Origin of the sequence: Leucothrix mucor DSM 2157, from assembly GCF_000419525.1 — a bacterium.
Lineage (GTDB): Bacteria > Pseudomonadota > Gammaproteobacteria > Thiotrichales > Thiotrichaceae > Leucothrix > Leucothrix mucor.
Map to the genome: position 1 here is coordinate 342,971 of NZ_ATTE01000001.1, position 57,671 is coordinate 400,641.

Consider the following 57,671-nt stretch of genomic DNA (forward strand, 5'->3'; position numbering starts at 1 on the left):
GTGATTTTGCCCCTGAGTTGAATGCACATTACAAACACTGGGTTGCTAATGTTTGCCCGAAGGTCGTGAGTTACGACATTAAGCACTGGAAAACCACTGAGCTAAGCTTTCGTTTGGCCCAATTAGGGACTCGCTCCAGTGGCGCATCCCTGATTTATCTTGAAGACACCAGCGCGCAGCGTGAAAAGCAGCAGGGCGTTAAGATGGCTTCATTAGGTCAGTTGACGGCTAATATCGCGCATGAAATTCGTAATCCACTGGGTGCGATTAGCCACGCCGCACAGTTATTATCCGAGTCTCCTGAACTCACCAAGCCCGATCAACGCATGGTGCAGATCATTCAGGAAAACTCTAAGCGCATGAACACCACGATTGAAAGTGTACTGAACCTTTCACGCAAGCGGGAAGCCAGCCGTGAAAATATTGCGCTGGGCCAATGGCTGCAAAAATTCCGTGAAGATTTTGTGCGTCGCTCCTCGCTGACGATGCGACAGGTGAATTTGCATGTAGAGCCGTTGGATGCTGAAATCCAATTTGACCCAAACCACTTTGATCAGATCATGTGGAATCTCTGCCGAAATGCGGAAAAGTATGCCCACGAAGACTCTGAAGAGCTGCAATTAGATATTCAATGCAGCCAGCCAGCCCACACTCGTGACCTGATTTTGAGTGTGATTGATAATGGTGTCGGGATTACCGAAGTGGCGCGAGAGCGTTTATTTGAGCCGTTTTATACCACCAGCACTAAAGGAACCGGTCTGGGATTATTCATGGCGCGTGAATTATGTTTGAGTAATGGCGCAAATCTTGAGTACGTTCAGCTTAATGGTCGGGGTAGTTGTTTTAGAATCGTCTTTGCGCACAGTAAACATAATTAAAATAGAGAACAGCGATGGCACAACAAAAAGTATTAGTAGTTGATGATGAGCCGGATATTCGCGAGCTGCTGGAAATCACCCTGTTACGCATGGGGCTGGATACCGCAACCGCTGGCTCGGTTAAAGAAGCTTTATTGACCATTCAGACATTCAAGCCTGACTTGTGCCTGACGGATATGAAGCTACCCGACGGCACTGGTTTAGACATTGTGCGTTACATTCAACGTGAATGCGCTCATGTGCCAGTCGCAGTAATTACCGCGTTTGGAAGCATGGAGTCAGCCGTTGAGGCCTTAAAAGCCGGTGCTTATGATTTTGTATCCAAGCCGGTTGATCTGAGTAAATTGCGCGACTTAGTGCAAACCGCTTTGACGTTATCTGGTCATGTAGATGGCAAAAGTAGCGGTGGAAGTGCCGCAGGACAAGGCTCCGGAACGACCGAACGTAGTTCTATTATTGGTGAGTCAGAGGCTATGTGTCGCTTGAATGCCACGATTGGCAAGCTGGCGCGCAGCCAAGCCCCCGTGTTTATTCATGGTGAATCCGGTAGTGGTAAAGAATTAGTGGCGCGAGAAATTCATAATCTTAGCCCACGAGCGAGTGGCAGTTTTGTGCCGGTCAACTGTGGTGCCATTCCAGAAAATTTGATGGAAAGTGAGTTCTTCGGTCATAAAAAAGGCAGCTTTACTGGCGCGATGGAAGATAAAAAAGGCCTGTTTCAGGCAGCACATCGCGGGACTTTATTCTTGGATGAAGTGGCTGATTTACCTTTGGGTATGCAGGTTAAATTGCTGCGTGCGATTCAGGAGAAAGCCGTCAAGCCAGTGGGTGGAACGGAAGAACTATCAGTCGATACCCGCATCTTAAGTGCGACTCATAAAGATTTGGAAAAAGAGGTCGAGCAAGGTAACTTCCGTCAGGATTTATACTACCGACTGAATGTTATAAAGCTGGATGTACCGCCACTGCATGCACGCGGTGATGATGTTGAATTACTGTCAGATTTCTTCCTGGAATTAATCGCAGAGCGCTGGCAATTGCCGACTATTAGCTTGTCTGATGCGGCACGCCAATCCCTGAACAATTATGCCTTTCCGGGCAATGTTCGTGAACTGGAAAACATTCTGGAACGTGCCTCAACCTTGTGCGAAAACAACCTGATTCAGCCGCATGATTTGCAGCTCCCTGAAATTAGTCCGGTCATGAAAACCGCTGAGACAATGCAGGCAAAAATCGCCGCACATCCTGCCTGGAGTCGGCCTGAAGAGGATGATGAGCGTACTCAGATTCTGGAAGCACTAGATCAAACACGCTGGAATCGCACCGCAGCCGCAAAGCAGCTGGGAATGACATTCCGCCAATTGCGCTACCGTATTAAAAAGTATGACTTGGATGATGCCGGCTAATCTTAGCCGCTAAATCCTGTAACACCCCTCGCATCAACCCGCTTGCCTGTTCCCCACATTAGTTTGTGTCTGTGGGGAATCATCGGCATAATGCTATCAAGTTACTCCTGCCAGCCAACTCAAATGACTCATCAAAAACCATCGCCGGCGTGCGTGGTTTTGGGCAATCAGCCAATGGTTTGTGCTGAACTGTCATGGCTGACAGATGATTCTATTTGCTCAAATTTCAAATCGCGTGATACATTGAGAACCTGAAAACGATCGCGTGCTTCAGGCGTGATCAGATTGAAATAACAGAAGGTGTGCATGACTGCAATTTTAGATGTTCAGAATATTCACAAACATTTTGGTTCTCTCGAAGTGCTTCGCGGGATGTCCCTCAAAGCCAATGCCGGCGATGTTATTTCTCTGATCGGCTCCTCCGGTTCAGGTAAATCCACTTTTTTGCGTTGTATTAATCTGCTTGAAATGCCAGATCAGGGCTCAGTGAGTGTCTGTGGTGAGTCAGTGCAGCTCAATACCAACAAGAAAGGCGTTCGTGTTGCGGCGGACCCTAAGCAGGTTCAAGCGCTACGCACCCGTGTTGGGATGGTATTTCAGCAATTTAATCTATGGTCGCACCTAAGCATTCTGGAGAATGTGATGGAAGCGCCGATTCGGGTTCAGGGTTTATCCAAAGCGGAAGCGCGTGATATCGGGATGACTTACTTAGAGAAAGTAGGGATTGCCAGTAAAGCGGATGAGTATCCGGGGTTTTTATCCGGCGGTCAGCAGCAGCGTGTGGCGATTGCCCGCTCACTGGCAATGCGTCCGGAAGCGATTTTATTTGATGAGCCAACCTCGGCATTAGATCCTGAGTTAGTGGGTGAAGTACTCACCGTCATGCGTAATTTGGCTGAAGATGGCATGACCATGGTGGTGGTTACTCACGAAATGGCTTTTGCACGCGATGTTTCAAGTCGGGCCATGTTCTTACATCAGGGACTGGTTGAAGAAGAAGGCCCGCCGGCTGAACTGTTCGGTTCACCACAATCAGAACGACTGCGTCAGTTCTTATCGAACACGGTTTATTAAGCCAAGAATAATTGATCCACGTTTGACCCTTTAAAACAAGAAAGTACTATGGAGAAAGAAGTATGACTAAGAAATGGTTATTGTCAGTTGCATTAGGCGCCGCATTAGTGAGTGGTTCTGCGTTTGCAGATACATTGCGTATCGGTACTGAGGGAGCATATCCTCCGTACAACTTCATCAACGATGATGGCAAGCTGGCAGGTTTTGAAGTCGATCTGGGTAATGAGATTTGTAAGCGTGTTGATATGACATGCGAGTTCGTACAAAACGAATGGGATTCTATTATTCCAAACCTGATTGCTGGTAACTACGATGCGATTATGGCCGGTATGTCGATTACTGAAGAGCGTCAAAAGTCGATTGCATTTAGTGATGAGTACAAGCCAGTTGATGCTTCTTTATATGCAGCTGCCAAAGGCGACACTTTTGATTTCGATAAGCTGGAAGGTAAGAGTGTTGGCGTACAGGGCGCAACCATTCAGGCCGCTTTTGCTGAAGAGAAACTAGGCGAAAACAATACTATCAAGTCTTACGAAAAGCCTGACCAGTCGATTGCTGACTTGGCTGCAGGGAACGTAGACATGGTATTGGCTGATGGCGAATTCATTCGCACGGCAACTGGCGGCTCTAACGGCATGCTGGAAGTCGTTGGTCCTGAAGAAATGATTGGTGGTGGTATCGGTATCGGCTTGCGTCAAGATGACGAGAAGCTGGCTGAAAAGTTGAATGCAGCACTGGCTGACATGAAAGCGGATGGTACTTTGGATGAAGTGATGAGCAAATACTTCAAAGATGTTAAGCCTTACAAAGCTGACTAATCTAATCCATTGCTGAAGTAACGCAAACTCCCGGCCCGCCCCTGATTTAAGCACTCAACGGGGGAGGGCCGGTGAGTCTTATTATTTCCTTATCAAGGCACGCCCATGATAGAACTACTCCCTGACTGGCTGTCCAGCTGGTTAGGCCCCGACGGCATCGACACACTTAAGTACCTCACCAATGGTAAGCACATGGCTTGGTACGCCAGTGTTCAATACACGCTGATTGCGGCCTTTTTGGGTGCGGCACTGGCATTGCTTTTTGGCCTGCTTGGCGCAGCCATGAAGTTCTCCAAAGTGGCACCGTTGCGGTGGATTGGTAATATCTACACGACCATGGTTCGTGGCGTTCCGGATGTTCTATTTCTATTATTTTTCCCGCTGGCACTAGAGCAACTTGCTGAACTAGTGATGGCGTATATGTATTGCAGTTCAGAGGACTTGGCCACGGCCACCGGATGGCCTTTGTGCAAAGATGCGCAATGGTTCTTGTCGACGACTGAATACCTGTTTATGGCGTGCTTATCCTTCGGGATTGTTTACGGCGCATTTGCAGCTAATGTGATTTATGGCGCGATGCAGGCAGTGCCGAAAGGGCAGCTTGAAGCGGCACAAGCATTTGGTTTTACTGAAAAACAAGTTTTCTGGCGCTTTCGGGTTCGTCAGATGTGGGTTTATGCTTTGCCGGGCTTGTCCAATGTTTGGTTGCTATTGTTAAAGGCGACATCACTGCTGTCCCTATTACAGATCACCGACATTGTGGCTTGGGCCGATCGCTTAGGCGCACCAAATTACTTGGCAATGGCAGGTTTAGTACACCCTGACTGGCGCTGGAAATACTATCTCGTATTGTTTATATTCTATATTTTAATGACGATGTTATCGGAGCGCTTTTTCGGCGCACTGCAAGCGCGGGCCAGCCGCGGTATGGTGAGGAATAACTGATGGAGTGGTTCACAAGTATTCCTTTCGTACAGGACATTGTCATATTGTTTAAACCGGCTTTGTACAATATGTACTTTGCCTTGGTTTCAATTCCAATTGGCTTCCCGTTTGCGATTATTTTGGCACTGGGAAAAAACAGCCGTAACTGGTTTTTGTCCTCGATTTCCAACGCCTATATTTATGCGTTTCGTGGCTCGCCGTTGTTTATTCAGTTCTTTATGTTTTACTCCCTATCGCTGGCGATGAATCAGACGGTATGGAAGCCACTGGGGCTGGATGGCTTAATGCTGAATCCTTTATTCATTGGTCCTTTAGTGCTGATCTTAAATACCAGTGCCTACTCAGCTGAGATCTTCTATGGCGCACTTAAGAGCGTGCCAAAAGGCGAAATCGAAGCGGCCCGCTCTGTGGGTATGAGTAAATGGCAAGAGTTTCGTACGGCCGTTTGGCCTAATATGATGCGCTTGGCCTGGCCTGGCTACACCAATGAAGTGGTGTTTTTGTTCCATGCTACCGCACTGGTCTATTTCACCTTGCCAGTAATCAATGATCAAAAAGATCTGATGAATAAAGCCGGCGAGTTATTTGAGAAGGACTACAATTTATTCCTGCATTTCTCAGTAGCGGCTTTCTACTTCCTGATTATTTCGATGGTGATATTCTTTGTGTTCAATAAGATATATCAGTACCTGACGCGGCATTTAAATACGGGCCGCCGTATCAAAATCAACCCAAATTACATTCGTTAATCCTTTAGGATATTGAGACCTATCATGACCTTTGAGCGCATCGTTCGCACGATTCGTGGCGACTCTCCGGGTAAAACCACGGAGTTAGTTTACTTCCGACTTGGCCCTAAAGACGCTGGCCGCAAAGTGTATTTGCAAGCGGCGCTACATGCGGATGAGCAGCCGGGTATTATGATTTTGCACCATCTGCTGGCACTGCTGAAAGAGGCTAATAACAACGGCCAATTAAAGGCTGAGTTTGTTGTGTTCCCGATGGTTAATCCGTTAGGTATGGGCAATATTGCTTTCCGCCAACACCAAGGGCGTTATGACAATTCCTCTGGGGTGAACTTCAACCGTAACTGGCCCAATTTATTTAAAGCGATAGATGAGCGAGTTGCAGATAAGCTGGGTGATGATGCCGAGGCGAATGTGCGCCTGGTGCGCAGTGCTGTGGCGGAGTGGTTAGCTGAAAGCAAGCCAGTGAATGCTTTGCAGCAGCAGCGCCATTGGGTAATGCAAGAAGCGTTTAATGCGGATTATGTGTTGGATTTGCATTGCGATAATGACGCGCTACCGCACATTTTTACCGTGCCACAAGCGACGGTAAAAATGCAGGACCTGTCAGATTGGATGGGTTCCGCTGCAACACTGACCACTGAAGACAGTGGCGGAAACTCTTTCGATGAGGTCTGGCCCGGTCTTTGGATTAAGCTGGCAGCGGCTTATCCGGATAAAGCGATTCCCATGGCTTGCCAAGCAGCAACCTTGGAATACCGTGGTCAATACGACGTATTCGATGGCATGAATAAGGATGACGCAGAGCGCCTGTATGGCTTCCTGCAAAGTCAGGGCCTGATTGATGGTGAATTGATCCGTGAACGGCCTCCTGTGTCTCCTGCAGCAACTGATTTAGCGGCGACGGAGATGACCCGTGTAGATACTGCTGGCCTGTTAGCCTACAAAGTTGAACTCGGTGATGTCGTTAGCAAAGGGGATGTACTAGCTGAGTTAATTGCTCTGGACGGAGAAGGGGCTTTTGAAAGCCGTACGCCAGTGCTAGCCGGTACCGATGGCGTGGTGATTTCGCGCAATGTACACAAATACGTGTGGCCGGGCTGTTCTATCGCCAAAGTAGTCGGCAGTGAGATTTTGGAGTCTCGCGGCGATTATCTGCTGGAAGATTAATTGCTTTAAAAAAGCTAGGCGCTTAGATCTGTAAAGGATTAAGCGCCTAGGCGGATATAAGGTTAAGCGTTCAACTCCATTAAGCAGATCAAAGCTGATTCAGGGCGCTAACGACCATGCTAAAAAATGATGCCCAAGCGCAATGCCGCATCATTTAATATCCGGTTTATCAGCCTCAAGCCAGCGCTTTAATGTCTCATGTAAATCAGTCATACGAATGGGTTTCGATAGGAAGTCATTCATTCCCGAACTAAAGCAACGCGCCCGATCTTCACTGAGCACATTTGCTGTGAGTGCAATAACCGGTGTTTGCTTGCGCTGCTGTTCTGCCTCGCATTGACGAATGCACACGGTGGCTTCATGGCCATCCATCTCTGGCATCTGGATATCCATCAACACAACATCAAAAACGTTTTCGCGGTACAACTCACAAGCGACTTTGCCATTACTGGCATGCGTGGCTTCCAGTCCAAATGATTTGAGCATTTTCATGGCGACCATCTTATTCACCGGATTATCTTCTGCCAGTAGCAGTTTACCGCTGAGTTGAGGAAGGTCTTGTGGCTTGGTAGCTGTTGGCGTTTTTGTTTTTTCTTGGTCAACAATTGACAGCGGCAATGTGAAACTAAACACGCTACCACGGCCCAGTTCGCTTTCAACCTCAATCACACCACCCATTGCTTGTACCAACTTCTGGCTGATCGATAAGCCCAGACCGGTTCCGCCATGTCGTCTCGTACTGCTGGTATCGGCCTGCACGAACGATGAGAACAAGTCTTTTTGTACATCACTGGCAATACCAATTCCCATATCACGGACCAATACTTTGATCGTGGCAACTTTGTCTTTAATGCCCAGTAACTCCGTTTCCAGTGTAATGGTGCCTTGATCGGAGAATTTAATAGCATTTAGAATCAGATTGCTCAACACCTGCCGAACTCGCATTGGATCACCTTTTAAAGTGTCCGGCAGCTCAGGTGCGTTGTTGGTTGTTAAAGTCAGGCCTTTGTTTTTGGCACTGCCCGATAGCATGCTTCCGACTTCATCGACCAACTGGCCTAGATTAAAATCTAATTGCTTTAACTCCAGCTTGCCGGCTTCGATATTAGAAAAGTCCAGAATATTGCTGATGATGGCCAAGAGCGAGTCGGTGGAGGAGTGCGCCACCTGAATCTGTTCCAGTTGCTCTGCGCTCAAATTCTTATCTTTAAGTAGCAGCTCCAACGACCCTAAAACGCCATTAATGGGAGTGCGCAGCTCATGGCTGACAACCCCTAAAAACTCATTCTTAGTGACATTCGCGGCTTCGGCTTTTTTGATCGATTGAGCAAGTGACCTGCGAGTCACCGCTTCCTCATCCTGAAGTGCTTGTAAGCGATTGACGATATAAGCCAAAAAGCTGAATTCTTTAGAAATGAGCGGATGCTGGGTAATATCTTTCGTGCGCTTGCCTGCTGCCATGGCATCCAGTTTGTCATTAATTTTTCTGACGGGTGTCAGGATAAATATGCGCAAACTCAGCAGATAAAATAAAGCCAGTAAGATCAATGGCGCAATCAGTATCCAGCGTATTTTATTGACGTGACGTTCAACTTGCTGGACGACCTCATTAGTATTCCACCCCATATGTAAGGTAGCAATATGCTCGCCGTCATGCTCAATGTTTTGTGTCAGATGTTGGAACATGGCATCTGGCATCTTACTAATTTCCAACCGATAGTCAGGCGCGTGCGGGTCATACTGCTCCTCACCGGCGATACCGATTATTCGCGACTCATGATCTTCGACTCGGCCATACAATAGCGTGGAGTCCATTGATAATGCCGCACTGAGGTGGGCATCCAGCTTATCAAAGTCGCTTTGCAAGATAGGCAGTATGGAGGTGCTGGCAATTAACTGTGCTGTCTGCTGGTTCTTCTCACTGAGCTTTGTCAGTAAATAGTCAGACTCTAAACGGCGTACAAAATGATCCCCTGTCAAGGCGACAAGGATACAGGTAATCACCAGCACTGCCGATATTTGAGCGCTTAAATGCCATCGAGTGTCTTTACTAAATTTCACGTAGAACTGGTTACCTGATTAGTGGCCTCGGTTGGCGCACTTTGTTTACTGCTGATGAAGTACCAAATCATTGTGATGACCTGAATGCTTAATAATAATGCAAAAGCGATTTGATAGCCATGCGGGTCATATTGATCCGCGCGCTCACTAGGGAATAAATCAATCACATAACCAACGCCCCATTGCATAAGGAATGCAAAGATAAACACTAGTAAGTTTAAGGCAGTATTAACACGGCCTGAGAGTTCAGCCGGATAGCTTTGCGAGAGCACCGCATAAGTTAGAACACCGGAGCTTGAGAAGAAGGTATAAGCCATCCACAGCGCGCCGGGGTATTCGGTAAATTCAAACACCATGGCCAGCTGCACCAATAAAAACAAGCACATGCCAGAGGCGGCAACCGTCATTGGAGCCACGCCACGATGGCGCAGCCAATCGGCGATCATACCAATCGTCAGGTAGCCAATAATCAATGAAATGGCGATCAGGAATAACACATTGGCAACACCATCACGCTCTAGATTGGCGACATCACGCAGCCAAGGACCAGACCATAAGCCAATGATAGAGCCTAAGGTTGCCTGACAAGCGACTGACCACGGCGCAATACTCCAGAATATTTTGCTTTTAAAGATGCGTCGAATGCCATCGATATGCTGCTTGAGTGTGGTGCCTGTTTGGGGAATGGGCTTATCCGGCACAATAAAAAACACCGCCAGAGCAACTAAGAAAGTCAGCCCCGCCAGCACCATAAACACACCGCGCCAGTCTGTAATTTGCAGTGCAAATTCAACCGGTGTTGAGGCGGTCAATACACCAAAGCCACCTGCAGTTAACAGGAAGCCATTAATCATAGGAAGGCGTTCCATCGGGAACCATTGCACAAAGGCCTTAAACGACGCCATTAAACAGGCTGAGACCCCAAAACCAATGAGCGCACGCCCAATCAACAGGCCGGTCAGTGTTTCAGCCATCGCAAAGATCGCGGCACCAAGGGCTGCGAACATCAATAAAATGGCTTCTGTTTTGCGTGGGCCGTAGCGGTCTAGCAAAATTCCCAATGGCAACTGAGTAGCGGCAAAGGCAATTAAGTAAATACTGGTCAGCAGGCCAAGCTGGTTAGCGGTTAAATCCAAATCGCTGGATAAGTCACCAGCGATAATGGTATTCACCACTCGAAATAAATAAGAGAGAAAGTAGCCCGCCGCAAATGGGACGAAAATACGTAACAGCAAGCCGAGTGAGTAGCGCTGAGAAGTGTTAGTCATAGTGGTCAAGGGAATACGCTCGCTGAGGTTAATTGACTAATTATCGCCAGCGATACGCCCGCCCGATAAGTGATGCGGCCTATACTAAAAGGCTGGACGAGTCTGGGCAAGTGTATAGTGTTGCTTATTGTTCGCGTTTAAAATGGATGATCTCTCCACTGGCGCTAATCGCATCAGCTTCTACATTTTTCTTGCGGTCGAGTCGCAAAATTCCCAAATTGCTTTGATTGACCAAGCGCCGACGGCCTAAGCCTTCAGGTTTGCGTGAGCGCACCCGCATTCTACGGCGTTTGGTCAGCCAGTTTAGCGGAGAACGTCGGCCGTAGAGAAAGCGGTCAAGTAGGTCAAAGTAGTGCAGCAACTTATCCGGAAAGCGATTTTTAATTCCGCTGGCCGTGACTTGGGTGACCTCAGGGCCGCCTTCGCGATGCCTGAGTGAGATATCATAGACAAAGGAGTAATGCACATCGCCTGATAAAATCACAAAATGTTGCGGTGTTTTGGGGTGTAAAAAGATATTCAGAATGACATTACCCGCCCCATTGTGTGCCATCCAGTTTTCAGCATCGACCATCAGCGCCTGACCAAAATAACTGAAAATGCGTTGAATCACTTCGATCAGCTTTACCCCGAAAATAGGGGCGGGGGAGACTAAAATCACTGCATCGTGATGCACCAGTTCTTGCTGTAAATCGCTAAGTGCTTCCCAATCCATAAGGCCAGAGGGGCTGGAGGCACGGGTTTCAGAGCGCCAGCGATTGGTGCGGGTATCGGCTACAATAATTTTTGGCACCGTTTCCACGCTGTAATCCCAGCGCCGGAAATGCAGCAGGGTATCTATTAAAGCGTCTGCGGCAATGTCATCGGTATTATCAAACACCGAGTGACTGGATTCGTAAATGGTTTCAAAGGCCGCTGCATTATTTCCCCAACCCTGACACAGCCAGTAAGCAATTAAGGCATTGCCAATAATGCGTTTAGAGAATGGATGACCATAAGCCGCTTGCTCCCAGCCGCGATTAAGATTCCAATCATCCGTCACATCATGATCATCAAAAATCATGTACACAGGGATATGCGCCATGGCTCGACGCACGGGAGTTAAGCCTGTTGCGAATTTTTTGATATCCACCGCTTGCTGGCGAAATGCTTCCAGAAATTCTTCCGGTACTTTGGCGGCATCATCCGGGTCCAGATAATCCCACAGCGTCGGCGACCAGATTAAGGCATACATGGCCACCAATTCAGCGAGGGTAATTAAGTGGTTATACGCTGAGTTGGTGGTAAATATCGGTTTTTGGCTGCCATCAAAAAATAAGTCTAAAAGCTTCTGATTAACCTTATTGGCTGGCAGCAGTTTATCGCGCTGGTAGTAACAGCAATCACTGGCCAATAAGCCTTTGGTATCGTTAGCGGAAGCGCCTTCCCAAGTCTCCGGCGTAAGGCCCAGCAGCGCAATAGTCTGGTGAATGACCTTAAGCAGGGGGCCGGCCACATCATCTGCATAAATCTGATCGCCAGACATAATCATGGTGTCAGGACGGTCGACCACATCATCCAAGTTCTCTTGAATTAAGTTATCCAACTGCCCCAGCGCATCATCGCAACCCGAATGTGGCTTACGACAAGAGCCGTGAATCACTTTAGTTAGGTGGGACTTAATCACAAAGTCCGGATGCTTGCGCTCAGCATAGAGTAGATCCGGAATCAGCTCGCCTAGGCTGTATTGTTTTCCTGCATCGGTAAAGGTCAGTTGATATTGAATCAGCTGATCTTGTGGCAGCTTCTCATCAAAATTCAAATGGAGCAGGGTGATAAAAGCGCGTTCGCCGACTTGCACCGTTTTAACCGCATCGCCGCTAAGCGTCTGGTCGTATAGCGTGGCATCGTCGGTATTTAAGCTCAGGTGAATGGCTTCAGGCTCGCGGCTAAACATCAGCCATACGGTGAATTGTTGTTGGGTACAGCGCCTGAGAATAGGGCCAGCAATGATGAGGGGAAGGGTTTCAACCATAGCTGTCATTGTATACCTGATGGGAAGATGCCTAATAATACCCAGATGAAGCTAAGGAAGGAACCGCTAAAAAACACTGGGAAATTACGATTTGTTTGGATTCGCTGTGTGTTCAAACGTAAAGAGGCCGCTATCGCTAGCGGCCTCTGACAATCACATACCAACGGTGTTATTACTTGATGAATAACATCTCGCGGTACTTAGCCAGTGGCCACATGTCATCAGGTACTTCTGCTTCCAGAGCATCTGCATGGCTACGCACTTCTTCCATCAGGTCGCGAACGTCATTTGCCAGATACTGCATATGCGCTTCAACGTTATCGAAGTCATGCTTTTCCATGGCTGCAGTCAGCTTAGCAACGGATGCCAGCAGTGCATTGGTCTCAGCAGCAACGGTAGTCGCTGTTGATTTGTCCATTTCGATACCCATTTCTGACATGCCAGAATAGGTTGTAGACAGCTCCATCAGGTAGCTAGACGCTGCTGGGAAGATAATGGTTTTAGCCATTTCAATCATCAGCTTGGCTTCTACTTCGATAGACTGAACATACTGCTCAGAGTAAACCTCGTAGCGGCTTTCCAGCTCAACAGCAGACAGTACGCCAGTGGATGAGAACAGTTTGATCACTGCTTCATCCTGGAATGCTGGCAGTGCATCAGCAGAAGTCGGCAGGTTTTTCAGGCCGCGCTCTTCAACCGCCATTTTGTGCCATTCTGCAGAGTAGCCGTCACCACCGAATACAGCATTGCCGTGCTCCAGCATCAGCTCTTTCAGTACAGCAATAACCGCCGCAGTTTGATCAACGCCGCTGCTCAGATTCGCTTCCAGCTTCTCAGCAATCCAATTCAGCGAGTCAGCCAGCATCGTGTTCATGGCAACCAATGGGCCAGACACTGACTGTGAGGAACCAACCGCACGGAACTCAAAGCGGTTGCCAGTGAAGGCAAACGGAGAAGTACGGTTACGGTCGCCAGGATCACGCTCAAATTTCAGAATTTGTGACAGACCTAAATCCATCAAGCCGCCTTCTGCTTTAGCTTCCAGCTTGCCTTCTTTAATATCGTGGAATACGCCTTCTAACTGGCTACCCAGATACACAGACAAAATCGCTGGAGGCGCTTCGTTAGCACCCAAACGATGATCGTTTGAAGCCGATGCGATGACTGCACGCAGTAGTGGCCCATAAAGGTGCACGCCACGAATTACTGCACCACAAAAGAGCAGGAAGTTCAGGTTGTCGTGTGGTGTTCTGCCTGGATCTAATAAGTTACCTTGAGTCGCGTTACCCACAGACCAGTTTACGTGCTTACCAGAACCGTTGACGCCAGCGAATGGCTTTTCATGTAACAAACACATGAAGCCGTGTTCTCTGGCCGTCATTTTCAGGATAGTCATCAGCAATTGCTGGTGATCAGCCGCAACGTTAGCCGCTTCGTAGTAAGGCGCAATTTCGAACTGGCCCGGTGCGACTTCATTGTGATGTGTTTTAGCTGGGATGCCTAAGCGGTATAGTTTGTCTTCAACCGCTTGCATGTAAACCTGTACGCGCGCTGGGATCGCGGCGAAGTAGTGGTCATCAAACTCTTGGCCTTTAGCCGGTGCTGCACCGAATAAAGTACGGCCTGCTAGCAATAAGTCAGGGCGGCTGTTTGCGAAGTTTGAATCAACTAAGAAGTATTCCTGCTCAGCACCACAGCTGGAGTTTAATGGTGCGATGTCTGTCTCGCCCATCAAAGACAGTACTTTGTTTGCCGCCTTATCCATTGCTGCATTTGAGCGCAATAGTGGGATTTTCTTATCCAACGCTTCACCAGTCCAAGAGATGAACACACTTGGAATCATCAGTGTGGCACCGTTGTCGGTGTGCATCACGTAAGCTGGGCTGGTTGGGTCCCAAGCCGTGTAGCCGCGTGCAGCATTGGTCATGCGCAGGCTTCCGTTAGGGAATGAGGAACCATCTGGCTCGCCTTTAATCAGCAGGCTTCCAGTGAATTCAGTAATGCAGTTGCCTTCAGGGCTGGTGATGATGAAACCATCATGCTTCTCAGCCGTAGCATTAGTCATTGGGTAGAAGATGTGAGAGAAAAACTTAACGCCTTTCTTCGTTGCCCACTCTTTCATCGCTGCTGCAACAATGTCTGCAGTCGCTGAGTCAAGTACCGCGCCAGTCTGAACTGTCTTCTTGATGGCTTTAAACGCGTTCTTAGACAGCGCTTCTTCCATCTTTGCCAAGTTGAAAACATCACACGCCCAAATTTTGCTTAATGCGCCTGGCTTTTCTACCAATACCGGCTCGCGGTTTGTAATTTGATAAATTGCCTGAACTCGGCTTTCATTGCCACTCATACACTGTCCTCGGTTTAGATTTAGTCTAGCTGTTGAAAATACTTTAGCAATAACTGTGCCAAGATATGAAAATTAGCCAAGACAGCGCACTACTGCTTGTTCTGCAATCGATTGAAGGCAGCTGGAGTGTCATTAGGTTGTCAGATTATATTCACAAAACGTTCATCTTTGCACTGATTTGGTGCATGATGTTTTTTAGAGCAATTCAATAACGTCACCGACCGCAATTCGGCTCTCTGATGGTGCAGAGCTAAGGCGAGCGTTCATTCCCATCAGTGGTTGTGAGGCGGCGCTGGCATGTTTTTCCATGAGAACAGCCATTGGTTGTTTATCGGGATGCGCTTCGCCGGTATCCGGGTCACGCGTGGTTAAAATACAGCGCTCGCAAGGGTCGAGTATTTCAAAGGTGCTCTCACCAATTCGAACCTGCTTCCAGTGATCTTCAGCAAACGCCTCAACACCACTTACAATGATATTCGGGCGGAAGCGGCGCGCATCGTAGGGAATCCCAGCCCAGTCACAGCCTTGGCGCATACTGGCTTCGCTGGCAATTAAGATGGGCGAGGCATCGGCAAAGCTGGTTTCGAAGTTATACTTGGCAGAGTGGCGAGCGTTTGGTTTCCAGATCGCGATGCGAGCGTCTAAGCTGAGGATCTCGCTAAGCCACACGGCCGCAGCATCGCCAGCATCCAATGCCTGAATTTTGTCGCGCCAGACTTGGCCGTTGAGTGAGGTGGGCTTGGACATGCTGTTGTGGTTTGGTATTGGGCAGGCTAAAGCTTGATTAGGGTGAGATAGAGTCCAACCATCAGGATTCATTTCGCAGCGCAGTTGTAGTAATTCTGGGTTACTACGGGAGGTGATGAAAATACCCTTGTCATCTATGGCCATCAGTCGGCGGTCATTGAGCATGCCTTCGGCATCGAAGCCTGTATCAGGAATGGCAATGCCTTGGGCGGATTTAAAAGGATAGATAGTGAGTTGGGAAACGGTAATCATAAGGTATCCTACTGCGTAAATATGAGTGATGAGGGCTGTGAGTGTTTACTTATCGGCCGTTTAATCGTTGCTTGCTTATGATAGTGGCAGCTAGCAGGGCATGAGGCAATTTTAGTGATTGCTGCGTGAGCATTACATGTAATTATTAGCAGTATAAATAGAGGCGTTGGAAACGAAACATGGAAGTCATGCAAATTCAAACGGTAGTCGTTGGAGCGGGTGTTGTTGGTTTAGCTTGTGCAGCGGCACTTGCACAAAGCGGACGTGAAGTTATTTTACTAGAGCAGGCTTCAGCTTTTGGTCATGGCGTGAGCTCGCGTAACTCCGAAGTGATTCACGCCGGAATCTACTACCCACCGGGTTCTTTAAAAGCAGAGCTTTGTGTCGCAGGGCGCGATGCTTTGTATGAGTATTGTGAGCGCAAGCAGGTAAAGCACCAACGTATTGGTAAGCTGATTGTGGCGACTCAGCCAGAAGATATGAACACGCTAGAGCAACTATTTCAGCGTGGCACGGCTAATGGTGTGAATGATTTGCATTGGCTGAGCGCCGAAGAAGCACAAGCACAGCAGCCAGGATTACAATGTTTAGGCGCTCTGGCATCCCCATCGACCGGCATTATTGACAGCCATGGTTTAATGCTGAGTTTGCTAGGTGATCTGGAAGATGCCGGTGGCATGTTGGCTTTAGGCGCGCCACTGCTATCAGTTGTCGCAAATGATGCAGGTTTTGAGCTGGAAGTCGGCGGCGAGGAGTCAATGCGTCTGCAATCACAAGAGTTTATCAATTGCGCCGGACTTTATTCCGTTGATGTAGCGCAATCCATTCAAGGTTTGGCCACAGCGCATATCCCCGAAACAGTATTAGCCAAAGGCAGCTATTTTCGATTACAGGGCAAAGCGCCATTCACTCAGCTTATTTATCCCGCACCCGTCACGGGCGGTTTAGGGGTACACTTAACCATCGACTTAGGTCGCCAAGTGCGCTTTGGGCCGGATGTTGAATTTCTGGATTCTAATCTGCCTGCGGAGATTGATTACACGGTGAGCCCTGAGCGGGCTGAGTCATTTTATGCCGAGGTGCGACGTTATTGGCCGGAGCTGCCAGATAACAGTTTGCTGCCGGATTATTCCGGCGTACGCCCGAAAGTGGCTTACAACGGGACGATCAATAGCGATTTTGAGATCAGCACTGCGCAGCAACATGGCATTACAGGATTAGTGAATTTGTTTGGCATTGAGTCGCCGGGCTTAACTGCCTCGCTGGCGTTGGCTGAGCGGGTTACCCAGCTGTTAGATCGTGCTTAGCATTGGACCAACACCATAACCGAATCAGGGAGAAAGGCATGGGGCATCATCACGCGCCGTTGACAAATGAAGCGATGAATACGCATACGCAATATCATCACCATGTTCGGGCGCTACAGTTGGCTCGTGAGGCGATGACGCAAACGGATAAATACCTCAAGCCCGATAGCCCGCATTATTTGCCTGATTACATTGCTAAATTGGAGTCGATGCAGCATCAAGCTCAAAGCTCTGGTGAAGATTTAAGTGCCAAAATTCAGGCTATGAAGAACAATTTAGTGGCGTATCAAAAGCGTGCTGCTGAGGCGCAGCTAGTGCTTGATTCCTTACCCGCTAAGTTAGATGCCCTATCTCAGGCGAATGAGGTGTTTTTAGCGCCATCCGAGCGCCAGCAAGAGTGTTTGTATGTGTTGGATGCTGAAACCTGCCAAGCCAGTTGCATGGGCTGGGAAAGTGACGAGGCGATAGGCGCAACCACCGTATTATTCACCGGCAAGCCGGATATTGAACTCACCCACGAGCATCAAACCGATGCGGTTCGGGTCTGGCATCATCATGTGATGGTCAGTAATTTATGTATTAGCGATCAGCGTTGTTATGGCGATGCACACCGCGATGCCATTCAGCTAATTCCACCGGCGCAATACCGCGAGGTGGATGGCATAGCGCGGCGCGTTGGTGATCAGCTAGCAGGCACCATTATGACTGACGTGTGCATTCGCTCCTGCAAAATTGTTGCGCCCAATGGGCCACTACAAGGCATCTTTGCCAGCGATGGCATGCAACGTAATCTACGCATTATTGATAACGATATAACAACCATGGGCTCGCATACGATTTCAATTGCGGGTTTGCTAACTGGCGGAGTAATTTCCGGTAATGTGCTGAGGCAAGTACCGGGTGGTGACATCCCGAAAATCAGGCTGTATCCGGCACGTATCGGTGGCAATATGGCGGACGATGGCGTGGTGACGGTGCTGTCATTTGCCTATGAGCCAGGCGAGGTGCTTATGCAATATGGCGCTCTCGAAACCGGTCAGGCAGGCAATCGTCTAGTGATGGAAGATGGGACTGAAGCCGAGTTAGCGATTGATGATTTACGCGGTGAGATTCCAGCGGAAATTGCTCATATGGCTTTAGGAGTGCATGACTTTAATTATCACGCTTATCTGAAAGACTTCAGTACACTGACTTATGCGCAGTATTGCGAAAAAGATGCTTATGGCTGGTTGCAGTTGCAGGCTTGGCTACGGTTACGCCATAAAGAATTTAGTGAAGGGCGCAGACAAGGTCATGTATTAGGTCAGCCTAGTGCTGAGCAGCGTCATATTGCCGAGAATAATTTAGGCCCTGCACTGGACGTGTTACGACAGGGCAGTTTGCAGGATGTGGTGTTGAGCGAAATTGAGCAAACCGCTATTCGTAGTTTTATTATGAAGCGACTGGCGATACTGCATAGTCGGGTCGAGCCACTTCAGGACTTGGGTGCGAAAAATGAAAAGCGCGATGCAATTTTGCGGTTTTTATTGCCAGCGGAGTTGAGGGTAATTGCCTGAGTTGTCTTCCTCAGGTTTGAGTTAGATCTTTAGCTACTGTCTCATTGATATGGCACCGAAATATTGGTGCAACCCTTGGAATCGCCTCAGCAGCTACAGATAGTGTAGTTCTGTGTTTCAGCTCGCAGATAACGGAAGGCCCTACAGCGTAAATGCAATCACACTCAATATTGGCCATGCACACAAGTGAAAAATCATCGCCCGTGAATAGCGCTGCAATAATTTCTCCAGCGGAATACTGGATAAAATAAAGGGTCGGCCATCACGTGGCTTTTCAATCAGGTGAGTAGAGGTTTGGCGATAGTGATAATCTAGCTCGTCATCGACTATTGCTTCGGCGGCTTGTTTGGCTAGCTTCAATTCATGTTGGTCAATTTTGCCGTCGCCATTTTTATCAAAGCGGCGAAGCATTTCATAATGATCTTTTTTCCAACTGGCCAGCGTACCTAAAATCACCTGATGGCGTTGTTGGTCGGTTTGATGCCCATTCACAGTGGTTAGCTGTCCCAGCACATACACTTTCTGACCGGGGAAGATTGCGCGATACCAATACTGCTGGCGGAAATACAGTTCGGTAATAATCTCGGCTTTACGCGGATCAATCGTGCAACTACCAAATTCATCTTCCACTAAAAACTGATCACTACTTTTTTGGTAAGGGCGGCTAAACCAAACTACCGGTGGCAGGTAATACGGTCCTGGGCCAACTTCATTGGGCATGGTCATCGCCGTGCCGATAACCTCAGCATAGCCTTGAGCGACATTACGTAGCGAAGTGGTTGGCGTGTCATGCAACGTACGCCAGCGGATAAAGATCAGGATAGATGCGATCAGGCTAAATGCGCCTGCCATGGCCAGCAGGGTGGGGAGGTTACGCTCGCTAGTTTGCCAAATGACCAATAGCAATCCCGGTATATACAGCCAACTGCTGATAGATGAAATCAGCAGTCCTCGCAACATAATCAATCCCATAACCGCAATCCGCCTGCTTAGGTCGCTTTGCCAGCGAACTGATCGGCGACGGAGATATCTTCCATCTCTTCCAGTCGAAATTCCATCAATTGGAAGCCGTCAAAGTTAAAGACATTAGCGATAATATTGTCTGGGAATTGCTCGCGGCGCGTATTCATCACCGCAGCGGATTCGTTATAGAACTCGCGGCGATCTGAGATGCTATCTTCCAAGGACGTGATGCGCGTTTGCAGTCTTAAAAATGCATCGCTGGCTTTTAGCTCAGGGTAGTCTTCGGCGACTGAAAATAGATTGATCAGGCTGCCTTCCAGTTGGTGCTCGGCTTTACCAATGGTTTGGATATCACCACTTTGCAAAGCAGCTTCAGCATTACGACGTGCGGCAATCACACGCACTAAAGTTTCACCTTCATAAGCCATGTGCTGCTTACAGGTGTCGATTAGCTTGGGCAGTTCGCTATTACGCTGCTTTAGCAATACATCGATATTGCTCCAGGATTTTTTGGCATTGTTTTTCAGCGTGACCAGCTGATTATAGATAGCGATGGCCCAGGCAAATGGTGCGATCACCAAGGTCGTGAAGATAATGAGTCCAATATTCATGACAGGCACTTATTTTTATTAAAGGTGCCTTAAAGTCTATCAGCTTGTGGGGGAGGTGGGAGGAGTTCCCGATAACAGGAGTGGTGCCCGACGATTCAGGCACCACACTGCATTATGGCTTAGCTCAGCTTTGCGAGATTCTCCGCAGCTGGGCGTCGATCAGGTCTTCATACAAGCTGTCGTTATTGCCGGCATACACCATGGCAGACGCCAGTTTGCTGGCCAGAATCGCGTACTTCACTTTCTCTGGTAAGCGATTAATCCGCGCATGTAAGCTTGGATTGTTCTGAATCATCGCAGGCATATGCATTCTTAATGCTGCCAAATGATCAGCACGACCAGCACGCTCAGGATTAGACTGGAAGAACTCAAACATCCGAGCATAGTGCTGGTTGATCTCGCGGCTGATCTGGTTAGATAACTCAGTGTACGTAATGCTACCTTTCAACTCACGATAGCGCTTCAGAATCGCACGGGCTTCCTGCTCCGCCATGTGATTCAGAATATCAATGACATCAGCCACGTACTCTTCTTTACAGGCTAAGAACTCCTCATCACTAAACATCAGGTTGGCGATGATCTCGTAAGAGGATGAAATAACACCACACTTATTCGCCGAAGCATCCCGCATAATCACGACGCCGCGTTGCTGCAACACAGTACGAGCCGGTGGCGTAATGAAGGAGTTCGCCCCTTCAATAATCACTGGCGCACTTGGCGTGCCGTCATCTTTGAAGAAACGCTCCACATTGCTGCTATCGATGGTTTCAGGACGTCCGCCAGCTGGAATGAACAAGTCAGCTTCTACCGTGAACACCAGACTATTAAAGCTCTGGTAGAACGCATCTGTAGATACCCATTCTTCACTTAAGCCGCTATCCGTCATGGTGAGCTTGCGATACAGCACACTCATGCCTTCTTTGCGGGTTTGCTGGCGATACAGCAGGAAGCCGCCAACGTGCAATGCTTCAGGATCAAAGCCATCCAAATCAGATTGCAGCACCACAGTGCTCATGGCTGTTTTATCCAAACCTTCCGGATCGTACAGCGCACCACTGCCATCAATGATTAGCTTGATTTGCACGTATGGGCAACGCTCGTATAACAAGCGCATGGCATTACCGGCCACGTCACCATTTGGACCACCAGTGAATTTCACACTGAACGGCGCATTGTGCATATCAATGCCGCATTCCATCATGGTGACTTCCGCAAAGCGAATCACACCAATCGAAGTCACACCGTAGTCTTTATGGTTAATCCCCACGCGTTTACTGGACATAATACCGGAGCCCAACACATAGCCACGCGCCGCTGCTGTTTTAGCAATCAGCTCGATCATGACATTGTGCATGTTCTCATCAGGGCCTAATTCGATCGGCTCATCCTGACGGTAGTAATCCAGTACGCGGCTGTCCTTCGCGATGCCATTTTCAGTGATGTATAAATCGAGGAAGGCATTGATAAAGCCAAACTGCAATTTGTACAAATACTGCTGACGTTGCTCAGGTGTGGAGCGTGGGTCGATATTTAAAATCGCCACCAGCTTCGAGCCACCCTCGTAGATGTCCTTGTTCTTCAGATGCTGCGTGTGGGCCAATACGTAGTTCTCTTTGAACATGGTGCTGGCGCTTGTAATATAGTCATCACGGCTCTGGGTGATCAACGTTCTCCAACCACCGCGGGCGATGTCTGAGAATCCGATGTGGTAACCCGCTCCGCGACGCCCTGAGAAGTAGGTAATCCGGAAGGGGCGATCGGTCGGCAAATCAGCAATGAAATGCGGCTCCAGCTCTTCCAAATACAAGGGGTCAAGGCGGAAAGCCAAGGCATGCTTTTCAGATACGAAGAAGTTGGTCTTTAAGCAATGACGGATAAAGGAAATCGCGCAGCGGAAAATCACGCGGCGGAACGTATCCAGTACCTTACGGCCTGAGTTAAAGCCATCCACTAAGTGAACGGTTTTTTCCAGCTCGGCCTGATACTCGCCTTCGCGATCATCGGTATCCAGCTCTGGATCAAAGCGCGTGTAGAACAGCTTCAGCAGTTGCGAGCTAACATCCAGATTATTGTGGAATGCTGCCATAATGCTTTCTTGGTCATACATATCTGGAGCGCTATGGGCCAAATTGGTATGACAGAAGCTAATCAAAGAGCTGATCAGAGTGGCATCATTTCCGGTCATTGCACCGGTTTCTACCAAGGCACGATAGCTGGTCGATCCGGTAGACAGGATTTGCGTGTTATACAATTCGCGACGCAGTGACGCATACAGTGGGCTGCCGGCATTTAACGACTTTTGCTCACGTGGTTTCACGTAAAACGTCGATAAGAAGCAAGGGGACAGTTCACTGGATAATGTCAGTGCGTAAGAGCGCTTAACGCTAATACCCAAACGCTGGAACACTTCTAATAGCTGTGCTAAGAAGCCAGAATGTGGTGGGTTGGTTACACCAAATGAAATCCGGTACTCACCATGCGTAGTGGTTTCGCGGCGTAAGAAAATACCGCCATTGGATTCTGTATTATGGAACAGGTGCAACAAACGCGCCACACGATCTGGTGGTGAAATCTTGACGTATTCTTCGTCATTTCGCCACAGGGTATCTAACAAAGCAGGTACCAGTGTCGTGTCAAAGTCTGAGTCCAGTACGCTCATCGCTTCAGTGACCAGCTTGCTGGTTTCCTCAGGGATAACGGCAGAACCGGCAGGAGCCAGCGGCTCAGTCACCTCTGGACTAAACTCACAGCGCATGACTTCAAGGTTCTTATCACTGTTTGGCATCACGCCAAATGAAGTGGTAATTTCCAGGTAGTTAATATTGCGCTGAGGAATATCGTGCAATGTGTGATATAGCGATCCTTTCTCATCCACCTGCGCCAGCATCAATGTGTCAGCTCGGTCAACAAGGGTTAAGCGCTTGTAGTGTTCCATTTCATGCAGGCTGGACGCCAACAAAGCAAGGGCGCTCGACTCATCCTGGTTTAACACCAAGAAATAAGGACTCATTTGTTCTTTCAGCCACTTAAGATTGGACTGAAGTTGTTCGTGTGATTGGCTAACTTTTTGGCTTAAATCTTGAGCTATCTGATCTATATTGTTCAGACTCATGACATCTCCACCTCAGGAATTAATTTGTACAGGATTTTTTGGTCATACTACTCCAATAGGATTTTAGGTAAATAGTTTTTTCCGCATTTTTGCACCTTTTTAGTGCTTTTTTAGATTAATAAGCAGCAGATCAGCATAGGATGATTTATCTGCGGTTTTTGCTTACCATAGGCTTTTGATTCCTGCACATAAGGCACTTACCCATGAAAAATGAAGCGGTTATAGAACATATTGTTAGCTGGATGAAGGCATATGTTGAACAGTCCCACACGAAAGGCTTTGTGGTGGGTGTTTCCGGCGGGATTGATTCGGCGCTAACCTCCACCTTGGCAGCTAAAACGGGCTTGCCAACGCTGTGTCTGGAAATGCCGATTCATCAAGCCAGTTCACAAGTGACCCGAGCTCGTGAACATATTGCTCAGTTAGAAGCTAAATACCCGAATGTGAGCTCCGTCGAGACCGATTTAACGCCGGTGTTTGATCAGTTTGTTGGTAGTTTGCCAGCGGTTGAAAGTGAGGATATGCGTTTCTTGTCGTTGGCTAATGCTCGCGCCCGTCTACGCATGACAACACTGTATTATTTTGCGGGCTTACATAACTACATCGTGGCTGGTACGGGTAATAAGGTAGAAGATTTTGGCGTTGGTTTTTACACCAAATACGGGGATGGCGGAGTAGATATCAGCCCGATTGCCGATTTGATGAAAACAGAAGTATTTAGTCTGGCGAGTACTTTGGGCGTGATTGAAGCGATTCAGGTGGCAAAACCCACAGATGGATTGTGGGGAGATGACCGCTCTGATGAGGACCAAATTGGTGCAAGCTATCCAGAGCTTGAGTGGGCAATGCGCTATGACCCAGCTGAAAAGCCAGAAAGTGAGTTGAGTGAGCGGGAGCGTGAAGTGTTGGCAATATATACTCGATTGAATCGAGCGAATCAGCACAAAATGAATCCGATTCCGGTTTGTGAGATTCCTGCTGAATTGATGTAATTCTGGAAAAAAAGAGCCGGGGCCAAGTATTGTAGGGAGGGGATTGACCCCGGCATGTTTATAGATACGCAGCAGTTAGCAAACTGGATTCAAATTCTTTTAAATAATTATAAATGGAATCATCAAACACCATGTATGAGATAAAAACAGCAGACGCTCGGGTGCAAATCCGTGAGGATATGGGAGCGGCCATTTCACGCTATGACTTAGATGATGGCACGCCGGTATTCAGACCATCACCCGCCGATGCCAGTGATGAGTTTCAGTTAGCTTGTAACTTGATGATCCCTTGGTGCAATCGAATTTCCGATGGTGGCTTTTATGCGGATTCTGTTTTTTATCCACTGTTTCCTAATCGAAAAGACGAGCCAAGCCCACTACATGGTGATGCGTTTCAGCAAGCGTGGGAATGCATAAAGCAGACGGAGTCATCGGTGAGCTTTCGATTAGAAACACGTGAGACGCCGCCATTTCATTATGTTGCCGAAGTGGATTACACGCTGGATGGCGCAGCGCTTAAGGTTACGCTGACGGTGACGAATCTCAGTGAAGCCTGTTTGCCGTATGGGGTAGGGCTGCATCCGTGGTTTTTACAGGACGATGACACGTGGCTGCAAACGACCGTGCAAGAGTTTATTGTTTCAGATGATGCAGGGCTCCCGATTGAAGCTTTGGAAATTGCTAAACGGCCGGAATGGGACTTTTCCAATGTGGAGAATTTACCGGCAGCAGGGCTTGATCATTGCTTTACAGGGTGGAGTCAGCAGGCGACCTTAGGTTGGCCATCGCGTGATCTTAAGTTGGAGATTACTACCGACGGTAATTTGCCTTGCTGCCACATCTATTCTCCGGGCAAACAGTCGCCATTTTTCTGTTTTGAGCCGGTGTCGCATCCCGTTAACGCCCACCACTGGCCGGACCGTTCTTTACAGGGTCTAACGCAATTGGTACAAGGTGAAAGCCTGCGCGTTTGTTGTAATTTTGCTCCCTCTAAAATATAAAAAATAGGGGCTTTTGCATCTGACTGAACGTGTGGGGCGTATATAAGACAGAATCTAATTGAAAACGAGCTATATGCCGAATACAAGCCTCATACATTCACAGCTAACGACCTCAACTCTGCGCATCTTACTGGACGCAGGTGAGGTGGTTTTAGAGTCGCAACGTGCCTTACACAAAGGCGGTTTAAATCTGGTTGGCGAGTGCTTGAAGGGGCAGGGGGATTTTTACGAACTGTCCCATTATCCGGCAGATGATGTTTTTGATTCAGACTCTAAGTCGCAGTATTACTTCCATACGCACCGTGGTCTAGATGGCGAATATGGCCATTTCCACACCTTTCTACGTGCCACTGGCATGCCTCCCGCAATTACTCCCATCCGTAATACTGGCACTGAGCCTTGGCCTGAAGGTGATGATGCTTTATCGCATTTGATCTGCATTGCCATGAATCGTGATGGTTTACCGATTGGTTTGTTTACTACCAATCGCTGGGTAACCGGTGAGACTTGGTATAAAGCCGAGGATGTGATTGCCATGTTGGATGCTTTCGTGGTCGATCATGCTTTTCCTAATCTTGCCGTGAATCAGTGGATTTCTTCGATGTTTCGCTTATTTAAATACGAGATTGCGGAACTGCTGCGGGAGCGTGATGACGCGATTCGTAACTGGAAAGCAGAGCATCCGGGAGTAGATGTGTTTGAAGATCGGGGTCTGGAAGTAACAAGTTATAAAACAATCAATGTCGATCAGCAGATCGGCACAATAAAAGCGTGCCTTGAGAAACAGGACGCAGGAGTGAAATCACTATGAAGATCAGTCAATCAGTTTTAAAAGCACGTCCTTTTTCAGTGGCAATGGCAGCAATGGTGCTGGGTCTGACGGCGGTCTCTGTGCCGGTATTGGCAGAAACCATGGCTAAGCCGATTACTGTGGCAGCAGCTAGTAACCCTTGTGCAGCAAATCCGTGTGCTGCAAAGAATCCTTGTGCTGCTAAAGCAAATCCATGTGCAGCAGCAAATCCATGCGCGGCCAAAGCAAACCCATGTACCGTAGCAAATCCTTGCACGGCTAAAGCAAACCCATGTGCAGCGGCAAATCCTTGCGCAGCTAAAGCAAACCCATGTGCTGCAAAGAATCCGTGCGCAGCTAAAGCCAATCCATGTGCAACATCGAATCCTTGCGCAGCCAAAGCTAACCCATGTGCTGCAGCAAATCCTTGCGCGGCTAAAGCCAATCCATGTGCAGCAGCAAATCCTTGCGCGGCTAAAGCCAACCCATGTGCAGCGGCGAATCCTTGCGCGGCTAAAGCCAACCCATGTGCAGCGGCGAATCCTTGCGCGGCCAAAGCAAATCCATGTGCCGCAGCGAATCCTTGCGCGGCCAAAGCAAATCCATGTGCAGCGGCGAATCCTTGCGCGGCTAAAGCCAATCCATGTGCAGCAAAGAACCCTTGCGCGGCTAAAGCTAACCCATGTGCAGCGACGAACCCTTGTGCCGCTAAAAATCCTTGCGCAGCAGGTGGCATTTCATCGAAAGCAATTTCCCGCCCTGAAGGCACAAAGGCTTATGAAGGCGATGCTGAAGAGTTAATCGCTTACGGCAAGAAGCTTTGGGAAGATAATTCACTAAGTGCTAGCGGAGGGCTGTCTTGCTCAACCTGCCATGCAGGCTACAACACATTATCTAAGAGTTTCGCGCTACCTTACCCGCATAAGATTGCGATGGTTCAGGCACAAATTGGTGTTGAAACTTTGGTTGATGTTGAGCAAATCGTACAGTTCTGCATGATGTCACCGATGCAGGCTAAGCCATTAGCTTGGGAGTCTAAAGAGTTGGCTGCGTTGTCGGCATTTGTGGTTGATTTCCAGAAAGGCTATACGCCGAAGTAAGACTTCAGCCAGATCTTAAATCAACGAGCGACCGACTGCTTTCAAAGTGTGCCGGTCGTTTGCGTTTCAGGTACCGGAATTTCCAAAGTTACCTGCAGGCCTTGCCCCGGTTGAGAGTCAATTCGTAACTCTGCGCCAATCAAGTCGGCCCTTTTTTGCATATTCAGCAAGCCTCTGCCGCTCGATTGTTGCGGTAGCGTTCCACAACCATCATCGTAAATACAAATTCGCGCAACCTGCTGGTTTTCGCCTTTATTCACAATCGCTGTTTCAATAGTAAGGTTCTCGGCATAGCTATGTTTAAGCGCATTGGTAATGGCTTCTTGCACGATTCGCATGGTATTGAGCACATTGGCAGGGCCAAAATTAGCAATTGGCGGCAAATCATCTACTTTCCAATGCAGTGTCCATCGGGCATTGGCCAGTTGGTCCGATAAGCGCATTCGTAACATGCCCAGTAACGTGGGTAAGTCTTCTGCTTCGTAATCCAAGGAATCAATCACCATACGCAAGTCCTGCAAAGCAGACTTAAGATTAGCTTTGAGTTGTTCCTGACTGACTTTGCCTGACTCCAAACTCACGAGTGTTGCGACCAATTGCCCGCCGATACCATCGTGAATATCCCGCATAATGCGTTGGCGCTCTTCGGCTAATGTATATTTTTGTGTGAGTTGTTTTACCTGTCGATAGCCGTGTTCAATGTCATCAGTCTTGCGCTTGACTTCATTTTGTAGCTCTTGATTGTAGTGCTCAACCACATTCATACTTTGCACAAAGCGATTAATCAGCGTCGTGGCAATTACAACAACCACCAAAAGGGCCGCAAAATGAATCATAAAAGGCGACTGCTTCGGAATAAGCTGTAGCACTAAGATCAAGTCGTGCATGCCATAGATCATCAGGCCTGAGCCTGCAGTCATAATTGGAATCAGCCGTGTTTCTTTGTATTTAATGTAGTGAAAGACCACAAAACCCAGCGTGTAGAAGCCTAATAGAGCCAATGCTGGATTCCAGATCACTTGGCTATAGCGAATAGCCCATTCGGTATCAGGATGGGCAAATGGAAGGCTGAGTACCAGAGTGATTCCAATCATCCAGTATTCCATTTTTTTAGGAAATTGGCCGGCATAACGATGGATAAACATGACCACGCCCAGCATGGAGTAACCAAAACACAGCGACAGCACGACCTCCCAATACTCTAGAGGCATCGGAATAGTGCGCAGGAAATGGTTGGAGTCGTGAAAAGTCCACAACAGCGAGAACACTGCATAAAACAAGTAATAGCTATCAGCTTGCCGGAACAGCCATAAAATACTGATAAAGATACTGCTGAACACCATACTTAAAGTGATGGTGGTGACCAGGTCAATTCGTAGGTGGGTATTTTGTGCAAAGTGATGCTGTAACAGCTCTTGCGGGCCAGTATAGACCGCGCCTAAGTAGGTCGACTCTGCAAACTGCCCTTTGAGGCGAATCGTAAGAAAGTTGCGCTGTCGCTCTAATGCATTGTGGTCAAAGTTAAATATTTGCGGATGATTGCGGTTTCTGCTGATCGGTTCGACCATTCTTCCACCATTCCCAATCCACTGATTATTAATAAAGACTTCTACATTTTGTGAAATATTGGGGAGGTAAACCGACATCCGCTGAGGCTCAGAGCCTGAGTTTAAAAAGGGGATGACATACCAGAGGTCAGTGGTATTTTGCTTAGCGGCGGTGTCCCAGTCGGGGAGCGAAACTTCGGTGTGTTTTAGACCAGCCAGTTCTCTGGGGGTAGTGGCATTGCTGTTAATCACATAAGCACGGGTTAACTGATATTGCTCGGGGAGTGGGCTAAGCCAGAAATAACTAATATAAAATGTGGCAATTACATAAACCAGCAGAGCACCAAGCCACAGCAGCATCGGGGTACGAAGAAAGATTCTGACAACATCTCCCATTAAATCAGGTTCATTTTTAGCGCCTCAAACACCGCTTCGGCGCGTGAGTTAACCGAGAGCTTGCGGTAGATGTTTTTAACGTGTGTGGCGACGGTATGGTATGAGAGCCCTTCAATTTCGGCGATTTCCTGCGAGGTATAACCTTTAGCCACTTTTTGCAGAACCTGCTGTTCGCGTTGTGTGAGCTTTTCAAGTAAGGCTTGCTCGGGGCGAAAGTGCTTCATTAAATGACGGGCAATGCTGGGGCTTATCGGCGCGCCGCCAGCGGCTAAATCAGTGATTGCTGTGCCGATCTGGATAGACTCATCATCTTTGAGTAGGTAGCCACTGGCACCGGCTGCAATGGCTTTTAGAATATGCCATTCATCACCAAACACACTGATCACCATCATGGCGGTATCAAAGCCTTCATCTTGCATCAATGTGATGATTTCCAGCCCATTGCCATCTGGCAAATCCAGATCAATCAATAACACATCAGGGGTTTTATCATGCAGGGCTAGGCGCGCATCGGCAACCGTGCTGCAGGTGGCTTGGAGTTTAAGCCGCGGATCACTTTGCACCACGCCGGCAAGTCGCTCCAGAATAATGGCGTCATCTTCGACGACCATGACAGAAATCTTAGACTCTGAAGCATTATGCATAGTGCGACCTTAATCTCGTTAACACAATTTTGGGGGGGAAAATGGCAGTGCTGATCGAAAACAGATTAGCATATATTAAGCATTTTCACTGAGTATAAGGCGATAAGTTGCTGGTTTTTCGGGTGAATACCGAGAATTGGTGAGTGTGATAGCCATCACTTCAGAATATAGTGAAACTGGGGCAAGCCAACTGTGATACTCAGTTGCACAGTGCTTATTAATTGCAAAATTTAGTGCAGGAATTTAAATTGTACTAAAATTAATCAAAAAACCTCGTTTTGTCATAAAACGCCGGAAATGTTCTATGCTTACAGTTATAATGCTCCGACGAACGGAGTATAATCTGGTCCCACTATTGTAAATTCTGGTTTGATATCCGCAGTCATCGATACGCCTTTGCGATGCTGCAATTAGGGTCGCGGAGCAGAGTTTACAGCCATAAGCCAAAATAATAAGTTGCAAGGGAGTTTGACGCCCCACCTGTACTGCAGGCGGGGCGTTTTTTATTGGGCTTAGCGAATGACGTGCCCGACGAATGTTGCAGTGTCGTTTAAGATCTTTGAACCACGGCGGAAGCCAAGTCCGCAGGCTTCCCAAGCGAAGAATACGCCAGCCTGATAAGAGCGGCCTTCAGAGTCGGTCGCCAGTTCCGCATATTCCTGATAAAGCATGTCATGAACGTCGTAAGGACCATCCGTAGACTCCAGCGTGTCGCCTTGCTCATCAATAATTGCGACATTGGCACCTTCGCGTCCAAACATTGGCTTGGATACTTGCTTAATCCCTTCAAGCGGCTTGTTGTCAGTAGCTAACAAGTATGGCGAGTCTGGGAATAGTTCATACAGCACTTTCATAATGCCTTTGCTTTGGAACAGCAAAGTGTAAGCGGGGTTAATTACCACGCCAGTGCGCTTACGGCCAATCTCGGTGAGTAGTTCAACTAGCTCAGGCTCATCCGCTGCCATGTCTTCCCAAGGCCATAACTTGAACCAGAAATTGGTGGATTCCTGATCTTTATTAAAGATGCCTTCATCTGGTAAGAAGCCGGCTTCATCAATGTAGCAAAAGTCTGTGCTAAATCCGGCATCAGTCGCAATGCGCTGGAGTAGGCGGGTCGTTTGCTCATCTTCAGGCAAGTCCCGAACGCTGGAAAACAAAATGCGCTCGCCATTGAAGTATTCATCAAACTTTTCCAAGCCATCATCATTAGTGATCAGGCGTTTAAAGTTGTCACGAATAACTTCATAAGCATTGTTGAACTGTGCGGCTTCATCCATGCCATTACTTTTCAGCAGGGCCCACTGGATAATGCAGGTTTCAAACAAGCTAGTCGGTGTGTCGGCATTGAACTCCAACAGTTTGATCGGCTTGCCATCAATACCACCGGCAAAGTCGAAACGGCCATACAGGTGCCAGTCATCATCATCCCAGCTGAATTTAATTAGTTGAACCAAACTTTCCGGAATGCCCAGCTCTTCAAATAAATCATTGTCGATGACATGCTGTCCGGCTTCGGCAAACATGTCATACAGCTCATTGGCTGCAGCGTAATAAGCCTCGGCTTCTGCTTCTGAAACCGGTAACAGCTCCGGGGCGACATAAGCCGAGCCATCAGGGTCGGTATGCCAGGTAAAACCAATTTCTTCCATTAGCTCATTGCTAACGGGTTCAACAGTTTGGGTGCGCAGCAAGGTATTAACCTCCGAATGAGCGAGTAGATGAACTGGATGGGGTTCTGTTTTGACCGCCAGTGAAACCAGATTTTGGCTTAGTAGACGCTGTTGGTGCGCTTCTGGCGCGGTTTTGTGCGCTGGATACTGAAGCTGCAGGACGAGTACTGGCCGCAGTCCGAGCTTTAGCGTTTGCATTGTTCGCCAGTTTATTAGCGATCATGCCGCCGATCAGCGAGCCTGCCGCACTGGCTAGGATCATTTCACCCAGTCCAAGTCCGCCACCGGAGCTGGCTGAGGCTTCTTTAGTCAGTTCAGACGTACCAGCATCCACTTTGTCAGCTTCTGCTTTAGCCAGAGCGGTTAGCTCTTCATTGCTAAGAACGGTCTCTTTGCCATCCAGAGTCTTGAGTACGGCACGTGTAGCGCCTTCAGTCGGATAGCGCTCGGCTAACTCATACTTATCCGGATTAGCGCTAATCTGTGAGATAACTAAGAAGTAATTCTGGCTTTGCAGGTCTTGCTCAAGCTGGCCGAGGTCTTGCTGCTGTTGTGGCGCTTGTGCAGCCGGTGGTGGTGGAGCGTCGGCACCGCAGCCCTGAAGGTTAGCAACTACTAGCAGGCCTAAGCTGCCAGCCATAGAATAAGATGCGGCTTTTTTGATATGTCTCATAAGAAGTTCCGTTAATTTAACTTAGAGTTATTTATGCAATATGGCCTCTACCATAGCAAATTCAAGGGGCCAATATGTATAGTCTTGACCAATATGTAATATTCAGCTTTGCGGCTTACGTTTCATTCATCAGCCGCTTCTTATATAATCCCGCCTTTCCTAAACCCACAGAGTGCCAACGTGAGCTTATCTGTCCAAGAGTTGCAATGCAGCCGTGGAGACCTGTGCTTATTTCAGGGCTTATCTTTCGAGCTGCAACCCGGTCAGCTGATCTGGCTGGAAGGGCGTAATGGCAGCGGCAAGACCACCTTATTGCGGACTTTGTGCGGCTTATTTCTGGCTGACCACGGCGATATTTTGTGGCAAAAGCAGCCTATCCGGCAAATACCCGATGAGTTTTACCGGCAATTATTCTACCTTGGTCACCAGAACGCTTTAAAGCTGGATTTGAATCCTATCGAAAACCTGACGGTGTTGAGCCGTTTGGCTGGACAAACGGTGTCTGAGTCGCAACTTGAAGTCGCCTTGGCCAAAATGGGACTCGCTGGCTACGAAGATGTACCGGTGCGCAAGCTATCTCAGGGTCAAAAGCGTAGAGTGGCACTGAGTCGTTTGTTAATTAGCGATGCGCCGTTGTGGGTTCTGGATGAGCCGTTTGTGGCGTTAGACGTTGTGGCCGTGGAATTATTGCAGTCAATTATTGTCCAGCAAGTACAGGACGGTGGAATGGTCATCCTCACCACGCATCAGGCAGTACCCTTGCCTGAAGAGCAAATGCAACGGCTGTCATTGGATCGTTATGCTTAAGTCATTTTTCACCGTATTAAACCGTGATATCACGCTGGCACTGCGACGCCGCACGGATATTTTCACGGTACTGTTCTTCTTTATTATCGTGGTAAGCCTGTTTCCGCTGGGCGTGGGCTTTGAGGCGGACATGTTACGCAAGATGGCACCCGGTGTGGTTTGGGTGGCGGCCTTACTGGCATCGACTCTGGCGCTGGAGCGTATGTTTGCTAATGACTATGAAGATGGCACGCTGGAACAAATGCTGCTGACACCCCAGCCACTAGGCGTGTTGGTATTTGCTAAAGTGCTGGCGCATTGGCTATTAACCGGCCTTCCATTGGTGCTGATTGCACCGCTGGCTGGACTGCAATACCATCTGCCGGCGTCGAGTATTGGTACCTTAATGCTGGTGTTGCTGTTAGGTACGCCAGTGTTGAGCATGATTGGCGCGATTGGTGCGGCCCTGACCTTAGGCTTACGAGGCGGTGGCGTGCTTATTTCGTTACTCGTACTACCCTTATATATACCAGTGTTGGTTTATGGTTCCGGCGCTGTTGCAGCAAGTATGCAAGCGGGCACACCGCTACAGCCTTATTATTTATTGTTGTCGGCATTTTTAATGTTGGCACTCGTGTTTGCACCGTGGGCTACGGCGGCAGCACTGCGAATTTCGGTGGAATAGGTTATTAGGTACCATGGCAATTAATTGGTTTAAATATTCATCTCCTGCAGCGTTTTACCCCTTAGCGGGTAAGCTGATTCCATGGTTTATGGGGGCAGCGATCGTTTTTACGTTGGGTGGTTTGTACTGGGGCTTTTTCCAGACGCCAGACGTGCTGAGTGATCAGAAGCAATATTATAGAATTATCTATGTGCACGTAGCCTCTGCTTGGATGGCGATGTGGCTATACGTGGTCATGGTCGCTTGGGCGGTGCTTGGTTTGATATTCAATACGCGAATGTCCTACATGATGGCCTCTGCAACCGCGGTTACTGGCGCAGTAATGACGGCCTTATCGCTATGGACTGGCGCATTCTGGGGACAAACCAGCTGGGGAACCTGGTGGGACTGGGACCCTCGGATGACTACACAGTTGATATTGTTATTTCTCTATATTGGCTATATCGCATTACAGTCAGCCATTGAAGATACGCGACGCTCAGACCGGGCTTCGGCAGTACTGGCAATTGTAGGTTTAGCGATTGTGCCGGTGATCTATTATTCAATTAACTGCCCTGATCCGAATGAATGTGCATCTCTACATCAGGAGTCCTCGTTAAAACGGATAGAGCCCAATATTCTGATTGCGATGTTAGTCACGACCTTCGGCTTTTGGATGTACTGTTTTGCTACGATATTGATGCGCGTACGCAATATTATTTTACAGCGTGAAAGCCATACCAGCTGGGTTGCACGACTAGAGGCCTTCAAATGAAAGAATTTTTTGCCATGGGCGGCTATGGCTTTTATATCTGGTGCTCAATGGGCATGGTGTTTGCGCTAATGATTTTGGAGCCACTCATGCTTCGTTTTCAGCGCATCAGCCTTACCAAGCGCATTCGTGGCCAAATTAGACGTCAAGCTGCTCGTTCCAATAAGGATTTACCATCATGAAAGCACGACATAAACGGATTGTATTTATCATCATTGGACTGTGTGCGGTCGGTGCCGCCTCGGCGATGATCACCCAAGCCATGAAAAGTAACTTAGCTTATTTATATGCGCCGGAAGCGGTGTTGGCCGGTAAAGCACCGACGGATCGGGTGATTCGCTTAGGTGGATTGGTGAAAAAAGACAGCTTGAAGCGCAGTGATACCAGCTTGGAGCTGAGCTTTATTCTGGCGGATAACCGCGGCAATGAAATCACGGTGAATTACGACAAAATCCTGCCGGACTTATTTAAGGAAGAACAGAGCGCTGTGGTAAAGGGGCGTTTAACGCCGGATAAGCAATTCATCGCTGAAGAAGTGCTGGCAAAGCACGATGCAGAATACATGCCACCGGAAGTGGCGGACGTGTTGGCTCAAGAGCATGCGCCAGCGCCTAAAAAAACTGAGGCTGGAGCCTACTAATGATTCCTGAAATTGGTCATTTTGCACTGGTACTGGCGTTAGTTATTTCGCTAGTGCAATCGGTGTTCCCTATGATTGGCGCGGCAACGGGTAATGCACAATGGGTTGCCATGGCAAAGCCGGCGGCGAAAGCCCAAGTCTTGTTTTTGGCAGTTTCCTTTGCTTGCCTAACGACTTCATTCTTAGTTAGCGACTTTTCTGTTTTATATGTGGCGAGTAACTCCAACACATTAATGCCAACGATTTACAAAATCTCGGCAGTCTGGGGTGCACACGAAGGTTCCTTGTTGCTATGGGCATTGACCTTGGCAGTGTGGGGCGCGCTGGTTGCGGTGTACAGCAAAGGCATTTCAGCCGTTATGCTGGCACGCGTACTGGCGGTGATGGGTATGATTGGCGTTGGTTTCATGCTGTTTATGTTGCTGACTTCAAACCCATTTGAGCGCTTATTCCCGATTCCGGCAGAAGGTCGCACACTGAATCCATTGCTGCAAGATCCGGGCTTAGCGATTCACCCGCCAATGTTATACATGGGCTATGTGGGCTTCTCGGTAGCATTTGCTTTCGCCATTGCCGCGATGTTAGGCGGTAAGCTGGATGCGGCTTGGGCGCGTTGGGCTCGCCCTTGGACCAATGTGGCTTGGGTATTTCTAACGATCGGTATCGCACTGGGTAGCTGGTGGGCGTATTACGAGCTTGGCTGGGGCGGCTGGTGGTTCTGGGACCCAGTTGAAAACGCGTCGTTGATGCCTTGGTTAGTCGGTACGGCGTTGATTCACTCACTGGCAGTCACTGAGAAGCGCGCAGCGTTTAAGTCGTGGACAGTCTTGTTGGCGATCTTTGCTTTCTCTTTAAGTTTGCTGGGAACCTTCTTGGTTCGTTCCGGTGTACTGACATCTGTACATGCCTTTGCCAGCGACCCTGAGCGTGGCTTATTTATTCTGATCTTCTTAGTGTTGGTGGTTGGTTCCTCTTTGCTGCTTTACGCCTTGCGTGCGCCAAAGTTGCGTTCAACCGGTACCTTCGAAGTGATCTCTCGTGAAATGGGCTTATTGGTTAATAACATTGCCTTGATTGCAATGACGGCTACCGTATTGCTGGGTACTTTATATCCATTGATCATCGATGCTTTGGGTATGGGTAAGATCTCGGTGGGGCCTCCGTACTTTAATACCTTATCGCTGCCATTGGGCGTGGTGTTATTTAGTGCCATGGGCTTTGGTTTGTTCCTGCGTTGGAAGAAAGACAAAGTCGAGCGTGTGTTTGCCAAAGTGCGCTGGATTTTACTGCTGGCACTGATTATCGCCTTCTTAGTTCCGATTCTATTTTTGGAAGAGTTTAGCTTCAAAGCGGCGCTGGGATTATTCCTCGCATCGTGGGTGAGTTTGGCTGCAATCCTGTGGGTTAAAGAGCAGGGTCGTTCACCGTTTAAATTGCCATTAGCGACTTGGGGAGCGGCTGTTGCTCATATTGGTATGGCTGTTACCGTTGCTGGTATTGCCGTGACTTCCATGTACAGCAGTGAAAAAGACGTGCGTTTACAGCAAGGCCAAGCCTATGAAATGAGTGGTTATAGTTTCTTGTTTAACGGTGTTAAGCAGGTACAAGTTGCGAACTATGTAGCACAGCGTGGCGAAGTGGTTGTCAGTAAAGATGGCAAAGTGATCACCACCTTACACCCTGAAAAGCGTAACTACGGCCCAGGTACTATGCCGATGACTGAAGCGGGTATCGAAAGTGGATTCTTCCGTGATCTGTTCATTGCGCTGGGTGAGCCATTAGGCGAGAGCGACTGGAGTGTGCGTTTGTACCATAAGCCATTGGTGAACTGGATCTGGATGGGGGCAGCATTGATGGGGCTAGGTGGTCTACTGGCTGCATTCGATCGCCGTTACCGCTTAGTGCGCAGACGGGTTGACGAGCCTGTTGTCACCAAAGAGTCTGATAAAACTAAGCCTGTTGCAGCTGATGGAAACGAGGTAACCGCATGAAAAAGACAGCACTTATTCCACTAATTCTATTTGTGGTACTGGTGGCGTTTCTGGCAATTGGTTTGGGCTTAAAGCCGCGAGAAGTGCCATCCCCGTTTATTGGTAAGGCGGTACCTGAGTTTGAGCTGCCTGAGCTGATGAAAGACGGCGAAACCATTTCTCCGGAAGACCTGAAAGGTCAGGTCTGGGTGATGAATGTGTTTGCTTCATGGTGTGTGGCTTGTCGTGCGGAGCATGAGGTGCTGAGTAAGTTTATCCGCACTGAGAAAATTCCAGTGTTAGGGCTTAACTACAAAGATGAACCGCAGGATGCCAAAGACTGGCTGAAAGCGCTGGGTAATCCTTATCAGCACATTGCGGTTGATTATGCCGGTAAGGTGGGTATCGACTTGGGTGTATACGGCGTGCCAGAGACTTTTGTGGTGGATAAAAAAGGGATTATTCGTCACAAGGTGATTGGTCCGGTATTTGATGAAACGGTGCGTGATGATTTATTGCCGTTGATTCTGAAGCTGCGTGAGGAAAAAAGCTGATGCGCCGTTTTTGTCTAGTATTGCTGATGTGTCTTGGTACTTCGCTGGTGTCGCCTAGTTGGGCTGAAAGTGGCGATGCCATGTTGACCTTTGAAAGCCCTGAGCATGAAGCGACTTATAACAAGCTGACCGAGGAGCTGCGCTGTCTGGTTTGTCAAAATCAAAATTTGGCAGGCTCTGATGCGGATCTGGCGAAAGATCTGCGTGCTCAGGTGTATGAGATGGTCGAAGCGGGTAAAAGCCGGAGCGAAGTCGTTGATTATATGGTGGCGCGCTATGGTGATTTTGTGCTGTATCGTCCTGCCTTTAAGTTAAAGACCCTGCTGCTCTGGGTAGGGCCGGTGGTGTTTCTTTTGCTGACGTTGTTTTTTGTGACCCGTTGGGTGCGTCGTCAGCCAAAACAATCTGGGGAGTCTTTAAGTGACTTCCAACGCAGTGCCGTTCGCGACCTGTTAAATAAGGATAACTAGGGGAATACCATGCTTTGGTTTTTTATTGCAGGCTTGCTGCTGATCGCAGTGGCCATTTTAGTAATGCCTTTATTTCGTACTCAGGATGAGACTACCGACAACCGTCGTGAGCAGAATATTCAGATTGTGCGTGAGCAAATGGCGGAGTTGGAAAGCAGTTTTGAGCGTGCGGAAGTGGAAAGTGATGAGTATCATGCACGCCGCTCCGAGTTAGAGCAAGCGCTACATTTGGATGTGGATGGCGAGGCAGAACACGTTCGTAACAAGACCAGTACTACCTCACGAGTGAGTGCTGGTTTTGTGCTGTTGTTTGTACCGATGGCGGCTTTGGCGCTTTATCTGTACTTAGGCGCGCCGCAAGCTCCACAGATGATTGAAGAGGCCAGAAATAATCCACCGGCTGAAATCCCACTGAAAGCGGATGGTACGCCGGATGTTGAAAAGCTGGTGGCGAGCTTGCATGACAAATTACGCAAGAGCCCTGCAAATGCTGAAGGTTGGTATATGTTGGGTCGCTCTTACATGATGATGCAGCAGTTTGATGGCGCCGTTGAAGCCTATGATAATCTGAATAAGCTACAACCTGGCGAGCCGGATGTTATGTTGATGTTGGCAGATGCCTTGTCGATGCAGCAGGGTGGACAGATGGCAGGGCGTCCTGAGGCTTTGATTAATGAGGCACTGGTTGCGGCTCCGGAAAATACAACTGCGTTGTGGTTGTCGGGTATGGCGTTGGAGCAGCAGGAAAAATATCAGGAAGCCTTTGATCGCTGGACTGTTTTGCGCCCATTGCTGGAGGATATTCCACAAGAGCAAGAGCAGCTGGATATTCTGATTAATCGGGTTAAGGCGAAGCTAAGCGGTGATACCGCTGTGGCAGATTCAGCAGTTGATAAATCTGGTGATGCGGCTGAGTCAAGCGCTGCGGCACCTGCTGTTAAAGCGGATAGTGCTGAAGGCGAAGCAAAAGTAGTTGCTAAGGATGCAGCGGCTTCTGGTGCACAAGTCAACTTAAGCGTGAGCCTGAGCGATGCAATGCTTGAGCAGGTGTCTCCTGAAGATAGTGTGTTTATCTATGCTAAAGCGCAAACCGGTCCACCAATGCCATTAGCGGCTAAGCGCCTCCAAGTTAAAGACTTGCCAACGACGGTCATATTGGATGATAGTATGGCTATGATGCCGCAATTTAAGCTATCAGCATTTGATACCTTGATTGTCGGTGCCCGGATTTCTAAGTCTGGTAATGCAGTTGGTCAAGATGGCGACTTGTACACGGAGCAAGAAAAGGTGGCTCACGGCGATACGGTAACATTGAGCATTGATAGCGTATTGAAAAAATAATTTGCCTATGAGGGAAGGGATTGAGCTTAATCAGATGTGCGTTTAGCTTTTTACTGATTGCCTGTTTATTCGGGTTATTGCTCAATCCCGCTCTGGCGGAAAATGAAACCACAGAGTCCCTACAAGTCCCATGGCCGATGCGGCTGGAATTATCCTGGTGGAATGCTTTCAGCAAAGTCGAACTACGGGAGCTTCAGCAAAACATTGCTGATGCTAAAGTTCAGTTAGCACAAATCACCCAGCCCCCTGAGGCGCAGAAACAGGCTGAGCACATTCAGTCTCTGTTTGATCAGTATTATCAAAAACGTGGGACGCAGCTCCCGATTAGCTCGATATCATTGCCTGCGGACAAGGCGCAATACACTTTAGAAGAAGTGCAACAACATGTCAGTGAGCGGCGCAAAGCGGCCTCTGAGTTGCAGCTAATGGAGTCCAGCCTTGAGCAGCAAAATGGAGATTTGAAACAGCAAAAGGCAGCGGTTGTTGCGATTGCGGTGGTCTATCAGCGGCCGCAGAAAGCCTCTGAAAATAGTTTGCAGGAAGGGCTGGATTGGATTCAGAAACAACTGAATCAGGCATTGCTAAGCTTAAATAATAGCGTGCTTAGTCAGCAAATTAAGAATCAGCAAGCTTACTTAGAGCAATTACTGGCTTCTGAGAAAGAGCAAATTCAACGGCTGGTAGTGCAACCTCGTTCACTGTTTGAGTCGCGTAAAAATATTGATGCTCAGCAGCAACTTATCATCGATTATCAAGAAAAAATTCAGCAGCTTAAGGCTAAGCAACTCAGTTTATCTTCTGGGTCGGATCAATCCCGCAATCAAATTCTATTGATTGGCCGGCAGATATTATTGCAGGAAGCAAAGTTACGGCTGGCAGAAGCAAGAAGCTTGGCCAGTCAACTGGTGCTGGATATTGTCGCACTGGATAATACGATAGGTGATGAGGAGCGAGATGCGGCACGGCAACGTCTGCAGGCTGCTGAAGCTCTGCTGGAGTCTAATCAAGAGTGGGTTAATAGCAGTTTAAAGCGCTTAGATGAAGAGTCTGAGTTATTGGATTCTATTAAAAATGTTGATGAGAAGAATGGCGTTAATGCCGATATTAATCAGCCCGCAGAGTTTACAGATTATGTTGCTGAAGCCAAGCAAGCCTTAGATGAGCTATCTCAATACAGTGTTGATTTGACGCTGTTGGTTGAGATTGTGAATAGCAAATTGTCTTCTACAGCTCGTGGTGCCGAAGTGCTGGTGGAAAAGGCGGATGACACGATTCGGCAGAGCTGGCAGCAGTTTCGCGCGTGGATGGAAGTGTCGCTGTTTAGTATCAATGGCACGCCGGTTAACTCTTTTGGTTTGCTTAATTTTCTGCTGATTATGTTTGTCGGTTGGATGCTGACGCGTTTATTCCGGCATGCCGTGTTGAAAGTTACTCAGCATTCCTCGAAAGGGATGCAGCCCTCATCCATTGCGACCTTGAGCCGCATCGTGAGTGTATTCTTCTTAGGGATTGCGCTGCTAGTGGGCTTTTCCAGTTTAGGGATTGATGTCACTAAGTTGGCGCTGGTGGCCAGTGCGCTCAGTATTGGTATTGGTTTTGGCTTGCAGAACATTATCAACAATTTCGTCTCGGGGATTATTTTGCTGTTCGAGCGAAGCATGAAGGTTGGAGACTATATTGAGATGGATGATGGTACGGTGGGTGAGGTACGGGAAATTAATATCCGAAGTACGGTTATCACGACTAATAACAATATCGATATCATTGTGCCGAACTCGATTTTCGTTAATAACAGTGTGACCAACTGGACGATGACTGATGGTAATTTACGGATCAAATTACCTTTCACTGTGGCTTATGGTTGTGACAAGGATCTGCTGCGTGAGGTCATTTTCGAAGCAGTATTAAAGCAACCTTACACACTGAATATTATTGATAAGCATCATCCGCAATTACGACTTTCCAGTTTTGGTGATAATGCGCTGAATTTTGATTTAGTGGTTTGGATTAAGCCGGGTTGGTCGAAGCGCCCGGGTAGGGTGAAAGCAGCCTATAACTGGGTGATCGATGATGTGTTGCGCGAGCATAATTTTGAAATTCCATTCCCTCAGCGCGATATTCATGTTTTCTATGATGGTGAGGCAAAATCAGAGCCCAGGTTTACTAGCCCATCGAGCTAGGCGTGTCTGGTCAGTCGCTAGTCGTTAGATTTTCCATAAACCTCGCTAATCAGGTGTCTGATACCGTAAGCACGTTTAATTGCCTTACAAGTCACGCCTGCGCGGCATAATAAACCGATACGATGATACTAAAAAATAACTGATATCGGATGATCGCTGCGATGCCTGTAACTGACCGAAAAGACCGTTTTTACGAAATTGACTTGCTACGCTTTTTAGCAGCGTTGGCTGTTGTGCTCTATCACTATACTTTCCGTGGTTTTGCTGAAGGTGGCTACAGTCCGGTTGAATACCCGATCATCGGCGATTACTTCAAGTATGGCTCCTATGGTGTGCAGCTATTCTTTATTATCAGTGGCTTTGTTATTTTAATGACGGCGACCAAACGTGGTGCTGCGCACTTTGTGATTTCAAGAATTACACGGCTGTATCCCGCATTTTGGGTCTGTGTATCGCTTACGGCATTGGTGATTGCGTGGAAGGGTGGGGCTTTATTTCAGGTTGATCTAATCCAATATCTACTCAATCTCAGCATGATCAGCGGTTTTGCCGGGGTGGAAATGGTCGATGGGGTGTACTGGACCTTATTGGTTGAATTGAAGTTTTATGCGTTGATTTTTGTTTTACTTATCATCGGACAAATTCAGCGGATTGAATGGTTTCTGGCCCTTTGGTTGGCGATTACGGCTGCTTCCTTTGTGCTAGCAATGCCAAAGATTGTTACCTTTATATTCCTTACCGAATGGTCTGCTTACTTTATCGCAGGTGCTTTGTTTTACCTGATTCGTCAAAAAGGGCTGAACGTGTTTCGAGGTCTGATGTTGTGGGCGAGCTTTATGCTGGCGATATTGGGCAACTTGCAGCAGCTTGGTGCTTTAGAGGCGATGTATCACAGTGACTTTTCGCCCTATGTAACCAGTATCATGATTGCCGGTTTTTATATTGTATTTTTACTGATCGCATTTGGTAAAACGCAGCATTTAAGTTCTGAGAAGTTGGTGAAGCTGGGCGTGCTGACCTATCCCTTGTACTTAATTCATCAAAATATTGGTTTTATTATTTACCATCAGTTTGGGGATGTTGTTAACCGCTATGTGCTGCTAGTCGGGCTTGTATTGGTGATGATGCTGGCGGCTTGGTTGATTCATAAGTTGATTGAGCAACCACTGGGCCGTTGGATGAATAATGTGCTGAAAGGCTTGTGGGAGAGAGTGCAAATTACTCTGGAAAATAAAAAGGCTACGGCTTCACAGCTGCCTTAATGCAGATATGAAAAAGCCCTTAGATCCTGATATTTCAGAAGATAAGGGCTTCTACTAAAATCGTCACTCACGGTGACAAGTTTATCGAGTCAGGTGAAGTCTTGAGGGAAGCTTCCCATCACCGCTTTGCATATCTGCATATTCGGCTCGACTTTATTCATGCTGTAGAAATGTAATCCCGGCGCGCCACGTTCCATCAGTGTCATACACATCTGTGTGATGTAGTCATCCGCAAATGCTCGCAGTGATTCAGGATCATTCTCATAAGTTTCTAAGCGTATTCGTAACCAGCGCGGAATCTCAGCGCCACAGGCATCTGAGAAGCGCGACAAGCTTTCAAAGTTACCGATTGGCATAATGCCTGGGATAATGGGAATATCCACGCCAGCCTTCGCACATTCATCCACAAAGTAGCTATAGCCATCTGGATTATAAAAATACTGAGTAATGGCGCTATCAGCACCGGCTTTAACTTTTTTAACAAAGTTATCAAGATCTTGCTTGTGGTCAATCGACTGCGGATGCTTTTCAGGATAAGCCGCTACTTCAATGTGAAAATAGTCACCACTGTGCTCACGGATGAACTCTACCAGTTCATTGGCATAATGGAATTCGCCTGGGTCTTCCATACCCATCGGCAAGTCACCACGTAGAGCAACTAAGCGAGTAATATTATTCGCTTTATAGTTATCCAGAATCGTTCCAATACGTTCACGACTGGAACCAACGCAGGTTAGGTGGGAAGCAGTTGGAATACCAGAGGCTTGTTGAACACCTAGTACGGTATCAAACGTGGTTTGTTGATCAGAGCCGCCGGCGCCAAAAGTGACGGAGAAAAATTCCGGCTTCAGTGTGGCTAGGGCTTCACTGGCGGAGAGAATATTGGCTTTACCTTGATCGGTCTTAGCGGGGAAAAACTCAAAACTGACGTGTTTAGTCATGATTTGCTACTCATTCATGCATCTGTGGGCGAAAGAGTAATAATGAAGAGCAGGGCGCTCACAGAAGGGTTAAAAAGACCCTGCCCCGAAATGATCAGGACAGGGTCATTATCACAACAGTGTTGCTAAGTTGTGCTTAGTAGCGGTAGTGATCTACTTTGAATGGGCCTTCAACTGGCACACTAATGTAGTCAGCTTGATACTGAGTCAGAGTTGTCAGCTTAGCACCAACACGCTCAAGGTGAAGACGAGCAACTTCTTCGTCCAGGTGCTTTGGTAGCATGTAAACTTTGTTCTCGTAGTTTTCAGCGTGCGCAAACAACTCAATCTGAGCCAGAGTTTGGTTCGTGAATGAGTTAGACATTACAAAGCTAGGATGACCTGTACCGCAACCCAAGTTAACCAAACGGCCTTGTGCCAGCAGGATAATACGCTTGCCGTCAGGGAAGATAATGTGATCAACCTGTGGCTTGATGTTTTCCCACTCGTACTTTTCCAGACCAGCAACGTCGATTTCGTTATCGAAGTGACCGATGTTACAAACGATCGCCTGATCCTTCATCTGAGCCATATGATCATGAGTGATGATGTGGTAGTTACCCGTCGCAGAAACAAAGATGTCAGCTTGAGAAGCAACGTCATCCATTGTTACAACGCGGTAGCCTTCCATCGCTGCTTGTAGTGCACAGATTGGGTCAACTTCAGTTACCCATACAGTTGCGCCTAAACCACGTAGAGACTGAGCAGAACCTTTACCTACGTCACCGTAACCAGCAACAACTGCGATCTTACCTGCAATCATTACATCAGTTGCACGCTTGATAGAGTCAACCAGTGACTCGCGGCAGCCGTACAGGTTATCGAACTTAGACTTGGTTACAGAGTCATTTACGTTGATTGCTGGGAAAGTCAGTTCGCCTGCTTCAGCCATCTTGTATAGACGATGTACACCAGTCGTTGTCTCTTCGGTAACACCTTTGATATTTACACGAATACGTGAGTACCACGTTGGATCAGTCTTCAATTTCTCACGAATTGAAGCGTACATAATGATCTCTTCTTCGCTGCCTGGGTTATCCAGAACAGAAAGATCTTTCTCTGCTTTAGTACCTAGCTCGATCAGGCCTGTTGCATCACCACCATCATCAAGGATCATGTTTGGTGTGCCACCATCATGCCAATCGAAGATACGGTGACAGTAGTCCCAGTACTCTTCTAATGACTCGCCTTTGAAAGCGAATACAGGAATGCCAGCTGCAGCGATAGCCGCCGCTGCGTGATCCTGTGTAGAGAAGATATTGCATGAAGCCCAGCGAACTTCAGCGCCTAGCGCAACCAGAGTTTCGATCAAAACGGCTGTCTGAATCGTCATGTGCAGAGAGCCTGCAATGCGAGCGCCTTTAAGTGGCTGGTCAGCATACTTAGTACGCAGTGATACCAAGCCTGGCATTTCAGTTTCAGCGATATTGATTTCTTTACGACCAAAAGAAGCCTGACTCATGTCGGCCACTAAATAATCGGTAAAATTCTGTTCTACTTGTGCATTCATAATACATTGTCCAATCGTAAAATAGCGTGGTTGGATTTATGAACAATCACCTTCAAGCCTGGCCCGAATAGGGGTGCAACGCTACTTGAGGGCGATTGATAAAGCTAAATTTAAAGTGCTGCTTTTAATGCTTCAGCGCGGTCTGTCTTTTCCCAAGGCAGATCGATATCCGAACGACCAAAGTGACCATAAGTGGCTGTTTGGCGGTAGATAGGCTGAATCAGGTCAAGCATAGTCACAATACCGTAAGGGCGTAGATCGAAGTGCTCACGTACCAGCATTTCGATCTTCTCATCAGCAATCTTGCCCGTGCCAAATGTCTCAATAGAGATAGACGTTGGCTCTGCAACACCAATGGCGTAAGACACTTGAATCTCGCAGCGCTCCGCTAAGCCTGCTGCCACGATGTTTTTGGCAACGTAACGGCCAGCATATGCAGCTGAACGGTCAACTTTTGAAGGATCTTTTCCGGAGAATGCTCCGCCACCGTGACGTGCCATTCCACCGTATGTATCAACAATGATTTTACGTCCAGTCAGACCACAGTCACCAACAGGTCCACCAATAATGAATTGGCCAGTTGGGTTGATGTGGTAACTGGTTTTTTGGGTTAACCATTCAGCTGGTAGTACCGGCTTGATGATTTCTTCCATCACTGCTTCACGAAGATCCGACAAGCTGATGCCCGGATTGTGCTGGGTTGATAATACTACAGCATCAATAGCAACAGGCTTATCACCCTCATAACGGAAGGTTACTTGGCTTTTAGCGTCAGGACGCAGCCAAGGCAGTACACCAGACTTCATCAGCTCAGCCTGGCGCTTTACTAGAAGGTGGGCATAAGTCAGGGGGGCAGGCATCAAGACTTCGGTTTCGTTACTGGCGTAACCGAACATCAGACCCTGGTCACCAGCGCCTTGTGATTCTTTATCTTCGCGATCGACACCCATGGCGATGTCGGGAGACTGCTGACCGATAGCATTAATAACGGCGCAGGTGTTGCCATCGAAGCCAACTTCAGAGGTGTTATAACCGATGTTAGTAACAACTTCGCGGACAATCGTTTCGATATCCACGTAAGCAGAAGTCGTGACTTCTCCAGCCAGTACAACCATTCCGGTTTTAACTAAGGTCTCGCATGCAACGCGAGCATCTTTATCTTGGGTAAGAATGGCATCAAGTACAGCATCAGAGATCTGATCTGCCATTTTGTCCGGATGGCCTGCTGATACAGACTCAGAAGTAAATAAGTGGTTCCCAGCCATAAAAAAATCTCCTTAAGATTATGACTGAGCGCCGTTGTAATGTTTGGATAACCGACTGAGCCTAGCCAACAGTAGTTGGTCGCAACGCTCCTCAGGGGCTATGTGTAGTGCAATTCTAAAATAGAGCGGGTATCATATAGAACTTGAATTAAAAAATCACTATTTTGGGTCGGTTTTTATAGCCGCTCATCTTGGTCGGTCATGATTGTCAGCAAAATTAAACTTTTTGTACTATAATCTCAACTTATGACTGGGTTCAAAAAATGAACTTTTTCGTCAATATTTCGACAAACCTCAAAGCTATCTTCTGGTATTTCTGTGCCAACATCCAAGCGTGAGTCTTAAGGGGAAAAAGTGGATAAACGATCTTTTCTGTTTCTACAAGGAGCTGCGACACCATTTTTTGACCGCTTAGCAAAAGCAATCAGGCGAGCAAAAATCGATACCTGTCGTGTTAAATTCTGTTGCGGTGATGCCTTATATCATAAGGGCGGGGATGCTGTAAGCTACGTTGGTGATACTGTTGATTTGCCCACTTTTTACAAAGAGTTGTTTTCTGAGCGCAATGTCACAGACTTGGTCCTATTTGGTGACACTCGCCCTGTTCATATCCCTGCAATCAAGTTAGCCAAAGAGCTCAACCTTCGTATTCACGTTTATGAAGAAGGATATCTGCGACCTGACTGGATAACAATGGACAGAGGTGGCGTTAATGCGTATTCGCCTTTGCCGAAGTCCCCTAACTATTACAGGGAAGCCGTTCTTAAAGTCCCAAGACGTGTGGTTAGCCAAAAAACGGGTTATAGCCAATGGATAAGGCTGGCCGAGGACATGGTTTATAATGTCGCTCGCCTAGGTGATTTCAAATTTTATCCGAAATACACCCGTCACCGCCTTCATGGCCCGGCACAGGAGTACTTTGGCTGGGTTAAGCGTCACTCCATGCTTCCATTTCATGCGATTTATGCTTCGCGTTTGATACGTCAACTTCTGAATATGAAGGCAAAATATTACGTTTACCCATTGCAGCTTGATAGCGACTCTCAAGTTAGGGTGCATTCTTCTTATGGTGATGGAGTTAATTCTGCAACCGAGGAAATTATTCGTTCATTTGCCAAGCATGCCTCCAAGGACGCTTTTTTGGTGATAAAAAATCATCCATTAGATACGGGGATAACCAAGCACAAAAAATTTGCCTATAAAACAGCCTCGGAGAATGGCGTTCGTTCACGTGTTCGATTTATCGAAGCCGGTCACTTACCAACCTTCTTGAGTCATGCTGCGGGTACTGTCCTGATAAATAGTACGACAGGTATGTCTGCTTTGTTTCATCAATGCCCAACAATAGCCCTCGGAAAAGCTTTGTACGATATTCCGGGCCTGACCTTTCAAGGGGGGCTCAATGACTTCTGGAGGCGTGCAAAAACACCAAATCGTCAGCTTTTTATGGCGTTCCGAGATGTTGTGATTCACAAAACTCAAATCAATGGGAATTTCTATACAAGAAAAGGAGTAGAAATGGCCGTTAAGGGAAGTTTGAGGCGTTTGGGAATTCCTCCGATCCCAGAGCCAGAGCCTGAGGCGAAGGTTGCTATGGACAACCAAGTCGTGGCTGATAACTTTTAGGCGAAATCTGGATGTCGCTCCATACTATCTTAATTACTGGTGCAACTAGCGGTATTGGCAAGGCGCTGGTGCGAGAATATTCGCAACCAGCTAATTTTTTGATCTTGGTTGGACGATGCGAGTTAAAATTAAAAGCCCTATGTAATGAATGTCAGCGGTTCGATACAAGTGCAGTTTACTATGTTGTAGATTTCGAGCTTCCAAATGAAGTGCTAGCTCTTTCAGAGGAGATAGCTGCGACTCATCAAGTAGACTTATTGGTTTCTAACGCTGGGGTTACTAGTAGTACTGAAAAGGGGCAGATAGAAGACTGGGATAAAATAGAAGCACTGACCGCTGTTAATTATCGAAGTGCAATTGCCATAGCGCAGCCTTTTATTCGTCAAATGCAGAAGAGGGGTAGCGGACACATAGCATATGTGAGCTCTCTGGCAGCCTACCGAGGAATGCCATTGACGCCCTCCTATGCCGCTAGCAAAGCAGCATTGAAATCTTATGCTGAAGCGATGCGTGGCTTACTGAAGCCTCAATCAATACATGTTTCAATAGTGACTCCAGGGTTTGTAAAGACAGCTATGAGTGATCAGTTCCCCGGTGATCGTCCTTTTTTATGGTCTGCCGAGCGGGCAGCTCGCTACATTAAGCAAGGCTTGGATCGCAAAAAGGCGTATATTTCATTTCCTAAGCTTCTAACGATTGGTATGAAGCTGCTTTCCTGTCTTCCGGCTTGGCTTTCTGATAGCATCCTTGCACGTCTTCGTTACTAACAGCGTTCAGCGAGTCTAATGGCATATCTTTTCTCATTCCTAGCATGCCTTAGCATAACGTGCTTTCTTGAAGTTCTATTTCAGCCGTACTATGCAAGCCTCCTTAAGCGGCAGATTAGAGGAGTTTTCATAACAGTCAATCTAGTGTTTATTACACAGATTTTGTTTCTATTAATTACGCATAGACCCATGTTTTCAGCAGTGCTCACGCTAATAGTTGTTTCCATGCTGCTTGCTGTAAATAATGCCAAGTACAAAGCATTACGAGAGCCTTTGGTTTTTAGTGATTTGTTTCTTTATTTGCAGGCTATCCGTTATCCCCGTTTGTATTTCCCTTTTTTGGGACTTCCTGCTTTGGTTCTGATCCCTACCATGTTTGTAGTAGTCGTTTATCTCGGCTTTACATTAGAGGCTAGTGTTTTTGATAATCCACTTGTAAATACATTATTGCTTGCCGGGGGGTTAGGTTTAGCCATTTTAGTCTTGCTGAAACTTGCTGCTACGGCGGTAGTTAGTAGGGATCTTGAGACTGATATCAAAAGCTTCGGGATTTTATCAACTTTGTGCATTTACGCCAGATTAGCTTCTGTGGAGAGGGCGAGCTTAGAAGTATCGCTCCTAGATTGCTCTCCATTTAAGGGGTGTTCTGGTGAGGAAGATACTAGAAAGCAAAAAAGGGGGCAGCTACCTGATATTGTTGCAATTCAAAGCGAGTCTTTTTTTGATGCAAGAAACCTCTCTGAAATTATAAAAAAAGAGGTGTTGGGTAATTACGATCAATGCTTACTAGCAAGCTTTCAACATGGGGCCTTATCTGTTCCCGCTTGGGGCGCAAACACGATGCGTACTGAGTTTGCTTTCCTTGCAGGCTATACGCCAGAAACGCTGGGTTTGGCGCGCTTTTATCCCTATCAGCAGCTACTCAAAATGAACGAGCCCCAGTCCCTGATTGCTTATCTAAAGCACCTGGGTTACCGCTGTATTTGTATACACCCACATGATGCGGGTTTCTTTTTGCGTGACCAGTTTTTTGAAAAGCTTGGCTTTGATGAATTTATTGATGAAGCATCATTTGAGAACCCGGAGCGGATTGGGCCTTATATATCGGATGCTGAAGTCTACCAAAAAATAATTTCAACCACCCTTCAGCAAAGTGATCAGCCATTATTTATCTTCGCTATTACAATGGAAAACCATGGGCCATTGCACCTTGAAGGCGTCGAGAAGAATGAGTGGAAGCAGTACTTTGAAACAAAGCCAGAAGAGAAGAATGATGATCTCACGGTATATCTTCGGCATCTCAAAAACGCGGATACTATGATTGATAATCTGATGAGTTTTTACGAACAATCAGAAAGGCGCGTTGGCTTAGCGTTTTATGGCGATCATGTTCCTGCAATTTCAGAGACATTCAATCATTACCATTACTCTGATGACCGATCTAATTACTTTATTTGGAATAATTATCTAGATACAAAACATGCTGTCGGCAGCATAGAGCCTAAGTTTGAAGATATCAAAGTAGAAGATTTGGCATTAACACTTCTATCGTCACTGGACTTGTCGCCTCATTCTCGCAATAAGTCATAAATTTCCTCAAGCTTGATTAACTGACGTTTTTTCTTTCTGAGCTGACGCACTTGTTTTGGAGTTGGCCATGAATCATAGCGCTCCTCATGCATAGCTCCAGTGCTGTTAATATGTTTACGGCCGATTCGAATATAATCTTTGAAAACTTTAGCACCTATTGTGAAAAGCTGCTTATTGAGAGAGAACACCGAGTCGTTGCTCTCAATTGAATGAAGAGCTTGGCTAACAGTTTCGCCTTCATCAAAATGCTCAGCTAAGTGGTGTAGCGTGATGCCGCTTTCGTTATAATCTTCAAGCACCGCATAGAAAGCCGGATCAACACCTTTTAGTTCAGGGAGTAGAGATGGATGTAGATTAAATGCATTACCGTTGAATAGGTCATAGATATGGGGATGTACTCTCTGATTAAAGTGAACGCATAGCATTGCATCAGCATTTATTTTCTTTAGTGAGTTGCTAACTTGAGGCTGATTGATATCGGGGGTGTTGAGAAGCGGAATAGCATGTTTTTTAGCAAGCTGATTAATGCCTTGGGCTCTGCCCAAAGAACAAAGAAGGTAACCTTGCGTGATAAACCATAGATAAAGGGCATAACACACACCACTTTTTTTAACTCTTGAGAGGCTAGATAACCAGTGGTTTTCATTAACACGCAAGTTGCGAGTAGATGAAACAACCGCGACGACTTCAATTTCTGCACAACCCAATAACTCACTCAGAACGATGGCTGAGTAAATGCAGGGATAAGTACAGAATATTAGTCGTAGCGGTTTCTTAGTGATACTACTTAGCCAAGCTTATTGAGTAACTTGCGAGTGCAATCAACAGTAAACCTGATTTGCTCCTCAGTATGCTCAGAGCTAATAAAAAAGCGAAGTCTGGCAGCTTTATCTTCAACGGCTGGCCTTAATATTGGTTGTACATTAATGCCTTCATCAAACAGTTGATTGGATAGCACAACCGCATTTTTGGAGCTTCCAGCTATGACAGGAATAACAGAATAGCCTTCACTTTTCCCTGTATCAATGCCTGCCGCCTTAGCCAACTCCAAAAATAACTTTCCACGTTGGCGCAGACGCGTAACACGCTCAGGCTCTTTCTGCATTAAATCGATTGCGCAGGATGATGCTGCAGCTAAAGGCGGTGAAATGCCCACGCTGTACAGGAAGCCCGGCGCGTAGTGGCGTAGGTGCTTGACCAGGGCAGTCTCACCCGCAATGTAACCACCACAGCTGGCGAAGCTTTTACTTAAAGTCCCCATCCAAATGTCTACATCGGAAAAGTTGATATCAAAATACTCCCCGATGCCATGTCCTTGCTCACCAAGAACACCCACCGAGTGGGCTTCATCAACCATTAAAAAAGCATGATGACGTTTTTTGACTTCGATGAATCTGGGCAGATCAGGGATATCCCCGTCCATACTGTAAAGGCCTTCTATAACAATAAGCACCCGCTCAAATTTTTCGCGCTGACTGGTAAGGATTTCATCAAGATGTTCCCAGTCATTGTGTCGAAACGATAAGCGTTTAGCTCCTGAGAGCTTAGCACCTTGCAGGATACTGTTGTGCGCCAATGAATCGTGCACTATCAAGTCTCTAGCACCAAATAAATAGCCAATAGTTGAGACATTGGTTGCATGCCCGCTAACAAAGACAACGCAGTCGTCTGCTTTGTAAAGCTCAGCCAACTGATGTTCTAGCTTCTGCTGAATGCCGCGCTCACCAGACACCATGCGACTGGCTGATACTGTCGTACCAAATTGATCAATTGCTTGTTTTGACGCTTCAATAACCTCGGGATGTCCACTGAGTCCGAGATAGTTATAGCTGGAAAAATTGATGTACTCTTTACCGTCAATAGACGTTACAGCACCTGCTATTGACTCATGCGTCTTGAAGAAAGGGCTACTAACGCCAAGCGTTGCGCCACCTTGCTCCAGCATCTTAATTTCTTTATAGCCATCGAACTTATCAAAACGGCAGAAATCCTCATTTACCCTACGACCAAATAGTGTTCTGATTGTTGGATCAATAGGTTCCTGCTCACGCTTGAGCCTGCTCTTATCTCTGGCATTAAGGGCTTTGTTGAGTAAACTTTCTTTTACGGAGTCACTTAATCCCGTCAGCTTAGACTTAGTCATCAGTTGTGTGATTTATCTCGTTGATTGCATCTTCAGATAACTCAGCTCCATGTTTAGAGGCTAAGCCTTCCAGAACTTCATCGTTATCATGATCTCTTCCGCCCAGTTTAGCATGAATCTTTTCTGAAATTTTACTAATGCTACCACCCTCGGTAAGGCTCATCAGCGGAATTTTTGCATTGAATTTTTCTTCAATAGCCATTAGCAATTCCATGCCCATTAATGAGTCCATTCCCAAGTCATAGATGGAGCATGTGGTATCTATTTTTTCAACGGGCAAGCGTAAGATATTGGAGATCTCTAAGGTTAAGAGTTCTTCAATTAATGCGATTACTTCCAGATCATCTAGATCGGCAATTCGGGTAAAGAAGTCCTCGTTTTCACCACTACTGCCACCGTGAAGTAGTAGCCAATTATTTTGTTGAGTAAACTTTGGTGATTTAGCACTTGGCATCGCGCGGTTGATTGTTTTCCAGTCGAAATTAATCATTGCAGCACCTTGGTCACCGCTGATAATGAGTTGCTCAAGTTCTTTCATCGCTTGATCTGCGCTCAGCGCTGCTCCGCCAAGGCGTGACAGCAAAGACTCTTGAGTATCTTTGTTACGGGCCAGAAAACCAGCATCTGAAATAGCGCCCCATGCAGCATAGGAGGCAGCAAGACCCAGAGATCGTCTGTGACTGACTAGGCTTTCAAGCATATAGTTTGCAGCTACATAATTACCTTGGCCAGGGTTGCCAAATAACGTCGTTGCAGAAGAGTAGAGAACAAAAAACTCTAGTGAACTTGCTTGAGTGAGTTGGTGCAGGTTCCAAGCTCCGAGTGCTTTGGGCTTGAGAACTTTATCTAGTCTTTCACGGCTAAGGTTTCGCAGCAAGCTATCATCAAAGAGGGTAGCGGCGTGGATAATGCCGCGCAACGCCGGTGCTGTCGTCTCAAGCTCATTCATCACTTTTGTCAGTTGCTTCAGATCACTCACATCGCAAGGGGGAACGTATACAGTAATACCGCTAGACTGAAGCTCACTGACCGCTTCCTTAGCTTCTAGAGTGACAACACCTTTTCGACCCAATAAGGTTAGGTGCAGAGCACCTTTTTCAGCCAGCCACTTTGCGGTTCTCAAGCCAAAGCCGCTTAGCCCGCCGGTAATAAGGTAGTTAGCTTTTGGATCTAAGTGCAGAGCACTCTTGGTAGAGTTAAAGTTCTGCTCCGTAGCTTGAGGGTTAGACAGGTTAATGATGACTTTACCGATCTGTCTGGACTGCTGCATATAACGGAACGAGTCCTGAATGCGGCTTGAGTCAAAGACGCGATAGGGTAATGGGTGAAGTGCGCCATCATGGAATAGCTCCATTAACTCTTTAAACAATCGACGTGCCAACTCAGCGCGCTCGGTGAGCAATTGATCAGCATCAATTCCGAAGTAGGTAATATTGTTACGGAACGGCCTTAGTCCAATTCGTGAGTTTTCGTAGAAGTCGCGTTTTCCAAGCTCAAGCAAGCGACCAAATGGCTTCAAAATAGCTAGGTTACGATTGACAGCCTCGCCATAAACAGAGTTTAGGATAACATCAACGCCTTTGCCTTCAGTGAGTCTGAGGATCTCCTCAGCAAATGCCAAGCTTCGGGAGTCCATCACATAGTCAGCGCCGGCATGTTTTACCATCGCACGCTTTTCGCTGGTTCCTGCTGCTGCAAATACTACTGCTCCCATGTGTCGAGCCAGTTGAATCGCCGCTAGACCTACGCCGCCACTTGCACCGTGAATCAGCACTTTCTCGCCAGGCTGTAGTTGAGCTAAGTGTGAAAAGGCATAGTAAACAGTAAAAAAGGCTGTCGGAATGGTGGCTGCCTCTTCAAAGCTCCAGGCGCTTGGTTTATGGGCTGTAGCAGTCGTTGTGGTGACTACGCGGCTTGAGAAGCAGGCGGGGGCGAAGCCTAGTACTTCATCGCCGATGTTGAACTCTTGGACGTTGCTACCAGTTCTCACGACGGTTCCGGCTACTTCCATGCCTAAGGTTGCACCTGCAAAACCATTTTCGACGGCTTCATCCGATAATAGACCCATGGCATACATGACATCTCTGAAGTTAAGACCAGCAGCAATTGGCTTTATCTCAATTTCATCAGGTTGCAGGGATACTTCAGGAAGCGCTTTCCAGTATAAATTTTTAAATGAGCCCGGAGTTTTAAAGTCCAGAGCGGCTGCTGGAGCTATTAGAGGCTCTGTACCCTGACGCGCAATATGACGTTTCATGCGAAGCACATAGCGGGCTTCAGTGGTAATCACTACTTCAGTTTCTTCTGTATTCTCGGTGATCTCATTAATAATGCTTTGCATTAAGCCGAAAGACAGCTGTTTACACTGAATGTCTATAAGGCGGCAATGCAGGTCTGGGTATTCATTCATAACCACTCTGCCTAAGCCCCAAACAGGCGCGGCCAGAGGGTTGAAGCTAACGCCATTTAACGTATTACTAAATACCGAGCCTCCTTTAGTCAGCAGGCTTAGCTGGGGGGGGTGAGGGACTGACTCCAATGCAAGCAATAAACCTTGCAAGGCGCAAACAGGGTCAAGTAGGTCAATTTCGGTGCCGTATCCGCTTAGGAAAAGCACTCGGTCAAATGGTTGGAGCGCTAGTAGCCGATTTAAGTCATCGCTTGATGAGGTATTAAATACATAGTTGTCATTGCTTACCTCTCGGTAGGAATCACCCTCACAAGCAATCGTGCAGTGAATTGATTCTGCTGTGATAGCTTGCAACAAGTGCTGAGTGAATCCTTCTTGCTGTTGTCCTGTGATGACCAGCCAAGTTTCTTGTTCGACAGCTTGCTGGGTGATCAATGTTTGAGTATCAGGGTTCGTCGCACTTAACAGGAAGACACCTTCAAAATCTAGCGCATCTGGTTCGTTCAAGCTAGTTGTATTATCAAGGCCAGCCGAGCTCAGTAATGTCAGCCAGTTGCTTGGCTCCATTAATCGTGGCTGGTTTTCATGCCACCAATCTGGCTGACTGCCGAACATAATGTCACTGACATGGTCTGGAGAGCGCTCGAGAATGATGAGTTGGGCCTTCTCATTCATCAGCGATTTAAGGCTGGATAGCGTCTCAGGCAAATTGTCTGATTCGTGAAGTAAGTGAGCGATACAAATAAAGTCAAACGGAGCGGTAAAGGTGCTACTGTCCAGTTGGTTTAAATCAATAACGGCTGCACTTGCCCAGTCACGATCATCTAATGTGCGCTCTATGGAGCTGAGGTTGGCGGCATTATCACTCGCAATGACTAAATCAGTTTGCCCATTATCTAGCTCATCAAGCAGAGCATAGCTGATCTGTGCTGGATAGCTGGCAATCAATAGGATACGGCAGCGCTGAGTACTTGGCCAATTAGCAACAGAGGTTAAAACTGCCTTGCTCAGCGCCTGATTAAATGAGCGATAATTTGGACCGACCTCAAGCATCTGTTCAAACAGGCTGCTCTTGTCTGCTCGTAGGAGCTTGTCGCTATCTAGCTCCCCACTTAGTACTTTTGGGAGCGCTTCACCGCATTGAGACAACAATAAAACCTCAGGCAGGTACTCGGGAGATTGTTGGACAATATGCTCCCAAATGCTAATAGCTTCCGGAAAGTCACTTGGGTCTTGCAGTGTAGCGAGTCCATCCGATACCGCTAAAAGGTCATTGTTCTCAAGCATTGAAGTTAGCTTGGTAAGCAGTGGATGTTGCGCCTCTGGAAGCTGCCGACGCAAGTCATCCAAAGTGAAGGAGTTTTCGAGGTTTAGTTGCTGTATTGCATCAAAAGCATATCTGACGCACATCATGTCTAATAATAATGAGAACTCGCGAAAGTGACTTGGGCGCTTTAGAGCGTCCGAGTTTTTAACTAGTTCTTTTTTGACATGGCCGATGAAGCCAGAGGTGTCAGGCGTGGCTGGCCAATACTTTTTCTGTGACTGCAATTCGGCCACATAATTATATTGGGTGATTTCCTCAATCATTGCTTTTTTGAACTGAAGCTGACGGAATCGGCAGTTCTGAAGTTCAGCAAGAACAAGGCCGTTATCATCTGTCAGGTAAAAGTTTGCAATGACTGAGCGTTGACTCTGGCGTATCACGTCAACCTGAATTTTTGTTGCGTGATTAGCGCTACTGCCAAATAAATGCAAGCGACCAATTTGAATTGGGATCAACGCTTTTCTTTCACCTTGATCTATTGCTTGCTTGCAAATGTCGACTAAAACCTGAAAGCCAGAGTCCAGCAGTGAGGGGTGCAGTAAATAGGCATCTATACCGGCTTGAAGATTAGATGGTAGTACTAAGTTAGCAATGGCTTGGTTAGTGTTAGCTTTGACATCACTGACCGCCTGAAATGCTGGGCCGTAACTTAGGCCCACAGTTGTCGCTAGGTTGTAGTGCTCCTCAGCACCGACGATATTGACAAAGTCAGTAGCTAATGCTTCAGGAATAGAGTCTTGCTGTTGTTTGTAGCTTTTACCTAGCAGGCGGCCCATCGCGTTTTGAGTCCACTCATCGTCGCTGAGTCGATCTCTGCTGCTGATCTTAAAGCTGCCATCTTTAGGGTCTAAAGCGAAGCGAACTTTCTTTGATTGTCCAGGTTCAAATACGATCGGTGCCGGTATTTCAACCATTTCCAACTGATAGCTGTCTTCGGGCATCCAGAGCTTAGAGGCTGCCAAAGCCATCTCTATGTAAGCAGCGGCCGGAAAGATAATGGCATCATCCACCACGTGATCCGCCAAGTAGGGGAGTTCCGTGGTGTCTAGGTTGTTCTCCCAAGTAATATCGCTGTCCTTTAAGCGATATCCCAGAAGTGGGTGCTCACGACGACGGTTAACCAAGTCATAGCCTTCGACGGTTAATGGGTACCAATAGCGTTCTTTTTGCCAAGGGTAACTTGGTAGCTCTACATGCTTCCCTTCAACTGGGAACAGTTTGTGCTCATCAATTTTACAGCCGCTTAGAATAATTCTGAGCGCATTGGTATGCAGGCGTTTCTGGCTATCTTGTTTGCGCTTTAGCGTTTCCAGCGCTTGTCCATGA

Annotated in this window: 46 protein-coding genes and 1 riboswitch (2 of these 47 running past the window's edge); of the genes, 27 read left to right on the forward strand and 19 right to left on the reverse strand. The window is 47.5% G+C overall.

All coding sequences use genetic code 11. From position 1 onward, the window contains the following. The 7 genes from LEUMU_RS0101590 to LEUMU_RS0101625 form a co-directional block, all read left to right on the forward strand. Nucleotides 1-878 carry the 3' portion of a two-component system sensor histidine kinase NtrB gene (locus LEUMU_RS0101590; RefSeq protein ID WP_022950528.1) on the forward strand. 772 nt of this gene lie to the left of the window's left edge, so the window shows 878 of its 1,650 coding nt (coding positions 773-1,650); its start codon lies beyond the left edge, outside the window; the stop codon is at nt 876-878. Nucleotides 879-892: 14 nt separating this feature from the next. After that, nucleotides 893-2,284 carry a sigma-54-dependent transcriptional regulator gene (locus tag LEUMU_RS0101595; RefSeq protein ID WP_022950529.1) on the forward strand — a complete coding sequence of 464 codons (1,392 nt, stop codon included), beginning with the start codon at nt 893-895 and terminating at the stop codon, nt 2,282-2,284. A gap of 306 nt (nt 2,285-2,590) precedes the next feature. Further along, nucleotides 2,591-3,358, forward strand: a complete 768-nt coding sequence (locus LEUMU_RS0101605) for an ATP-binding cassette domain-containing protein (protein ID WP_022950531.1) — start codon at nt 2,591-2,593, stop codon at nt 3,356-3,358. Between the two features lie 62 nt (nt 3,359-3,420). After that, nucleotides 3,421-4,176 carry a transporter substrate-binding domain-containing protein gene (locus LEUMU_RS0101610; protein WP_022950532.1) on the forward strand — a complete coding sequence of 252 codons (756 nt, stop codon included), beginning with the start codon at nt 3,421-3,423 and terminating at the stop codon, nt 4,174-4,176. Between the two features lie 105 nt (nt 4,177-4,281). Continuing rightward, the gene (locus LEUMU_RS0101615) at nt 4,282-5,121 is read left to right on the forward strand and encodes an ABC transporter permease subunit (RefSeq protein ID WP_022950533.1); all 840 of its coding nucleotides are present in this window, start codon (nt 4,282-4,284) and stop codon (nt 5,119-5,121) included. Further along, nucleotides 5,121-5,870 (forward strand): ABC transporter permease subunit, encoded by a 750-nt coding sequence (locus LEUMU_RS0101620; RefSeq protein WP_022950534.1) that lies wholly within the window; start codon nt 5,121-5,123, stop codon nt 5,868-5,870. The genes LEUMU_RS0101615 and LEUMU_RS0101620 overlap by 1 nt, the downstream gene beginning before the upstream one ends. Before the next feature lie 24 nt (nt 5,871-5,894). Then, a complete protein-coding gene (locus LEUMU_RS0101625; RefSeq protein ID WP_022950535.1) occupies nt 5,895-7,037 on the forward strand; it encodes a succinylglutamate desuccinylase/aspartoacylase family protein in 1,143 nt (380 codons plus the stop codon). A gap of 150 nt (nt 7,038-7,187) precedes the next feature. On the opposite strand, the gene LEUMU_RS0101630 is transcribed toward LEUMU_RS0101625, so the two are convergent. The 5 genes from LEUMU_RS0101630 to LEUMU_RS24115 all read right to left on the reverse strand — a co-directional run bounded on the left by LEUMU_RS0101630 (nt 7,188) and on the right by LEUMU_RS24115 (nt 15,726). Beyond that, nucleotides 7,188-9,098, reverse strand: a complete 1,911-nt coding sequence (locus tag LEUMU_RS0101630) for an ATP-binding protein (RefSeq protein ID WP_022950536.1) — start codon at nt 9,096-9,098, stop codon at nt 7,188-7,190. Beyond that, entirely contained in the window at nt 9,095-10,366 is a 1,272-nt protein-coding gene (locus LEUMU_RS0101635; protein ID WP_022950537.1) for an MFS transporter, read from the reverse strand. The genes LEUMU_RS0101630 and LEUMU_RS0101635 overlap by 4 nt, the downstream gene beginning before the upstream one ends. Nucleotides 10,367-10,490: 124 nt before the next feature. After that, the gene (locus LEUMU_RS0101640) at nt 10,491-12,389 is read right to left on the reverse strand and encodes a metallophosphoesterase family protein (RefSeq protein WP_022950538.1); all 1,899 of its coding nucleotides are present in this window, start codon (nt 12,387-12,389) and stop codon (nt 10,491-10,493) included. A 163-nt stretch (nt 12,390-12,552) separates the two neighbouring features. Beyond that, on the reverse strand, nt 12,553-14,727 hold the full coding sequence (locus LEUMU_RS0101645; protein WP_022950539.1) for a glutamine synthetase III family protein: 2,175 nt from the start codon (nt 14,725-14,727) through the stop codon (nt 12,553-12,555). Nucleotides 14,728-14,922: 195 nt separating this feature from the next. Continuing rightward, nucleotides 14,923-15,726, reverse strand: coding sequence for an MOSC domain-containing protein (locus tag LEUMU_RS24115; protein WP_022950541.1), 804 nt, complete (start codon nt 15,724-15,726; stop codon nt 14,923-14,925). Nucleotides 15,727-15,905: 179 nt separating this feature from the next. Here LEUMU_RS24115 and LEUMU_RS0101660 point away from each other — a divergent pair, with 179 nt between their 5' ends. After that, nucleotides 15,906-17,033: an NAD(P)/FAD-dependent oxidoreductase gene (locus LEUMU_RS0101660; RefSeq protein WP_022950542.1), complete on the forward strand. Its 1,128-nt coding sequence runs from the start codon at nt 15,906-15,908 to the stop codon at nt 17,031-17,033. Between the two features lie 38 nt (nt 17,034-17,071). Continuing rightward, complete coding sequence (locus LEUMU_RS0101665) at nt 17,072-18,589, forward strand: hypothetical protein (protein WP_022950543.1); 1,518 nt, start codon at nt 17,072-17,074, stop codon at nt 18,587-18,589. A gap of 141 nt (nt 18,590-18,730) precedes the next feature. On the opposite strand, the gene LEUMU_RS0101670 is transcribed toward LEUMU_RS0101665, so the two are convergent. The 3 genes from LEUMU_RS0101670 to LEUMU_RS0101680 all read right to left on the reverse strand — a co-directional run bounded on the left by LEUMU_RS0101670 (nt 18,731) and on the right by LEUMU_RS0101680 (nt 23,275). Then, entirely contained in the window at nt 18,731-19,561 is an 831-nt protein-coding gene (locus tag LEUMU_RS0101670) for an EF-hand domain-containing protein (protein WP_022950544.1), read from the reverse strand. Nucleotides 19,562-19,578: 17 nt separating this feature from the next. Further along, the gene (locus LEUMU_RS0101675; protein WP_022950545.1) at nt 19,579-20,163 is read right to left on the reverse strand and encodes a LemA family protein; all 585 of its coding nucleotides are present in this window, start codon (nt 20,161-20,163) and stop codon (nt 19,579-19,581) included. A gap of 124 nt (nt 20,164-20,287) precedes the next feature. Continuing rightward, a complete protein-coding gene (locus tag LEUMU_RS0101680) occupies nt 20,288-23,275 on the reverse strand; it encodes an NAD-glutamate dehydrogenase domain-containing protein (RefSeq protein ID WP_022950546.1) in 2,988 nt (995 codons plus the stop codon). A 203-nt stretch (nt 23,276-23,478) separates the two neighbouring features. Between LEUMU_RS0101680 and nadE the strand changes: the two genes are divergently transcribed. The 3 genes from nadE (at nt 23,479) to LEUMU_RS0101695 (ending at nt 26,079) form a co-directional block, all read left to right on the forward strand. After that, on the forward strand, nt 23,479-24,267 hold the full coding sequence (gene nadE, locus LEUMU_RS0101685) for an NAD(+) synthase (RefSeq protein WP_022950547.1): 789 nt from the start codon (nt 23,479-23,481) through the stop codon (nt 24,265-24,267). A 113-nt stretch (nt 24,268-24,380) separates the two neighbouring features. After that, nucleotides 24,381-25,268 (forward strand): aldose 1-epimerase, encoded by an 888-nt coding sequence (locus LEUMU_RS24120; RefSeq protein ID WP_084708002.1) that lies wholly within the window; start codon nt 24,381-24,383, stop codon nt 25,266-25,268. A 73-nt stretch (nt 25,269-25,341) separates the two neighbouring features. Then, complete coding sequence (locus LEUMU_RS0101695; protein ID WP_022950549.1) at nt 25,342-26,079, forward strand: DUF6969 family protein; 738 nt, start codon at nt 25,342-25,344, stop codon at nt 26,077-26,079. 7 nt (nt 26,080-26,086) lie between these two features. Here the strand turns inward: LEUMU_RS0101695 and LEUMU_RS28930 are convergent, their stop codons facing one another. Beyond that, nucleotides 26,087-26,827 carry a hypothetical protein gene (locus LEUMU_RS28930; RefSeq protein ID WP_169446334.1) on the reverse strand — a complete coding sequence of 247 codons (741 nt, stop codon included), beginning with the start codon at nt 26,825-26,827 and terminating at the stop codon, nt 26,087-26,089. Nucleotides 26,828-26,858: 31 nt separating this feature from the next. Between LEUMU_RS28930 and LEUMU_RS29380 the strand changes: the two genes are divergently transcribed. Beyond that, a complete protein-coding gene (locus LEUMU_RS29380) occupies nt 26,859-27,158 on the forward strand; it encodes a c-type cytochrome (protein WP_342664670.1) in 300 nt (99 codons plus the stop codon). Between the two features lie 41 nt (nt 27,159-27,199). On the opposite strand, the gene LEUMU_RS0101710 is transcribed toward LEUMU_RS29380, so the two are convergent. The 4 genes from LEUMU_RS0101710 to LEUMU_RS0101725 all read right to left on the reverse strand — a co-directional run bounded on the left by LEUMU_RS0101710 (nt 27,200) and on the right by LEUMU_RS0101725 (nt 32,088). Beyond that, a complete protein-coding gene (locus tag LEUMU_RS0101710; RefSeq protein WP_022950552.1) occupies nt 27,200-29,101 on the reverse strand; it encodes a sensor histidine kinase in 1,902 nt (633 codons plus the stop codon). Beyond that, nucleotides 29,101-29,745: a LuxR C-terminal-related transcriptional regulator gene (locus LEUMU_RS0101715; RefSeq protein ID WP_022950553.1), complete on the reverse strand. Its 645-nt coding sequence runs from the start codon at nt 29,743-29,745 to the stop codon at nt 29,101-29,103. Before LEUMU_RS0101715 ends, LEUMU_RS0101710 begins: the two co-directional genes overlap by 1 nt. A gap of 512 nt (nt 29,746-30,257) precedes the next feature. Next, on the reverse strand, nt 30,258-31,436 hold the full coding sequence (locus LEUMU_RS0101720) for a glutathionylspermidine synthase family protein (protein ID WP_022950554.1): 1,179 nt from the start codon (nt 31,434-31,436) through the stop codon (nt 30,258-30,260). A 4-nt stretch (nt 31,437-31,440) separates the two neighbouring features. Beyond that, nucleotides 31,441-32,088 carry a Cj0371 family chemotaxis-regulating polar lipoprotein gene (locus LEUMU_RS0101725; protein ID WP_022950555.1) on the reverse strand — a complete coding sequence of 216 codons (648 nt, stop codon included), beginning with the start codon at nt 32,086-32,088 and terminating at the stop codon, nt 31,441-31,443. A gap of 180 nt (nt 32,089-32,268) precedes the next feature. Here LEUMU_RS0101725 and ccmA point away from each other — a divergent pair, with 180 nt between their 5' ends. The 11 genes from ccmA to LEUMU_RS24145 all read left to right on the forward strand — a co-directional run bounded on the left by ccmA (nt 32,269) and on the right by LEUMU_RS24145 (nt 42,727). Next, nucleotides 32,269-32,895 carry a cytochrome c biogenesis heme-transporting ATPase CcmA gene (gene ccmA / locus LEUMU_RS0101730; protein WP_022950556.1) on the forward strand — a complete coding sequence of 209 codons (627 nt, stop codon included), beginning with the start codon at nt 32,269-32,271 and terminating at the stop codon, nt 32,893-32,895. Next, nucleotides 32,888-33,559, forward strand: a complete 672-nt coding sequence (gene ccmB / locus LEUMU_RS0101735) for a heme exporter protein CcmB (RefSeq protein ID WP_022950557.1) — start codon at nt 32,888-32,890, stop codon at nt 33,557-33,559. Before ccmA ends, ccmB begins: the two co-directional genes overlap by 8 nt. Before the next feature lie 13 nt (nt 33,560-33,572). Beyond that, the gene (ccsA, locus tag LEUMU_RS0101740; protein WP_022950558.1) at nt 33,573-34,313 is read left to right on the forward strand and encodes a cytochrome c biogenesis protein CcsA; all 741 of its coding nucleotides are present in this window, start codon (nt 33,573-33,575) and stop codon (nt 34,311-34,313) included. Next, nucleotides 34,310-34,492, forward strand: a complete 183-nt coding sequence (gene ccmD, locus LEUMU_RS0101745) for a heme exporter protein CcmD (protein WP_022950559.1) — start codon at nt 34,310-34,312, stop codon at nt 34,490-34,492. Before ccsA ends, ccmD begins: the two co-directional genes overlap by 4 nt. Further along, nucleotides 34,489-34,950, forward strand: a complete 462-nt coding sequence (gene ccmE / locus LEUMU_RS0101750) for a cytochrome c maturation protein CcmE (protein WP_022950560.1) — start codon at nt 34,489-34,491, stop codon at nt 34,948-34,950. The genes ccmD and ccmE overlap by 4 nt, the downstream gene beginning before the upstream one ends. Next, nucleotides 34,950-36,941: a heme lyase CcmF/NrfE family subunit gene (locus LEUMU_RS24140; RefSeq protein WP_022950561.1), complete on the forward strand. Its 1,992-nt coding sequence runs from the start codon at nt 34,950-34,952 to the stop codon at nt 36,939-36,941. The genes ccmE and LEUMU_RS24140 overlap by 1 nt, the downstream gene beginning before the upstream one ends. After that, nucleotides 36,938-37,474, forward strand: coding sequence for a DsbE family thiol:disulfide interchange protein (locus tag LEUMU_RS0101760; protein WP_022950562.1), 537 nt, complete (start codon nt 36,938-36,940; stop codon nt 37,472-37,474). The genes LEUMU_RS24140 and LEUMU_RS0101760 overlap by 4 nt, the downstream gene beginning before the upstream one ends. Beyond that, complete coding sequence (locus tag LEUMU_RS0101765) at nt 37,474-37,944, forward strand: cytochrome c-type biogenesis protein (RefSeq protein WP_022950563.1); 471 nt, start codon at nt 37,474-37,476, stop codon at nt 37,942-37,944. The genes LEUMU_RS0101760 and LEUMU_RS0101765 overlap by 1 nt, the downstream gene beginning before the upstream one ends. Nucleotides 37,945-37,953: 9 nt before the next feature. Beyond that, complete coding sequence (gene ccmI / locus LEUMU_RS0101770; protein ID WP_022950564.1) at nt 37,954-39,285, forward strand: c-type cytochrome biogenesis protein CcmI; 1,332 nt, start codon at nt 37,954-37,956, stop codon at nt 39,283-39,285. Between the two features lie 20 nt (nt 39,286-39,305). Next, complete coding sequence (locus LEUMU_RS27650) at nt 39,306-41,465, forward strand: mechanosensitive ion channel domain-containing protein (RefSeq protein ID WP_022950565.1); 2,160 nt, start codon at nt 39,306-39,308, stop codon at nt 41,463-41,465. A gap of 161 nt (nt 41,466-41,626) precedes the next feature. Then, the gene (locus LEUMU_RS24145; RefSeq protein WP_169446337.1) at nt 41,627-42,727 is read left to right on the forward strand and encodes an acyltransferase family protein; all 1,101 of its coding nucleotides are present in this window, start codon (nt 41,627-41,629) and stop codon (nt 42,725-42,727) included. Between the two features lie 89 nt (nt 42,728-42,816). Here LEUMU_RS24145 and metF read toward each other — a convergent pair whose 3' ends face one another. The 3 genes from metF to metK form a co-directional block, all read right to left on the reverse strand. Then, nucleotides 42,817-43,668, reverse strand: coding sequence for a methylenetetrahydrofolate reductase [NAD(P)H] (metF, locus tag LEUMU_RS24150; RefSeq protein WP_022950567.1), 852 nt, complete (start codon nt 43,666-43,668; stop codon nt 42,817-42,819). A 136-nt stretch (nt 43,669-43,804) separates the two neighbouring features. After that, nucleotides 43,805-45,217: an adenosylhomocysteinase gene (gene ahcY, locus LEUMU_RS0101790; protein ID WP_022950568.1), complete on the reverse strand. Its 1,413-nt coding sequence runs from the start codon at nt 45,215-45,217 to the stop codon at nt 43,805-43,807. Between the two features lie 110 nt (nt 45,218-45,327). After that, entirely contained in the window at nt 45,328-46,482 is a 1,155-nt protein-coding gene (metK, locus tag LEUMU_RS0101795; RefSeq protein WP_022950569.1) for a methionine adenosyltransferase, read from the reverse strand. A 19-nt stretch (nt 46,483-46,501) separates the two neighbouring features. Next, nucleotides 46,502-46,581, reverse strand: a riboswitch (S-adenosyl-L-homocysteine riboswitch). A 255-nt stretch (nt 46,582-46,836) separates the two neighbouring features. On the opposite strand from metK, the gene LEUMU_RS24155 reads away from it, so the two are divergent. The 3 genes from LEUMU_RS24155 (at nt 46,837) to LEUMU_RS24160 (ending at nt 50,465) form a co-directional block, all read left to right on the forward strand. Next, the gene (locus LEUMU_RS24155; RefSeq protein WP_022950570.1) at nt 46,837-48,108 is read left to right on the forward strand and encodes a capsule biosynthesis protein; all 1,272 of its coding nucleotides are present in this window, start codon (nt 46,837-46,839) and stop codon (nt 48,106-48,108) included. Nucleotides 48,109-48,119: 11 nt separating this feature from the next. Then, nucleotides 48,120-48,875, forward strand: coding sequence for an SDR family NAD(P)-dependent oxidoreductase (locus LEUMU_RS0101805; protein WP_022950571.1), 756 nt, complete (start codon nt 48,120-48,122; stop codon nt 48,873-48,875). A 189-nt stretch (nt 48,876-49,064) separates the two neighbouring features. After that, a complete protein-coding gene (locus LEUMU_RS24160; RefSeq protein ID WP_169446341.1) occupies nt 49,065-50,465 on the forward strand; it encodes an LTA synthase family protein in 1,401 nt (466 codons plus the stop codon). Here LEUMU_RS24160 and LEUMU_RS0101815 read toward each other — a convergent pair. From LEUMU_RS0101815 to LEUMU_RS0101825, 3 genes are all read right to left on the reverse strand, one after another. Continuing rightward, on the reverse strand, nt 50,444-51,172 hold the full coding sequence (locus tag LEUMU_RS0101815) for a formyltransferase family protein (RefSeq protein ID WP_022950573.1): 729 nt from the start codon (nt 51,170-51,172) through the stop codon (nt 50,444-50,446). The two genes, LEUMU_RS24160 and LEUMU_RS0101815, sit on opposite strands and share 22 nt — an antisense overlap. 80 nt (nt 51,173-51,252) lie before the next feature. Continuing rightward, entirely contained in the window at nt 51,253-52,608 is a 1,356-nt protein-coding gene (locus LEUMU_RS0101820; protein ID WP_022950574.1) for an aminotransferase class I/II-fold pyridoxal phosphate-dependent enzyme, read from the reverse strand. Beyond that, nucleotides 52,601-57,671 carry the 3' portion of a type I polyketide synthase gene (locus LEUMU_RS0101825; RefSeq protein ID WP_022950575.1) on the reverse strand. The gene runs 2,474 nt beyond the window's last position, so the window shows 5,071 of its 7,545 coding nt (coding positions 2,475-7,545); its start codon lies beyond the right edge, outside the window; the stop codon is at nt 52,601-52,603. The genes LEUMU_RS0101820 and LEUMU_RS0101825 overlap by 8 nt, the downstream gene beginning before the upstream one ends.

What these genes read in the sequence shown, in the direction of transcription:
- LEUMU_RS0101710 (WP_022950552.1), bottom strand. Translation starts at nt 29,101, where the DNA reads ATGGGAGATGTTGTCAGAATCTTTCTTCGTACCCCGATGCTGCTGTGG.
- LEUMU_RS0101645 (WP_022950539.1), bottom strand. Translation starts at nt 14,727, where the DNA reads ATGAGTGGCAATGAAAGCCGAGTTCAGGCAATTTATCAAATTACAAAC.
- LEUMU_RS24140 (WP_022950561.1), top strand. Translation starts at nt 34,950, where the DNA reads ATGATTCCTGAAATTGGTCATTTTGCACTGGTACTGGCGTTAGTTATT.
- LEUMU_RS0101725 (WP_022950555.1), bottom strand. Translation starts at nt 32,088, where the DNA reads ATGAGACATATCAAAAAAGCCGCATCTTATTCTATGGCTGGCAGCTTA.
- LEUMU_RS0101595 (WP_022950529.1), top strand. Translation starts at nt 893, where the DNA reads ATGGCACAACAAAAAGTATTAGTAGTTGATGATGAGCCGGATATTCGC.
- nadE (WP_022950547.1), top strand. Translation starts at nt 23,479, where the DNA reads ATGAAAAATGAAGCGGTTATAGAACATATTGTTAGCTGGATGAAGGCA.
- metK (WP_022950569.1), bottom strand. Translation starts at nt 46,482, where the DNA reads ATGGCTGGGAACCACTTATTTACTTCTGAGTCTGTATCAGCAGGCCAT.
- LEUMU_RS0101765 (WP_022950563.1), top strand. Translation starts at nt 37,474, where the DNA reads ATGCGCCGTTTTTGTCTAGTATTGCTGATGTGTCTTGGTACTTCGCTG.
- LEUMU_RS0101635 (WP_022950537.1), bottom strand. Translation starts at nt 10,366, where the DNA reads ATGACTAACACTTCTCAGCGCTACTCACTCGGCTTGCTGTTACGTATT.
- ahcY (WP_022950568.1), bottom strand. Translation starts at nt 45,217, where the DNA reads ATGAATGCACAAGTAGAACAGAATTTTACCGATTATTTAGTGGCCGAC.
- LEUMU_RS0101760 (WP_022950562.1), top strand. Translation starts at nt 36,938, where the DNA reads ATGAAAAAGACAGCACTTATTCCACTAATTCTATTTGTGGTACTGGTG.
- LEUMU_RS0101625 (WP_022950535.1), top strand. Translation starts at nt 5,895, where the DNA reads ATGACCTTTGAGCGCATCGTTCGCACGATTCGTGGCGACTCTCCGGGT.
- ccmE (WP_022950560.1), top strand. Translation starts at nt 34,489, where the DNA reads ATGAAAGCACGACATAAACGGATTGTATTTATCATCATTGGACTGTGT.
- LEUMU_RS24120 (WP_084708002.1), top strand. Translation starts at nt 24,381, where the DNA reads ATGGAATCATCAAACACCATGTATGAGATAAAAACAGCAGACGCTCGG.
- LEUMU_RS0101670 (WP_022950544.1), bottom strand. Translation starts at nt 19,561, where the DNA reads ATGGGATTGATTATGTTGCGAGGACTGCTGATTTCATCTATCAGCAGT.
- LEUMU_RS24115 (WP_022950541.1), bottom strand. Translation starts at nt 15,726, where the DNA reads ATGATTACCGTTTCCCAACTCACTATCTATCCTTTTAAATCCGCCCAA.
- LEUMU_RS0101665 (WP_022950543.1), top strand. Translation starts at nt 17,072, where the DNA reads ATGGGGCATCATCACGCGCCGTTGACAAATGAAGCGATGAATACGCAT.
- LEUMU_RS0101680 (WP_022950546.1), bottom strand. Translation starts at nt 23,275, where the DNA reads ATGAGTCTGAACAATATAGATCAGATAGCTCAAGATTTAAGCCAAAAA.
- LEUMU_RS0101695 (WP_022950549.1), top strand. Translation starts at nt 25,342, where the DNA reads ATGCCGAATACAAGCCTCATACATTCACAGCTAACGACCTCAACTCTG.
- LEUMU_RS0101605 (WP_022950531.1), top strand. Translation starts at nt 2,591, where the DNA reads ATGACTGCAATTTTAGATGTTCAGAATATTCACAAACATTTTGGTTCT.
- LEUMU_RS0101610 (WP_022950532.1), top strand. Translation starts at nt 3,421, where the DNA reads ATGACTAAGAAATGGTTATTGTCAGTTGCATTAGGCGCCGCATTAGTG.
- LEUMU_RS0101615 (WP_022950533.1), top strand. Translation starts at nt 4,282, where the DNA reads ATGATAGAACTACTCCCTGACTGGCTGTCCAGCTGGTTAGGCCCCGAC.
- metF (WP_022950567.1), bottom strand. Translation starts at nt 43,668, where the DNA reads ATGACTAAACACGTCAGTTTTGAGTTTTTCCCCGCTAAGACCGATCAA.
- LEUMU_RS0101640 (WP_022950538.1), bottom strand. Translation starts at nt 12,389, where the DNA reads ATGACAGCTATGGTTGAAACCCTTCCCCTCATCATTGCTGGCCCTATT.
- LEUMU_RS0101715 (WP_022950553.1), bottom strand. Translation starts at nt 29,745, where the DNA reads ATGCATAATGCTTCAGAGTCTAAGATTTCTGTCATGGTCGTCGAAGAT.
- LEUMU_RS0101820 (WP_022950574.1), bottom strand. Translation starts at nt 52,608, where the DNA reads ATGACTAAGTCTAAGCTGACGGGATTAAGTGACTCCGTAAAAGAAAGT.
- ccmI (WP_022950564.1), top strand. Translation starts at nt 37,954, where the DNA reads ATGCTTTGGTTTTTTATTGCAGGCTTGCTGCTGATCGCAGTGGCCATT.
- LEUMU_RS24160 (WP_169446341.1), top strand. Translation starts at nt 49,065, where the DNA reads ATGTTTTCAGCAGTGCTCACGCTAATAGTTGTTTCCATGCTGCTTGCT.
- ccsA (WP_022950558.1), top strand. Translation starts at nt 33,573, where the DNA reads ATGGCAATTAATTGGTTTAAATATTCATCTCCTGCAGCGTTTTACCCC.
- ccmB (WP_022950557.1), top strand. Translation starts at nt 32,888, where the DNA reads ATGCTTAAGTCATTTTTCACCGTATTAAACCGTGATATCACGCTGGCA.
- LEUMU_RS0101660 (WP_022950542.1), top strand. Translation starts at nt 15,906, where the DNA reads ATGGAAGTCATGCAAATTCAAACGGTAGTCGTTGGAGCGGGTGTTGTT.
- ccmD (WP_022950559.1), top strand. Translation starts at nt 34,310, where the DNA reads ATGAAAGAATTTTTTGCCATGGGCGGCTATGGCTTTTATATCTGGTGC.
- LEUMU_RS0101620 (WP_022950534.1), top strand. Translation starts at nt 5,121, where the DNA reads ATGGAGTGGTTCACAAGTATTCCTTTCGTACAGGACATTGTCATATTG.
- LEUMU_RS0101675 (WP_022950545.1), bottom strand. Translation starts at nt 20,163, where the DNA reads ATGAATATTGGACTCATTATCTTCACGACCTTGGTGATCGCACCATTT.
- LEUMU_RS24145 (WP_169446337.1), top strand. Translation starts at nt 41,627, where the DNA reads ATGCCTGTAACTGACCGAAAAGACCGTTTTTACGAAATTGACTTGCTA.
- LEUMU_RS0101805 (WP_022950571.1), top strand. Translation starts at nt 48,120, where the DNA reads ATGTCGCTCCATACTATCTTAATTACTGGTGCAACTAGCGGTATTGGC.